At 41.4% G+C, this 41,374-nt stretch carries 44 protein-coding genes, 1 tRNA gene and 2 pseudogenes; 32 read left to right on the top strand and 15 right to left on the bottom strand.

All coding sequences use genetic code 11. From position 1 onward, the window contains the following. The first annotated feature begins 183 nt into the window (after window positions 1-183). From A9957_RS02590 to A9957_RS02565, 6 genes are all read left to right on the top strand, one after another. On the top strand, window positions 184-339 hold the full coding sequence (locus A9957_RS02590; RefSeq protein ID WP_207891981.1) for a hypothetical protein: 156 nt from the start codon (window positions 184-186) through the stop codon (window positions 337-339). A gap of 3 nt (window positions 340-342) precedes the next feature. Further along, window positions 343-1,353 (top strand): iron-containing alcohol dehydrogenase, encoded by a 1,011-nt coding sequence (locus A9957_RS02585; RefSeq protein WP_367121683.1) that lies wholly within the window; start codon window positions 343-345, stop codon window positions 1,351-1,353. 410 nt (window positions 1,354-1,763) lie between these two features. Further along, entirely contained in the window at window positions 1,764-2,966 is a 1,203-nt protein-coding gene (locus A9957_RS02580; protein ID WP_096711428.1) for an aldo/keto reductase, read from the top strand. Between the two features lie 155 nt (window positions 2,967-3,121). Continuing rightward, window positions 3,122-3,913, top strand: a complete 792-nt coding sequence (gene larB, locus A9957_RS02575; RefSeq protein ID WP_292343081.1) for a nickel pincer cofactor biosynthesis protein LarB — start codon at window positions 3,122-3,124, stop codon at window positions 3,911-3,913. A gap of 5 nt (window positions 3,914-3,918) precedes the next feature. Next, complete coding sequence (gene larC, locus A9957_RS02570; protein WP_096711426.1) at window positions 3,919-5,109, top strand: nickel pincer cofactor biosynthesis protein LarC; 1,191 nt, start codon at window positions 3,919-3,921, stop codon at window positions 5,107-5,109. 683 nt (window positions 5,110-5,792) lie between these two features. Further along, window positions 5,793-6,077 carry a hypothetical protein gene (locus A9957_RS02565; protein WP_096711425.1) on the top strand — a complete coding sequence of 95 codons (285 nt, stop codon included), beginning with the start codon at window positions 5,793-5,795 and terminating at the stop codon, window positions 6,075-6,077. A gap of 62 nt (window positions 6,078-6,139) precedes the next feature. Here the strand turns inward: A9957_RS02565 and A9957_RS02560 are convergent. Beyond that, window positions 6,140-6,676: pseudogene (locus tag A9957_RS02560) on the bottom strand (GNAT family N-acetyltransferase). Window positions 6,677-6,794: 118 nt separating this feature from the next. On the opposite strand from A9957_RS02560, the gene A9957_RS02555 reads away from it, so the two are divergent. Next, a complete protein-coding gene (locus tag A9957_RS02555; RefSeq protein ID WP_292343080.1) occupies window positions 6,795-7,358 on the top strand; it encodes a class I SAM-dependent methyltransferase in 564 nt (187 codons plus the stop codon). A 52-nt stretch (window positions 7,359-7,410) separates the two neighbouring features. Here A9957_RS02555 and A9957_RS02550 read toward each other — a convergent pair whose 3' ends face one another. Further along, window positions 7,411-7,968, bottom strand: a complete 558-nt coding sequence (locus tag A9957_RS02550; protein ID WP_096711421.1) for a flavodoxin family protein — start codon at window positions 7,966-7,968, stop codon at window positions 7,411-7,413. 217 nt (window positions 7,969-8,185) lie between these two features. Between A9957_RS02550 and A9957_RS02545 the strand changes: the two genes are divergently transcribed. From A9957_RS02545 to A9957_RS02530, 4 genes are all read left to right on the top strand, one after another. Next, window positions 8,186-8,593 (top strand): GerW family sporulation protein, encoded by a 408-nt coding sequence (locus tag A9957_RS02545; protein ID WP_096711420.1) that lies wholly within the window; start codon window positions 8,186-8,188, stop codon window positions 8,591-8,593. 87 nt (window positions 8,594-8,680) lie between these two features. After that, window positions 8,681-9,244, top strand: a complete 564-nt coding sequence (locus A9957_RS02540) for a DUF2953 domain-containing protein (protein ID WP_258082543.1) — start codon at window positions 8,681-8,683, stop codon at window positions 9,242-9,244. 61 nt (window positions 9,245-9,305) lie between these two features. Beyond that, window positions 9,306-9,437, top strand: a complete 132-nt coding sequence (locus A9957_RS02535; RefSeq protein ID WP_258082533.1) for a hypothetical protein — start codon at window positions 9,306-9,308, stop codon at window positions 9,435-9,437. A 112-nt stretch (window positions 9,438-9,549) separates the two neighbouring features. Beyond that, complete coding sequence (locus A9957_RS02530; protein ID WP_105460066.1) at window positions 9,550-10,626, top strand: (Fe-S)-binding protein; 1,077 nt, start codon at window positions 9,550-9,552, stop codon at window positions 10,624-10,626. A gap of 2 nt (window positions 10,627-10,628) precedes the next feature. Here A9957_RS02530 and pyk read toward each other — a convergent pair whose 3' ends face one another. From pyk to A9957_RS02515, 3 genes are read right to left on the bottom strand one after another with little or no spacing between them, the layout of a single operon-like run. Further along, window positions 10,629-12,062 carry a pyruvate kinase gene (pyk, locus tag A9957_RS02525; RefSeq protein WP_096711417.1) on the bottom strand — a complete coding sequence of 478 codons (1,434 nt, stop codon included), beginning with the start codon at window positions 12,060-12,062 and terminating at the stop codon, window positions 10,629-10,631. Between the two features lie 34 nt (window positions 12,063-12,096). Further along, complete coding sequence (locus A9957_RS02520; RefSeq protein WP_096711416.1) at window positions 12,097-12,294, bottom strand: hypothetical protein; 198 nt, start codon at window positions 12,292-12,294, stop codon at window positions 12,097-12,099. Beyond that, window positions 12,287-14,239, bottom strand: a complete 1,953-nt coding sequence (locus A9957_RS02515) for a diphthine--ammonia ligase (protein ID WP_164908991.1) — start codon at window positions 14,237-14,239, stop codon at window positions 12,287-12,289. Before A9957_RS02515 ends, A9957_RS02520 begins: the two co-directional genes overlap by 8 nt. 445 nt (window positions 14,240-14,684) lie before the next feature. Here A9957_RS02515 and mpgP point away from each other — a divergent pair, with 445 nt between their 5' ends. The 3 genes from mpgP to A9957_RS02500 are packed head-to-tail and all read left to right on the top strand — an operon-like array spanning window position 14,685 to window position 17,291. Next, entirely contained in the window at window positions 14,685-15,509 is an 825-nt protein-coding gene (mpgP, locus tag A9957_RS02510; RefSeq protein ID WP_105460069.1) for a mannosyl-3-phosphoglycerate phosphatase, read from the top strand. A gap of 22 nt (window positions 15,510-15,531) precedes the next feature. Further along, a complete protein-coding gene (locus tag A9957_RS02505) occupies window positions 15,532-16,062 on the top strand; it encodes a hypothetical protein (RefSeq protein WP_096711413.1) in 531 nt (176 codons plus the stop codon). Between the two features lie 5 nt (window positions 16,063-16,067). After that, complete coding sequence (locus tag A9957_RS02500) at window positions 16,068-17,291, top strand: glycoside hydrolase family 15 protein (protein ID WP_096711412.1); 1,224 nt, start codon at window positions 16,068-16,070, stop codon at window positions 17,289-17,291. An 84-nt stretch (window positions 17,292-17,375) separates the two neighbouring features. Here the strand turns inward: A9957_RS02500 and A9957_RS02495 are convergent. From A9957_RS02495 to A9957_RS02480, 4 genes and pseudogenes are all read right to left on the bottom strand, one after another. Then, window positions 17,376-18,800 (bottom strand): annotated as a pseudogene (locus tag A9957_RS02495) (ribulose-bisphosphate carboxylase). A gap of 61 nt (window positions 18,801-18,861) precedes the next feature. Continuing rightward, complete coding sequence (locus tag A9957_RS02490; RefSeq protein WP_292343078.1) at window positions 18,862-21,687, bottom strand: DEAD/DEAH box helicase; 2,826 nt, start codon at window positions 21,685-21,687, stop codon at window positions 18,862-18,864. Further along, complete coding sequence (locus A9957_RS02485) at window positions 21,687-22,523, bottom strand: metallophosphoesterase (protein ID WP_292343077.1); 837 nt, start codon at window positions 22,521-22,523, stop codon at window positions 21,687-21,689. Before A9957_RS02485 ends, A9957_RS02490 begins: the two co-directional genes overlap by 1 nt. Next, window positions 22,524-22,727: a hypothetical protein gene (locus A9957_RS02480; protein WP_292343075.1), complete on the bottom strand. Its 204-nt coding sequence runs from the start codon at window positions 22,725-22,727 to the stop codon at window positions 22,524-22,526. Between the two features lie 21 nt (window positions 22,728-22,748). Between A9957_RS02480 and A9957_RS02475 the strand changes: the two genes are divergently transcribed. After that, window positions 22,749-23,885 carry a site-specific integrase gene (locus tag A9957_RS02475; RefSeq protein WP_292343082.1) on the top strand — a complete coding sequence of 379 codons (1,137 nt, stop codon included), beginning with the start codon at window positions 22,749-22,751 and terminating at the stop codon, window positions 23,883-23,885. A 141-nt stretch (window positions 23,886-24,026) separates the two neighbouring features. On the opposite strand, the gene A9957_RS02470 is transcribed toward A9957_RS02475, so the two are convergent. Further along, window positions 24,027-24,662, bottom strand: a complete 636-nt coding sequence (locus A9957_RS02470; RefSeq protein ID WP_292343074.1) for a hypothetical protein — start codon at window positions 24,660-24,662, stop codon at window positions 24,027-24,029. A gap of 274 nt (window positions 24,663-24,936) precedes the next feature. Here A9957_RS02470 and A9957_RS02465 point away from each other — a divergent pair, with 274 nt between their 5' ends. From A9957_RS02465 to A9957_RS02425, 9 genes are all read left to right on the top strand, one after another. Continuing rightward, window positions 24,937-25,101, top strand: a complete 165-nt coding sequence (locus A9957_RS02465) for a hypothetical protein (RefSeq protein ID WP_292343073.1) — start codon at window positions 24,937-24,939, stop codon at window positions 25,099-25,101. Beyond that, the gene (locus A9957_RS02460; protein ID WP_292343072.1) at window positions 25,098-25,445 is read left to right on the top strand and encodes a hypothetical protein; all 348 of its coding nucleotides are present in this window, start codon (window positions 25,098-25,100) and stop codon (window positions 25,443-25,445) included. The genes A9957_RS02465 and A9957_RS02460 overlap by 4 nt, the downstream gene beginning before the upstream one ends. Window positions 25,446-25,483: 38 nt before the next feature. After that, the gene (locus tag A9957_RS02455; protein ID WP_292343071.1) at window positions 25,484-25,636 is read left to right on the top strand and encodes a hypothetical protein; all 153 of its coding nucleotides are present in this window, start codon (window positions 25,484-25,486) and stop codon (window positions 25,634-25,636) included. Next, window positions 25,633-26,268 carry a hypothetical protein gene (locus tag A9957_RS02450; RefSeq protein ID WP_292343069.1) on the top strand — a complete coding sequence of 212 codons (636 nt, stop codon included), beginning with the start codon at window positions 25,633-25,635 and terminating at the stop codon, window positions 26,266-26,268. Before A9957_RS02455 ends, A9957_RS02450 begins: the two co-directional genes overlap by 4 nt. Before the next feature lie 132 nt (window positions 26,269-26,400). Further along, on the top strand, window positions 26,401-27,936 hold the full coding sequence (locus A9957_RS02445; protein WP_292343068.1) for a UvrD-helicase domain-containing protein: 1,536 nt from the start codon (window positions 26,401-26,403) through the stop codon (window positions 27,934-27,936). Between the two features lies 1 nt (window position 27,937). After that, a complete protein-coding gene (locus tag A9957_RS02440; protein WP_292343066.1) occupies window positions 27,938-29,401 on the top strand; it encodes a hypothetical protein in 1,464 nt (487 codons plus the stop codon). 47 nt (window positions 29,402-29,448) lie between these two features. Beyond that, window positions 29,449-29,667 (top strand): hypothetical protein, encoded by a 219-nt coding sequence (locus A9957_RS02435; protein WP_292343065.1) that lies wholly within the window; start codon window positions 29,449-29,451, stop codon window positions 29,665-29,667. A gap of 1,128 nt (window positions 29,668-30,795) precedes the next feature. Then, a complete protein-coding gene (locus A9957_RS02430) occupies window positions 30,796-31,080 on the top strand; it encodes a hypothetical protein (protein WP_292343064.1) in 285 nt (94 codons plus the stop codon). A 135-nt stretch (window positions 31,081-31,215) separates the two neighbouring features. After that, window positions 31,216-31,289 (top strand) — tRNA-Val (locus A9957_RS02425). A gap of 8 nt (window positions 31,290-31,297) precedes the next feature. Here A9957_RS02425 and A9957_RS02420 read toward each other — a convergent pair. Beyond that, window positions 31,298-31,948 carry a YggS family pyridoxal phosphate-dependent enzyme gene (locus A9957_RS02420; protein WP_105460071.1) on the bottom strand — a complete coding sequence of 217 codons (651 nt, stop codon included), beginning with the start codon at window positions 31,946-31,948 and terminating at the stop codon, window positions 31,298-31,300. A 420-nt stretch (window positions 31,949-32,368) separates the two neighbouring features. Here A9957_RS02420 and A9957_RS02415 point away from each other — a divergent pair, with 420 nt between their 5' ends. The 6 genes from A9957_RS02415 to A9957_RS02390 all read left to right on the top strand — a co-directional run bounded on the left by A9957_RS02415 (window position 32,369) and on the right by A9957_RS02390 (window position 37,328). Then, the gene (locus A9957_RS02415; RefSeq protein WP_292343063.1) at window positions 32,369-34,147 is read left to right on the top strand and encodes a thiamine pyrophosphate-dependent enzyme; all 1,779 of its coding nucleotides are present in this window, start codon (window positions 32,369-32,371) and stop codon (window positions 34,145-34,147) included. 88 nt (window positions 34,148-34,235) lie between these two features. Further along, entirely contained in the window at window positions 34,236-34,580 is a 345-nt protein-coding gene (locus A9957_RS02410; RefSeq protein WP_292343061.1) for a hypothetical protein, read from the top strand. 148 nt (window positions 34,581-34,728) lie between these two features. Further along, entirely contained in the window at window positions 34,729-35,520 is a 792-nt protein-coding gene (gene thiM, locus A9957_RS02405; protein ID WP_292343059.1) for a hydroxyethylthiazole kinase, read from the top strand. 27 nt (window positions 35,521-35,547) lie between these two features. After that, entirely contained in the window at window positions 35,548-36,219 is a 672-nt protein-coding gene (thiE, locus tag A9957_RS02400; RefSeq protein WP_105460075.1) for a thiamine phosphate synthase, read from the top strand. Between the two features lie 4 nt (window positions 36,220-36,223). After that, window positions 36,224-36,415, top strand: a complete 192-nt coding sequence (locus A9957_RS02395) for a hypothetical protein (RefSeq protein ID WP_105460076.1) — start codon at window positions 36,224-36,226, stop codon at window positions 36,413-36,415. Then, the gene (locus A9957_RS02390) at window positions 36,405-37,328 is read left to right on the top strand and encodes a TIGR00269 family protein (RefSeq protein ID WP_105460077.1); all 924 of its coding nucleotides are present in this window, start codon (window positions 36,405-36,407) and stop codon (window positions 37,326-37,328) included. The genes A9957_RS02395 and A9957_RS02390 overlap by 11 nt, the downstream gene beginning before the upstream one ends. 36 nt (window positions 37,329-37,364) lie before the next feature. On the opposite strand, the gene A9957_RS02385 is transcribed toward A9957_RS02390, so the two are convergent. After that, window positions 37,365-37,850, bottom strand: coding sequence for an NYN domain-containing protein (locus A9957_RS02385; protein WP_105460078.1), 486 nt, complete (start codon window positions 37,848-37,850; stop codon window positions 37,365-37,367). Between the two features lie 217 nt (window positions 37,851-38,067). On the opposite strand from A9957_RS02385, the gene A9957_RS02380 reads away from it, so the two are divergent. After that, a complete protein-coding gene (locus A9957_RS02380; protein ID WP_183406943.1) occupies window positions 38,068-38,235 on the top strand; it encodes a hypothetical protein in 168 nt (55 codons plus the stop codon). Here A9957_RS02380 and A9957_RS02375 read toward each other — a convergent pair. Then, the gene (locus A9957_RS02375; RefSeq protein ID WP_132130884.1) at window positions 38,181-38,411 is read right to left on the bottom strand and encodes a hypothetical protein; all 231 of its coding nucleotides are present in this window, start codon (window positions 38,409-38,411) and stop codon (window positions 38,181-38,183) included. The two genes, A9957_RS02380 and A9957_RS02375, sit on opposite strands and share 55 nt — an antisense overlap. A 258-nt stretch (window positions 38,412-38,669) precedes the next feature. On the opposite strand from A9957_RS02375, the gene A9957_RS02370 reads away from it, so the two are divergent. After that, complete coding sequence (locus tag A9957_RS02370) at window positions 38,670-39,515, top strand: YihY/virulence factor BrkB family protein (protein ID WP_292343056.1); 846 nt, start codon at window positions 38,670-38,672, stop codon at window positions 39,513-39,515. A gap of 33 nt (window positions 39,516-39,548) precedes the next feature. On the opposite strand, the gene A9957_RS02365 is transcribed toward A9957_RS02370, so the two are convergent. Beyond that, window positions 39,549-39,869: a hypothetical protein gene (locus A9957_RS02365; protein WP_096711398.1), complete on the bottom strand. Its 321-nt coding sequence runs from the start codon at window positions 39,867-39,869 to the stop codon at window positions 39,549-39,551. A 295-nt stretch (window positions 39,870-40,164) separates the two neighbouring features. Next, on the bottom strand, window positions 40,165-41,244 hold the full coding sequence (locus tag A9957_RS02360; protein WP_292343054.1) for a restriction endonuclease: 1,080 nt from the start codon (window positions 41,242-41,244) through the stop codon (window positions 40,165-40,167). Window positions 41,245-41,374 lie beyond the last annotated feature (130 nt).

Genomic DNA, 41,374 nt, shown 5'->3' with positions numbered 1-41,374 from the left:
CGGTGAGACTGTTCTGTTAGATTCAGACCTGCAAATGCCTTCTACTTCATGGTGGGACTTCTGACATAAAAATGTATTAATCAAAAAAAAAGCACAGTATGCAAAATATAATGACTGATTGCTCAATCATATGAGTTATTGAATGTATAAGACTTTTCAGGAAAGGAAAATTGAGGATTTGATATGAGTTATAACATGTATGTACCTACCAGAACTTTGTTCGGTGCAGGTCAATTAAATAATCTGCATGAGCAGAAAATGCCTGGCAAAAAAGCTATGATCGTTATCTCTAAAGGCAAGTCAATAAGAGAGAACGGCTATCTTGCAAGGACTGAATAGCAGCTGAAACTGGCAGGTGTAGAAACAGTAGTTTTCGATAAAGTTGAAGCAAACCCTTTAAGATCAACAGTTATGGTTGGCGGTGCTTTTGTAAAAGAGAACAATTGTGACTTTATTGTTGCTTTGGGTGGTGGAAGCTGTATGGACGCAGCAAAGGCAATTGCTGTAATAGCTACCAATGAAGGTGATTATTGGGACTATATTCCTTCTGGTAGCGGAAAAGGAATGCCCTTAAAGAACAGCCCTCTGCCGGTCATAGCCATTACAACTACAGCCGGAACAGGTTCAGAGACCGATTCGGGTACAGTGATCACTCACGAAGAAAAGCATGAAAAGACCGGGTTTGTACATGAGGAACTGTTCCCGGTCCTGGCTATTGTCGATCCTGAGCTTATGCTGACCGTACCACCGAAGTTTACCGCATACCAGGGATTTGATGCATTATTCCACAGTGTTGAAGGGTACGTTTCCAATGGTGCCAATCTTATGAGCGACATGTATGCCATCACCGCAATTGAGAATATCGCAAAAAATCTTGCAAAAACTGTGAAGAATGGGAATGATCTGGATGCACGTGAAAAGGTTGCTTTCGGGAATACACTTTCCGGTACAGTGATGTGCGTAGGTATTCTCACCAGTCAGCATTCACTGGAACATGCAATGTCAGCCTATCATCAGGAACTTCCGCATGGTGCAGGTCTTATCATGATCAGCAAAGCGTATTTTACTCATTTTATTGACAAGCATGTCTGTGATGACAGGTTCGTACAAATGGCAAAGGTCATGGGAATGGAGGATGCCAAAGAGCCGATGGATTTCATCAAAATGCTGGTGAAATTGCAGGAAGACTGTGGAGTTGCAGACCTCAGGATGTCCGATTACGGTATCACACCGGACGAATTCAAAACAATGGCTAAGAACGCAAAGGATACTATGGGCTTTTTGTTTACATGTGACAGGACCGAACTTAGTATTGATGACTGTGTTGCCATCTATGAGGCTTCCTACAAGTAAGGATTCTCAACTCATTATTTTTTACAACTGAACAATTATCAGAATAAAATCGGCTCTAAATTCTTTTTGGCATCGTCTATGAGTGATCGCAATCCGCTTTTGGGAATGGCACATGTCTGAATAATGCAAAAATGTTATAGTATAAATCATGGGTTAATATGTTCTTGATTATTTTCAGAGAGACTAATCATTACTTTTGGATTTATGCTGGACAATTTGTTGATTAAAGGAGAGTCATTAGAGCATGGTCAGCAACATAGGATGGTTCATGACCGAGTATCAATTTGGCGTCGTCTGTGAGTGATTGGTCAATCAAAGCAAATATATACTAGCAAATCCATTTATGACTGACTGTTCAGTCACCCGCAGTTTTATTATCTTGTGCAATTCAAAACCTAAGGAGAACTAGAATGTTATACAGAAAAATGCCAAAGAACACAGACGAGCTTTCAATTCTTGGATTCGGATGCATGCGCCTCGCTTCAAAAGAAGACGGTAGTATAGATGAAGAAAGGGCAACTAAGCAGCTGCGCTATGCGATCGATCAGGGAGTGAACTATGTTGATACTGCATGGCCATACCACATGGGAGCAAGCGAGCCATTCCTGGGTCGTGCTCTTGCTGACGGATACCGCGAAAAAGTGAAAATCGCAACAAAGCTCCCTTCATTCCTTATAGAAACGAGAGAGGATATGGATAAGTACCTGAATGCCCAGCTTGAGAAACTGAACACCGATCATATTGACTATTATCTCTTACATTCTCTTGTTGGTGACCTGTGGGACAGTATTGAAAAATTAGGTGTAGCTGATTTCCTTGACAAAGCCAAAGCTGATGGTCGCATTATAAATGCAGGTTTTTCTTTTCACGGAGCATCAAAGGATTTCAATCGCATAGTAGATGCTTATAACTGGGACTTCTGCCAGATCCAGTACAACTATCTGGATGAAATGAACCAGGCAGGTAAAGAGGGTCTGAAATATGCAGCTTCTAAAAATCTTGGTGTTATAGTAATGGAACCTCTTCGTGGAGGAACCCTTACAAAAACTGTACCACAAGATGTGGAAGAAATATGGAATGAGGCACCAAAGAAAAGATCACCTGCTGAATGGGCTCTTCGCTGGGTATGGAACCATCCGGAAGTTACTGTGGTTCTTTCCGGTATGAACGAAGAAGCCCATATTGAAGAGAATCTCAGGGTTGCAGGAGAAGCACATCCAAATTCACTTACAGAAGAAGAACTACAACTTGTGAAAAGAGTGGAAAATAAATACCGTGAATTGATGAAGGTAGAATGTACCGGTTGTCAATATTGCATGCCTTGCCCGTCAGGTGTGAATATTCCAGTTTGTTTTGATCTGTACAACAACCTTTACCTGGAGGATGATCCCGAAACAGTAAGACTTATGTATGCTGCACGTTTAGGCGGTGCTGTTGGTGCAGGTAGAGGCGGTTTTGCATCCCTTTGTATCCAGTGTGGACAATGTCTTGATAAATGCCCACAGCATATTGACATACCAAATATTCTTGATTCCGTAGTTAGCGAACTTGAAGGGTCCGATCTTGAGCAGAGGATTGCCATGGCAAAGGAGATGTTTAATGGAGATGTTTAAGCATGTGTAAAACAGCATAAATTATCTGCCACAAAAATACAACAAGGAATATTGTTTCAGGTTCTTTACTGAAATACCAGACAATATTCCGTTTTTATTTATTCATTATTTCGTGAACTTTGAATTATTATTTTTTTTAGTAAAGGGGTTATCACATGGAACTCACAGATCTCTTCAAAGATGTCAAAGATGGAAAAATAGATATTGAGACTGCGGAACAGCATGCACGTGGTCTTGGTTTTGTATCCTACTCCGATATAGCAAAAATTGATTCTCACAGGAAATGCAGAACGGGAGTTGTCGAGGCTGTTCTTGCCGATTGTAAAGAGCCTGATGATGTTGTGGAAATTGCAAGGGTCATGGTTTCACAGAGCAAGCGAGCCCTTATCACTCGTGTATCTGAAAAACATTTTGAAGCCCTGAGGGCGGCATTCCGCGAAGATGAGTTTGAATGGAACAGCCGATCCCGTACGGTTGTGGTCCATGATGGCACTCATGCACCCGCAACCGGTGGAGTTGTAGGTATCATTTCCGCAGGCACGGCAGATATTCCAGCCGCAGAAGAGGCAAAGGTTGTGGCTTCTGAGATGGGATGTGAAACTGTTACCGTATACGATGTAGGGGTTGCAGGAATCCACAGGTTAGTTCCCGAACTTCAGAATTTGAAATCGAAGAATCCTGGGGCTATAGTAGTTGCAGCCGGAAGGGAAGGCACACTTCCCACAATAATTTCAGGACTTGTTGATGTGCCTGTGATAGGTCTTCCTGTTTCCACAGGATATGGTGCAGGTGGCAAAGGAGAAGCTGCTCTGATGTCAATGCTCCAGTCCTGTTCCACACTTGCAGTCGTAAATATCGATGCAGGTTTTGTTGCAGGTGCATATGCGGCGAGGATAGCGAACATGATCGCATCCGCAGGAGCAGGATGTAAACAAGAACAGGAATAAAAATTATGAGATCACTAATATTCAATCCTTTTTCCGGAGCCGCTGGAGATATGATCCTTGGATGTACTCTGGACCTCGGAGCTGACAGGCAAGCCCTAAAAGAACTTATAGAAGCCTCTGCTCCTGTTTCTGTGGATATAAGGGAAGTAGTGAAAAAAGGAATAAAAGCTATTGATGTCAAGATCAATGTACCTGAAAGAGAACATTCACGCACATATCCAGAACTTTTAGACACGATAAAGGAGGCAAAACTGCCTCCCAGGGTGGAGGCAAGTGCCCTTGATATCTTTTTAAAGATGGCAGAAGCTGAAAGCTTGATTCATAGAGTAGATGATCTTGAGAAACTTCATTTCCATGAGGTAGGCCAGAGTGATGCACTTGTAGATGTCATCGGGTCTTCGGCAGCTATTCATTCTCTTGGATGTGATTCTGTTTACTGCACTCCTATCAATGTGGGAAGCGGTACAATAGAATGCGCACACGGGACCCTGCCTGTACCAGCTCCGGCTACACTTGAGGTGCTCAGGAAAGGAAAACTCTATTTCAGAGGTGGGAATGAGCAAAAAGAACTTCTGACTCCCACAGGAGCTGCGATCCTTTCTCACTTTGCAAGACCTGTGGAGACTTTTCCCCAGGGCAGGGTAATTTCAACAGGGTATGGAGCTGGAGATGCCGAGCTTAGAGGACCAAACGTGCTCCAGGGAGTGATTTCTGAGCTGTATTCCGGCCTGGTCCCGGATATGATAGAAGTACTTGAGACAAATGCTGACGATGTAAGTGGAGAAGTGTTGGGTAACCTGTTCGAGGAATTGCTTGCTATGGGAGCAAGGGATGTTGCAATCGTTCCGGCAACAATGAAAAAAGGCCGCCCAGCCCATATTATCAAGGTCATTGCAAAGCCTGAGGATACTGCAAAACTCGCACGGAAGATCATTATCGAGACTGGGTCCCTAGGAGTACGGGTAATACCAACCCGGCACAGGTTAATGGCTGACAGAAGGATAGAGTCACTTAAATTTGAAATTGAAGGGGAAATCTATGAAACCGCGGTGAAGATTGCCAGGGATTCAGAAGGTGTCCTGCTCAATATCTCTGCTGAGTTCGAGGATTGTAAAGTGATTGCTAAAACAAGTGGTATCCCTGTAAAGGAAGTTATAAAATGGGCAGAGGAGGCAGCAAGAAAGCTCTTCTCTTGATATTTCCAAAAAGCTTCGTTAATAAAAACCAATGAATTTGATTACCCAATTACTTTTGAGTGATTACTCAATCAGGCATAAAGGTAACAGATTGATTTGTCTTAAAAACAAGGATTCAATCAAAGATTAATGAGAATAGAATCAAGCTAATAATTCAAAAATGCGGGAGGAGTTTAATGTTATACAGGAAAATGCCAAAGAACGGGGATGAACTTTCAATAATCGGTTTTGGAACCATGCGCCTTCCGACCCATAGATAATTGAAAGATTAGATCTTCAGCTACAGGCATAGCTATATCGATAAAGTTTAAGTAATCATTTGACAGATTATTAAATCATAGATTTAATGGGAGTATCAGATTTTCATTCTGGAATAAATCACATACATTCCTTTTATTTTTATTCATACCCATATATTTTTACTATGAGTTTTTACATTTTTTATTATTGAATGCTCCAACCTGTTCTTTTAATATTTTTTTGCAGATTAAAAGTTAATTTGTTTGAGATTATAAAATGTCGGCTCTGTTGATGTACACCCCACCGTTAAGGGTCAGTGAAGCAATTAATGTTAAGGTCAAAGATATAAAAATTGAAAATACAAGCCCCGAAGTCCAAACCTGTCGCTATGCTTAATAAATTAGAAAATCAAATATGTAGTTGGAATTGGAGGTGAATAACAGATGAGACATGGGGAATTTTATAAGAATAATGAGACTGGCAAAGTTGGGAAGATTGTAGAAACAAATCCACTGGCAATTTTCTTAAAAATAGCTGGTAATTTTGTCGAATTTGAAAGGGATATATTTTTGGATTATTGGTCCAGAGTCAAGGGAGAATCGGAATACGAAATGGAACTTATTCTATTATATGATGAAATATGCCAGATCGCAAACAAGCAGAATGTGGACACTAAAAAATTAATCGCCGATTTAAATCGCCTGTCTACAAAACAAAATCCTGCTTAACTTTTTTGAATCGATTTTTAATCAGTTCTTTTAATTGAAATTGGTCGATTGAATGTCCATATTCAATATTGACAATTGTCCAGTGTATAGCGCAGGGGTCTATGTTTAACCCCTTTTACCTTTGTAGGTCCTTCATTTTTCATACCGATTTTTTTAGCAACTTTCCTGGAAGCAATGTTATCCTCATGCGAAAAAGCGATGAACTGCTTGCAATCCAGTTTGCGGCAAGCGTGATGCAAGAATATTTGGATAGCCTCGGTTGCAAATCCCCGGTTCCAGTGTTTTGGTAAAATGGACCAGTAAACCTGCTAAGCTCCCTTATCCGGGTCAGGAAGCATTCCAACAGAACCGACAAATTCATCACTGCTCTTTTTTGCAACAGTATAGGCATAGACCTGATCTGGTTCATCGTAGTTTTTCATCGTTTTACGGAAAAACCTGCGAGTATCTTTATAGGATGCAGGTTTTTGGCTGAAGAAAAAATATTTTGTAGCTTTATCATTTGAAATAAACCTGTGAAAACCAGTAAAATCTTTCTCCTCCAGCGGCCTTATGACAAGCCTTTTGGATTCTATGATTTCATGTATTCTTGCTGGCATGGATATACACATGGTTCAAAGACTTATGTATTTTACCGTTGCTGATATCAAAGAAAATTATATTGCAATGTTTGGAATTTGGCGAAAAACTAATGAAATAGATTATTGATTATATTACATGAGCTTTGATAACCCTGGCTTTTTTGAAAAGTTGCGAATGGAAGTGCTCTGGAACCGTCTGGGAAGTTTCCGCTATAAGCAATATATTCAGGGTCTACAGTTGAAAGGTGATGAAAATATTCTGGATTTTGGATGCGGAGGAGGCGCTGTTTCAAAGCATATAGCAAACGCCCTTTCAGACAGCGGCAATCTGGTTTGCATTGACACCTCTGCTTTCTGGCTGGAGAAAGCAAAAAAACGGATGAAGGACTTTTCCAACGTTGAGTTTATCTGTGAAAAGATCGAAGATGCAGATCTGCCTGATAATTATTTTGATTCCGTTTTCATTCATTTTGTCCTCCATGATATTGAGGAAAAGGACAGACAGGAAATATTAAACTCCCTTGCAGGCAAACTTAAGGGAACCGGTCTTGTCTACATCCGGGAGCCAACCAAGCATGATCATGGCCTGTCCCCTGTAGAAATTGTAGAACATATGAAAAAAGCAGGTCTTTCAGAACTTTCCGGCAGGCATGGGGAGTATTTCAGATGGCCACATTATACCGGTGTTTTCCGTAAGTAAGAAGTAAATTTATGCCTGTGATATGAAAATACACAGGCAGGAATGTTGGTAATCAGTCGAGCAATTCTTTTCCGGCAGTTTTTGCCTCATCCATTAATTCAGTGTTATCTTTGACTGCTCCGGGCTCATAGTATCCGGTACCAAGCAATGTATTCTTGATTTCCATTCCGAAAAACTGGTTCATCAGCCCTCCCAATTCTTCAAATACCGGTTTGTACTGATTCTTTTCGGGGAACCCCTGGGAACCCACCAATACAAGTTTTTTACCGGCATTGATACGCGGAGAGAAATCCGGATTAATCAGGGAATATAACCTGTCTATGAATGAGCGTGCCTGTCCGGTAAATTGGCCGAAATAAATGGGTGAGCCAAAAACAATACCATCAGCATCAATGATTGCATCCAGAGCTTTTTCCATATCATCATCGAGTTTGCATCTTTCATGGACTTTACAGTAGCCGCATGCCTGACATCCCGTAAAATCCATCGCATTGATGTTGAATTTCCTGACATCTGCACCGTTCTCAGAGGCACCGTCAAGAACTTGCTGTACAAGTACATCTGTATTCCCATCTTTACGTGGGCTTCCTACAAAACCTACAACTTTCATTGTTCCACATCCATCTGGCTTTAATAATTATTTTCAATTTCTTTTAGAAACATAATATGATGTGTAAGTATGTGTTTATATACTTAAGTTTTATCACATACTTCTGTTTAACATGTAACTATAAGTTTTTCACCTCCAGAAAATGCTGGATTATCTTTTTAAGTAACAGTACCCATCTTATTATATCAAAAACTATCGAATATCAGGGAGTGTCAATATGGGAGTAGAAGATGTAATGAAAGAGGTCTCTGAGGAACTTGAGAGACTGGTCAGCACTAAAACCGTTGTAGGGGAAGCTATGGAAGCAGGTGGAAAAACTATCATACCCATCAGCAAAGTATCCTTTGGTTTTGGTAGCGGTGGCGGTGAAGGTAAGAAAAGTGCAACCGAATCGAGCTTTGGTGGCGGCGGCGGTGCAGGTGCAAAAATAGATCCTGTTGCATTTCTTGTTATATCTGAAGAAGACGTAAAGTTGTTGCGTGTATCCGGCAAAGGCGATATTGATAAGGTCATTGAAGCAGTTCCGGAACTAATCGGGAAATTCAAAGGAATGAAAGGGAATAAGCATGCCTCTGACAGACCTGAAGAAGTAAAAGACGAGTCAGATAATGAGGAAAAAGACTAACCTGTTTCCGTTAGGAGACGGGCAATTTAAGTATCCGGGTCTATGTGGCCTATGATTATTTTTTCTGTAATTTTGCTGCTTTTGGTAGTGGCAATTTTATTCCTTTTTGTCGCATTTGATGTAACATTCAGGTTTACATTAGAAAGAAACAGTTACAAAACAAACCTGAAAATAACCTGGTTGGGAATCTCCAGAAATATCAAACCTTCCAGCAATAAAAAAAATGAAGAACAAGAGGATGAAATTAAAACAGATCGTTCGGTAAAATACAATCCAACGATTGTAAATGATCTGTCATCGTATTCTTCTATTTTCTTTGAGATAAAAAATCCCCTCTTCAGGTTTGTATCAGATATCTTAAAAGCTATCCATTTTCGTTCTCTTTCTCTTGATATGAGATATGGTTTTGATGATCCCGCATATACAGGCATTCTGTGTGGATTTTTACATGCGGCTCTTGGAATAGTTAAGCGCAGTTGCCCTCAATGTAATTATCAGATTGTTCCCTGTTTTAATAATGAATTTTTAGAAATAGATGCCTCTGGAAGTTTTCGTATCAGGCTGTACAGATTTATGCCGGGATTACTACGGTTTTTTTCCAAAAAGGTTGTGATCAAAAACCTGTGGATATCTTTGAAGAATAAATATTGACCCATTAAATGCCAAAATTTAAGCAGCATATTTATAATTCTACAGGACACATTATTTTGTAATGGACATTAAGGGGGATTATGTGAAAAAGACAATGATTGTACTTGAAATCCTGTTGAGCCGATTTTTGGTAATAGGTTGTACAGATTACGGCAATGATGACGAAACTGCCAGGAAGGCACATCATCAGTAACTGGGGCTGATGTATATTAACTGATATTTTTTCTTATTTTTGTACAACTAATTACTTATTTATTAATATACGAAAACATAATTTTATAACAGAAGATATTCAGAGGTAGATTATGATAAATTTACAGGAATTTGCAGATTCATGTATCGAATGTAACAAATGTCTTGATGTATGTCCTGTTACAAAAGTTACGGGTAATGATTCTTTTACGCCCCGGGCTAAAATATCCCTGCTTGACCGTATTGAAGCAGGAAAAGAACTTACAGAAGACGAAATGAACAATGTGTATCTTTCGACACGCTGTGGTGCCTGCGATGATGTCTGTCCTGTGGACATTCCAATCACGGATATTATACAGAGGGAAAGACAACTGCTCGCAGAGCAGGGCAGGGAACCGGAGAAAACCGGAAAGATCTGTCAGAACATTCTTGTAAATAATGTGCCGGGACATATGGACGATGCTCATCGTTTTGACTGGGTAACCAATGATCTGGTAATCGCTGAAAAATCAGAAATTGCTTACATGGGTGGCTGCTGGGCATCCTTTGCTCAGCCGGAGATTGCACGCTCAACGATCCGATTACTGAATGCTGCAGATATCAAACCCATGTTACTTAAAGAGGAAAAATGCTGTGGCCTTTTCCTGATTGATAACGGTCATCTGGATGAAGCTGCAGAACATGCACGTAAATATGTGGATTACATCGAATCACAGGGAATAAAAAAACTGGTAGTCTCATGTCCGGGATGTTACGAGGTCATCGGGAAAGAGTATGCAAAATTAGGCAAAAAACCGGAATTCAAAGTGGTATTTTCTCTTGACCTCTTCAGTGAGCTTGTCAGGGAAGGCAGACTGCAGCCACGTAAGACCACAGGTACGGTTTCTCTGAGGGATGCATGTCCCATGAGGAAAGAAAAGAATGTTCCCAGACAATTGATCTCAGCTATGGGATATTCCATAAAAGAACTGTTTGAAGGTACGGTTTGTTGTGGTGCACCGGCAGGTGTCAAACCCAATTTCCCGGAAATTTCCGGTAAGATAGCAAATCTAACCCTTGAAAACCTTCAGGAAGGCAAGACACTTGTAAGCTACTGTCCCTTTTGCCAGTATCATCTGGAAAGTGTTTCAGGAGAACCAAAACCAGCGATAAAAGACATCTCTACGTTACTTGCAGAACAAACACTTTAAAATCATTCAATCTGAAAAATTTTCAGCATATTGGTCCCTCCCGGCTTACCGGGAGACTGGCCTTCTGTGAATACTATAAGATCACCCACCGATGCTATCTGATTTTCTTTCAGCAATGTAGAGGCAGTTTGTTCCCAGCTGCCACCTTTATTCGGGGAATATATAGGATAAACCCCATATGAAAGGGCAAGGGTTTCACATATTTCCTGGCTTCTGCTCATAGCGAATATCCAGCAATCGGGTTTAAATCGGGAAATCCTGCGCGGAGTCTGGCCGGAAATGGTGGGTGTTACAGTGTGGTCTACTTTCAAACGTTTGATGGCCTGGTAAACCTGCAGGGCAATAACATCACTAACTGACATGGTAAGTTCATCAATGCCTTTTGTAAGCAATTCAGTTCCCCAGCCAGTTTCATTCCTCCATTTTTCGGTCCTTGAAGCGATTCCAGTCATCATCAACACGGTTTCAATCGGGTATTTTCCGACTGCCGTTTCCCCGGATAACATCAGGGCATCGGTTCCGTCAAGTATTGCATTGGACACATCAGTGGCCTCTGCACGTGTCGGACGAATATTTTCTGTCATTGACTCAAGCATATGTGTTGCAGTAATGACAGGTTTGCCCCGCAGGTTTGCCTTATGTATAATCTCTTTTTGCAAAACCGGCACTTGCTGGATCGGAGTTTCCACTCCCAGATCCCCTCTTGCAAGCATTATGGCATCGGTATGCTCAAGAATATCATTTATGTTTTTTACCGCTTCTTCCCTTTCTATTTTTGCCACGACATAAATGGACTCACCATGCTGCTGGGCAAATTGTCGCAACTTTTCAATATCAGATGCACTTTCTACAAATGAGAGGCTGAATATGTTTACTCCTTCCTCCAGGGCAAACTTCATGAATCTCAGGTCATCATCCGTAACAGCATCCAGAAAGATCCGGGAGCCTGGCAAATTCACTCCTTTGTGGGATGTGAGATAACCCCCGATTTCAACCTTGCATTCTACCCCTTTATCGGTATTACCCAGACATCTAAGCTGGATAAAACCATCATTGAGAAATACATTGCTACCCGGGCTTACACTCTCATAAAGCCTTTTGTAATTTACCGGTATGATGTTTTTCCCACCATCTATATCCAGAGGGGTAAGATAAACAGTATCTCCCTTTTCAAGAGTTAAAGGTTCATTTTCCAGGTCTCCAACCCTTATTCTGGGGCCCGGCAGGTCTGCAAGGATTGCCACAGTTACTCCCAACTCAGTTGATAAACTACGTATCCTTTGGATAACTTCCCTGTGTTTTTCCAGATCACCATGAGAAAAATTAATCCTGGCTACATTCATCCCCTTAAGTATCAATTGCCTGAGTACGGGTTCGGGACTGGAAGCCGGGCCAATCGTGCATACAATTTTGGTACGGTGATCTGGTAGTTTCATATTTATACTCATGTGTTTGTAGGAAGGGTAACCATTACTTTTCTTCCTTTTTGGATGTAGTTCCCTTGCACCATTCTTTCATCTCGCGGTCAGTTTCTGTTGCTTCCTGTTCATCACCGCTTACAAGTTCACACCAGTCATCGATTTCCTCATCAGCAGTTTCCCCCGGCTCTTCTTCTTTTTTCTTAATCTGTTTTGGTTCATTTGATGGTGTAGGCATATAATCACTCATTTTGTGTCCTGTCCTTTTGTACAAGTATAGCATCCTCTATATTAAGGCGTGCAGTATACTCATCAATATTTATGACAGTGCTCTTTTTTATTTCTATCCTTCTGGAATATAAGGGACAGTCAAGAACAAAACTTTCAAATTCTCCTCCTTCTCCGGCGACATTCAGCCCTATTTTATCATTTAGTTTTACCAGTTCATCGATCTCATTTTTGGTAATTTCTTTACCCAGCCACTTGTTGTTTAAACCATAAGCTGCTATGCTACTGAATAGAAAATGAAATTTTTCTTCCAGCAATTTGTGCATTTCTTCTTCCTGGTCCATATGCCATAGAGGTGAATACACATACATTCCGAGTTCTGAACAGATACCTTCTATTCGCTCTTTCTGGTAAGTTGAATACAGGGCACCGGTTACAACTCCTTCGGTCCCATATTCTTTTTTTGCCTTCTCGATTGCTTTTTTCAAATCATCAAGCTCAACTTCCTTTTCCCCTGCTGTCTCCTGTTCAAGAAGGGGAATCCCCATGGCTTCGGATTGCAGGGATGCCATATTGATATTGGGTGTATGGAACATATAGGAATCCGGATTTTTGCTTTTTACTGTTATCAGGCATTCGATCGGATATCCTGCCTCTTTCATTTTGTACATTGCAAAGTGACTATCTTTTCCCGAACTGAACAGTACTCCAAGTTTGGGTTTGTAATTTTTTTCCATGTTCTTCAGATAATCCGTTTTATTTTTATAACCAGTTCGTTTTGCAAGTTTTTCGATAGCCCTGTCAAACTTGCTCCCATACTGGGCAGCCTTTTTATTCCTGAGTGCAAATTCTGCAGGAATTCCAGCCCTTTCAGCCACCTGGCGCAGTATCATCTTATTGCCTTTTTCATTAAGCTTAAGGGCAGCAGGGATTCCCAGAGCGTATTCTGCAACGTGCCTGTTCAGAAAAGGGGAGCGTAAGTCCAGCTCCAGTTCGGATGCAATCAAACCGTCCCGATAAGTATCTTTTAGATGGATGTTGAGTGTATCCTTCAGACATTCACTGTTCAGGTCAGTTGCTTTTTTGTGCCTGTTATAGCCACCGAACATTTCATCTGCCCCACTACCTGTAAAAAGAACGTTGATCCCATCCTCTTTTGCTGCCCGACCTGCTATATAAGTTGGCAGGGCAACCCCCGCCATGGGTACACTTGTAGTTTCTATCAGGGGAACGATTTTTTTTAGGATTTCTTCTGTTTCCTCGAGAGATACTTCAATAATTTTCAGAGGCAACTCCAGCTCGTTTGCTATTTTTCGTGCATGCTGTACATCGGGTGCTTGTATCTCATTCTCAAGTCCTGCTACATAGCAACAGATATCTTGCTTGCTATATTTTTTGCACAGCATGCTTACAAGTGTGGAATCCACACCTCCGGAAAACAAAATTCCTATCCTGGAAGGAGGAAGACACCTGCTTACAGATTCTCCAAGCAGCCGATATAATTCTTCTATGATTTCATCAGGTTGCTTTGTTGCAGGTTCAACTGATGGTTTCAGTTCATAGGTACTGTATGTATGTAATGTTCCCTCTTCGGTATCATAACTAGGGGTACTTCGCGGGTCAACTTTTTCAATATTATAGTAACCAGTCATTTCAAGATATTTTTTTTCAGATGCAACTGCAAAGCCATTTTCTGTAGAATACCATAGAGATTTCACTCCTAGCACATCAGTTGCACAGGTAATCCACTTATTGCTTCTTGTTATGAAAGCAAAACCACCAATTAAGTCTCTCTTTAAATCTTCGATATACAGTCCCGGATCTTGCAGTTTCCCATTATCATCTTTCAGGAGAGTGTCCAGTTTCTCTGCAAGGACATGAGATTTACTTTCACATAAACCATTATCTACAATAGTTATAGCTGATTTTTTATTTCCATTTGTATTGGATTTTCCTTGTATTTTCATTACTAAATGATTTGCAGTGGGCATTATAATTTCAGTTTGTCCTTTCCCGATTTTATTAATGATGTTACTTTTTGTTGCAATACCCATATGGGGGTTGAATATTGAAATTAGCTTTTGCATCATGTGAAGTAATACCTGTCCACTTATTATTTCTTGTCCATGTAATTGGTAAACGTTGTCTTTGTTTATCTGAATAAGCAGAAGACTCCTCCCCTAAGGGAGGAGATGAATGCGTCTTTTTGTTGTTTTGGTACAAAGTATAAATAGTGTCAAAGGCATACGTGAATATAAGTTCAAAGAATGAAGCAGGAAGCACCATGCGTAAGCGTGGTGTAGTTCACATACTTCTTCTAACAAATGAAATCTACAGAGATAATAATAGCAATCAGATATGTTTACAGAGCTTTGGTACTATAATGTGATACCTGTGAGGGAGTGTTTAAAAATGAAATATATTATTTTTACCGATCTTGATGGTACGTTGATCGATCATGATACCTATTCATATGAAGCTGCCCTTGATGCAATAAAATTGCTTGCTCAAAAGGACATTCCCCTGATTATCTGTACCAGTAAGACCCGCGCTGAAATAGAGGTTTATGTTAAGGAACTAAATATTCATCATCCTTTTATTTCTGAAAATGGGGGGGCTATTTTCATCCCCCGTGGCTATTTCAATGTAGATTATGAGTATACAAGCGAAAATGAGGATTATGAAATAATTGAACTTGGAACCCGCTATGAAGAGCTTCGCAGGGTACTTTCGATTATTCGAGATCGTACCTCTCTCCCAATTACTGGTTTTGGTGACCTTAACGCTGAAGAGGTAAGTGAGGATACGGGTCTTGGCATTGAATCTGCAACACTTGCCAAAGAAAGGGAATATGATGAAGCCTTTAAAATGGAAGATGATTCAGGAACAGAACTGCTCAAAGAGCACATTCTTGCGCAGGGGTTGAATTTCACCAGAGGCGGAAGATACTGGCATTTGATGGGAGATAATGATAAAGGAATGGCAGTTTCGATATTGACTGAATTATACAGGAAAATTCATCCCTCTGTGGTAAGTGTGGGGTTGGGAGATAGTCAGAATGACCTGCCCATGTTACAGACGGTGGATGTGGCTTTCCTTGTCCAGAAACCAGATGGTAAACATGATCCTTCCATAGAGGATGATGATATAAACAGGGTTGAAGGCATAGGGCCTGAGGGATGGAACCGTGCAATTATTAAATTAATCGGATCTAATGAGAACAGAGATATAGTTTGATCTTAGAACAGGGGGAATTATTGTGATACGACTTGAAAATATGCTTCCCAAGGCTTTTCTTGTGGGCATTATAGAAATGGTGGATATGGTAGGGCCGGAAAAGACTTACCACTGGATTGAATCCATTGGTTATAGGCTTGCTGAGATTGAAGGTCCAGGATTTGAGGGTGCAAGGGACGACAACATAAACTATTTGCCTGTATGCCCATTTGGCAATGACCTTGTAGAATTTATAGAAATATATGGGGAAAGGCCAGAAGAATACCAGCAACTAATCGATTTTGTCAGGAATCAGAAACACCAATCTGAAGAAGGCTGGAACTATCCTGCACTTTCCAGTGCCGTGGGTATATTGCATAATAGCTATAGTAAAAGACGTGCTGAGCTGGCAGGTGCCAAACTCCTTCATCTGGGTAGCAAATCACCTGTAAGTAATACAAAAGAATATAATGAGCAGGCTATTGCTAGGTCCGGCATCTCTAAGGATGAAGTTTCCGGCTATCTTGATAAATCGTTTTCCGTATTTAAAATCGAATATCCTGAAGAGGAGTGATCCTATTGAATTATCTGGAAGCCCACAGGCTTTATGAAAACAGTGTCAAGATTCTCAGTGAAAATCAGCATGAAAAGGGTGGATTTTATGCAAGTCCTCCCGGTACAAGATATCCTTTCATCTATCCGAGGGATCATTCGATGGATATCCTTGGTGCAATAGATGCTGACCTTATGGACCAGGCCCGCAGAGGGCTCGAATTTATATTGAATGCGCAAAAGCCTCTGGGTGAGTTTTCCCAGCGGTATGATATAGACGGCAATGATGCAAGTTACAAGGATTTGCAGATAGACGGAAACGGTCTTATCCTTTATGCGCTGGGGAAGTATTTCGAGGCCACAGGTGGCTCATTTTTTGATAAGATGGCTGATAAGAAGTTCATCGAAGAATACTGGCCCATTGTCGAAAAAGCAGTCGGTTTTATCCTGATGAATAAAAATGAAGAAGTTGATCTTATTCATACGGTTAACAGTATTCATGAATATCCGGCTTATGAGCATGGTTTTGAGATTTATGCCAATTGTGCATGCTGTGCGGGTGTATTGGAAGCTGTGAAGATGGGCGAGGCCCTGGGCAAGGACGTCTCAAAGTGGAAGGAAGAAGGAGGAAAGGTCAGGAATGCCATCATGACACGACTCTACAGTCCCCGAAGGCGTTCTTTTATAAAATGTATCCGTGTGAAGGATAAGAGCAGTAATCCAATAGGTTATGATGCATTTGCCTCCAGTGTTATTGATGTGGATGCTGTGGAATATGCACCTGCTTATTTCGGCCTTCTCCCGGATTCGGATGTCAAGATAAAGTCTACTGTAAAACGAATTCATGATAATTTATGGGATAAGGAAATTGGCGGCCTGAACCGTTACCCTGAACACTGGGATCGGAATAATGGTGGCTATGGCCCCTGGTGTCATTTTACCTGTGAGCTTGCAAACCATTTCATAAATATTGATCAAAAAGAAATGGCAGAAATGTATCTGGGATGGGTGGTTGATATGGCTCATGAGTACCAGTTGCCTGAACATATATCAACTATAGAACGGTTTGAGTTGTGGCTGGAGGATTATACCAATGCCAAAATTCTCAGGGACAGCAAGATGAAAATGATAGAACATGTCCGTGCTCACCCCAAGTGGAAGGATGGACTTGCATATGTCACGACTCCTCTGATCTGGCCCCATGCCGAATATATCCGGGCCTATAAAAATTACATGAATAAGTACGACTGATTTTTTCTGGCAAATTGCTGCGAAGCCGTCATTTTAGGCCCGCAGCAATTGCACGCACAGGAAGCACTTCCCAATTATACGATTTTATTTTTCCGGGAAGAATTCAATAGCCTGGGCAAGTTCCCTGTGATTTTTGGCATAATCCCTGATATCGATTCCCTGCAGGTAGGCATCACATGCCTGTACCAGTGCTTTGGCTCCTGATCGTGTTCCTTCCGGATGTGCATGTACTCCTGATCCCATGGTCGTGATGAAATCAACGTTACCCATTACATCGATGAAAGGCTTCAGCCTGACGGGGTTCAATCCTCCGGAAACAATTGGACAACATTTTTTCATGCCTCTCCAGCTGTCTTTTTCCAGGATGACATGATGGGCTATGTCTTCATTCACAAGCTATATAGCATCCTTATCCGTTTCCATGATCTTGGCCCAGCTCTGTTCGAAGAAATGGCCATGTGAACTCAGGTACTGAATACCGTGGGCTGCAACTACATCTTCCTCTGGAGTTCCTTTCATTTTTCCGACTCCTGCAGTACCCGTGTGGATGCCGGAGGCGCCTGCCAGACGTGCGAATTTAGACAGTACCAGCACGGAAAAACCTATGGGATTCTCTGGGCGTGTGAAGGCACCATGGGCAGCCCTGTGGAAATGCAGGAAAACATCGGGATACCGCCTTCTGATTGTCTGGATAGCCATCCATCCGGCGGTAATACCATCGATGAGGAAAGCATAACTTCCAGGCTCAAACCCTGCATTCCTGATCATTTCGCAGCGCTCGATCATGGTGTCAAAGTCCGGTGCCGAGACATTGAATGAATGGACTTTTTTCTTTCCCGTTTCCTCTACTGCCTTGTCCATGGCTTCTTTTACATGCTTTACCATCTTGTCGTAGGGACAGAAGTCCTGATTGGCCTGTGGTTCGTCATTCTTGACAAAATCCCCGCCGCCTGCCCAGAAGTCATAGCAGACTTCAGCATATTCGGCAGAGGTCAACCCCATCTTGGGTTTTACGATGGTACCGAGAATTGGCCTGTCGTAAACTCCGAGATAACTGCGCATGTCATCGACTGTGAAACCGGGGCCGTCATATTGTTCAAGCATTGAGGGAGGAAACCAGACATCCAGCAGTTTGAGGGCAGATATTTCTTTCATTCCCAGGACGTTTCCCACGATATAGGTCAGGATGTTCTGTACATTGCCTCCCCTGTCAAATAGTCTCCAGGGATAGGCTATCCACACAAGTTCTCTTTCCAGATCCATCTGATAGACCAGGGCATTCATGACCTTTGAGAACTTCGTCTCGGTATTTACCCTGAAATTCGTACCAGTTGATGATTCCGCTGCGATTTCAGCAGCTGCCTGTAGCATATTCATCTCCCCTCCGGGAACAAGCCTGAAAACAGTAAGCAGGTATTCACCGTTGGTCGGGTCGGGCAATTCGAGGTTCACATAACCTTGCTGTTTGGGATTCAATGACTGGACTAACTCTTCAATAGTTGAGCTCATGGTAAGAATAACAGTTTGTAATGTATTTTAGTTTTTGGAAGGAAACAAAATGCAGAATTTATTAACCCCAAAAACGTTTCGTTTTCGCATAGTTGCGTTCGGCTTCCATGATGTCTTTGTAGAAACCTTCCTCATCCACCTGCATCTTCTGGATAATACGGGTGGCGGTTTCAGGACCTACTCCACGGCTTGCCAGGGCCACAACCGCAGTCCTTCCCTGTGTCATTACGATGTTGGCATTACGAAATACTTTCTGGATGCGTTTTTGGTCCTCTTTTGAATCTATTCGATCTTTTTTCTTAACCAGTTTGATTTCCTCTTCCTCCCAGGGTTTCAGGGCAGCCACCATTTTAGATTCACATATAGGACACACAATGTTCTCAGGCACATTTTTCACTTTGCGACGGGATATCCATTTAGTACAGTGTACACAGAACAGGATTACCCTGTCATTTTCAATACGGTTTTTCAGTGCTGTTATGATCGAACCTTCAGCTCTTTCCGGTGCTATCAGGTCTTTTTTCGCATCGAATCCCGCTCCTCCCAGAGGAGATGGAGGGCCTGTTGCGATGTTGATTTCTCCCTGCTGCACCTTTTCCAGTATTTCCTTTGTGCGACTTACATCCAGCATATTGTGGAAAATTTCTCGTAATACCTCATCGTACATAGCCGAGTTTTCGTAAATGTCGATAAGTTTTTTCATGCTGATCTTGTCGTAGTCCACGTCTTTACTGATGGCACCGAATTTACGGGCTACCTGTACCATCTTCCATTTCAAAAGGGAGGTATTTTTCAGTGTCATCTCCAGAATGGGTTCCACATGTTCGGGAAGTGTATCGACTATCATGGAGCGTACCTGTTCGGCACGAAAACTTACCGGCAGGGCTAGTTTAATGCGATAGGGATCTGTTTCCTGTCCCACACTGCTACCAAAACGGGCCGCAAGCAGGGCTGTCAGTACCTTGCCCAGGGTTTCGTTGGTATTGTGCCCGAAACATGCATTGATAACCATTCCATCCTCTTGCTTCTCGATAATGACCTGTCGGTCATGTGGCATCGGGCATTCCTGATCCACATGTTTTTTGATTAGCCGGAAAAACCCATCTGCTGAATATTTGTCCACAGGATAACGTTCCATCAATGTATTGATGATTTCCTCCTCTTGTGCACCTGTTGCAATAAGGTCTGCAGTTTCCCGGCGTAGTTTCCCGACTTCCTGTGCCACCTCGAAGGGAACGGGTATTTCTTCTCCGACCCAGCTGGGGATCTCCCCCATACTTCGCACCGGTTCAACCTTTATGCGCCCCCGTTCAGGATCGAGTTCCAGTACTCTCCACACCTCTCCCCGGGTTATGAAAATAGCCCCTGGATTGGCAAAGTTTACCACAAAGGCCTCATCCAGTGTCCCGACCGCCTTACCGGTGACGATATCATAAACCTCGAACTTTCTCTCATCCGGGATCATGGAAAGGTTCTGGTAGTAATACTGCCAGCTCCTTTTACGCCGACTGATGATACTGGAACCTTTATCCCGCCACACAAGCCTGTTATATGTTACCTGCTCCACGATCTTTTCCAGCGCCTGCAGGCTTAAATCTTTGAAAGGATAGGTTCGCCTGAGAATGGAAAGTATACGGGAAATCTCTATATCCCCGAAGTCCAGCACGATACCTGAAAGCTGATTGGCGATTACATCCAGGGCCCCGCTCTGGGGAGAAATATCCTCCACCCGACCTTCCCTGGCAGCTCCAACGATGGCCATACTTTCGGCGATATCATCAAATTCCAGTGCAATGATCGTTCCTTCCGAAATTTCATGAATGCGATGTCCCGCCCTGCCAACCCTTTGCAGCAGCCGGGCAACCTGTCTGGGAGAGCCATACTGGATTACATGATCCACGCTACCGATATCGATTCCCAATTCCATCGAGGATGTACAGATCAGGCCTCTCAAATCCCCGTTCTTGAAGTTCTCTTCCGCTTCCAGACGGGCTTCATAGGACAGGGAGCCGTGGTGTACCCCGATGGGCAGGTCCAGCATCCTGAAACCCGATGCAAGCACTTCGGCACTTTGACGTGTGTTGACAAAAATCAGGGTGGATTTTTTCTGCATTACAATATCCTGAATGCAGCGCAGATGTGTGGCCAGTTCCGCAGAACATCCTATTTGGTGTGCGGTTTTGAGATCTTCATCCTCCATGTGAGGGGTTACCACGTTGAACTTGAGCAGGCTGAGCATCTCCACTTTTACTATCTGCATGTCCCTTTCTGCCCCTGCAAGGAAAGCTGCCACAACATCAGGATTGCCGACAGTTGCAGAAAGGCCTATTCTCTGGAATTCACCTGATAATTCTACCAGTCTTTCCAGCCCGATAGCCAGCTGTGCTCCCCTTTTGGATTCTGCAAGTTCGTGAATCTCATCCACCACGATAAAACTGACATCTTCCAGGTTTTTGCGCAGCCTTTTACCTGTAAACATTGCCTGCAGGGTTTCAGGAGTAGTAATTAATAAGTCCGGAGGATTTTTTGATTGCTTCTGGCGCTCATACTGGCTGGTATCCCCGTGTCGCACCATGACCTTGATACCTAGTTCCTTACCCCACCATTGTATGCGGTGAAGCATGTCACGGTTCAGTGCCCTCAGGGGTGTTATGTATAGAGCAGAAATGCCTTTCCTCTCCTCTGGTTTTTTGGAAAGGATATGATCAAAAAGAGGAAGGATAGCAGACTCGGTTTTTCCCGAACCGGTAGGTGCAATAAGCAGGACATTCTTGCTTTGCAGGATGGGTGGAATAGACTCTTGTTGGGGTTGGGTGGGTGTATGGAATTGCTGTTTTGCAAGAGCTTTTCTGATATGGGGATGTAACTGGCCAAATACCGTATCCATCACAGGCCCTTCCTCCTTTTGCCTTTACGCTTTTTCGTAATACTGAGTTTTTTTATATCCTTCAGTTTACCCATGTACATTCCATCAAGCAGGTAGATATCGGCGTTTGCCACGTCAATGGAACCTGAAGAGAATGCAGGCCCGAGCAGGTCATCAAGAATCGCTTCGTTAAAAGCTACCCCTCCGCAGAGTTCATTGAATGCGGGGATCACTACAACATCAGGTTGTGTGTCACTTTCCGGCATATCAACACCGATCTTTTCAAAATGGTTTTTTAGTTTTTCATGATTCAATTTAGTTTTCACCCAGACCTGTTCGGATGTGGAATATCCCAGGCTGTCGGTGATTCGCAGGGTCGGATGATTGTGGGCTACAATTAAATGTTGTGCTGTGATGAGTTTTGGATCGGGCCATGTATGGCCGTGGAAGTATCCAACCTCCTCAATTATGTCACCTCTGGAAGGGTGGAGGTGAATACGTTTGTTTTTTGGCAGCAGGAATTCAATCCCACCGTCATGATTGCCCGGGAAAATATCGATTTCTGCATGCAGGGCGAGTTTTTCGAGAAACATGGGTATTTCATCCCGCTCCTGCCATGAAATTTGTGGGACATTGTGCTTTATATCACCCAGCAATACTATCCTCTCGGGTTTGGTCTGCTCGATATAACCCTCTATCTTTTTGAGTCGCCTTTCAAGACCACTGGGAACCAGGAAACCACTTTTGTAGAGGTCCCATTCGATACCTATATGGAGGTCTGAGAGTACAAGGGTGCGGGATTGGCCCTTTACCAGCAAGGCAGGTTCATCCAATAGAGGCTCGATATCGATTGTCATTTATTCTTTTCCCGGACGCTGGTTTTTTTCAAGTTCATCAAGTCTGTCCGATAGGTCCTGCAATTTACTGTCAATACCTTTGAGGTCTTCATGTACTTCTATCAGACGGTTATACATCGGACTGCGTGCATCCTTTACTGCCTGCTGTTGGGAGAATTTTTGTTTGCTGGGAATAATGAAAGTTATATATTCTGTTTGTACCATAAATATATTTAAGGTGTGAAAATGGCAGAATACCCTAAGATCTACAACAGTGAGGAAGAGCGGATTAAGGCATCCTGTGATAGGGGATTGGATGAACTTTTAGATAAATGTAGTGATGAAAGGGCTAAACTTGTTAAACGATTCATAAATTCCTATCGTGTTTCAGGTACAAGCGTACACACTACAAGGAATAATGTAACGGGATTAAGGGCAGTACTTCCATTGATTGACAAATCTATTGATGATCTGACAGGGGAAGATTTAGAAGATTTGTTAATAACTCTTGCAGATAGTGGCAAGAGTGAAAGGACCCTGAAGTCATACACTTTGGTATTAAAGAAATTCCTGGAATTTGCAGGCCGTGAGGATCTCACCAAGGATATGAAGATTAGAAGGCCGAGAAATAAAGCCAAACTTCCAGAGGATCTTCTAACTCGTGATGATGTGGCCGCATTGATTGACGGTGCATTGAATCCAAGAGATAAAGCCCTTATTTCACTTCTGTATGAATCCGGGGCGAGGTTAGGGGAAATTATCGCCCTAAAGATCAAGCATATAGAATTTAACGAACACGGGGCCTATGTGCACTTCCCACAAGGCAAGACAGGGGGAAGGAAGATACTTGTTGTGTTTTCCAGCATGTACCTTAATGAATGGCTTATCACCCACCCAGAAAGGCACAATAGGGATTCATGGTTATGGTGTCAGATACGAGGACAAACACATCCCAGGATAACACAGGCCGCTTTCAGGGCAGTAATAAAGAATGCATCTAAGAGAGCAGGGATAAAGAAAAAGATCAATCCGCATTCATTCAGGCACGCACAGGCTACAGAGCTAGCCAAGGACTTTACAGAACAGCAAATGAAGCAGTACTTAGGTTGGACCCAAGACAGTACTATGGCCGCCGTATATGTGCACTTGTCGGGCCGTGATATGGACAGCGCTATCCTTCAGAAGAACGGAATAAAGGTTGAGGAAAGGGACACACGGTTAAAGGCTGATGAATGCCCAAGGTGTCATAAGATGATCCCACCGGATGCCGTATATTGTGGGTTTTGTGGTTTGCCATTAACAAAACAAATAGAGAACCGAGAAAAGGACCTTTCCCAGAAGATCGCCGAGATATTACAAAACAACCCAGAATTATTGAAATAATATACTAAGTAAACGGAAGCGGCGGCAGTTCTTTTATTATACTATAATACTAAACCTAAAACGACACTCCGCAGACAATCACATAACCCTTTAACCTGATGTAAATTGCCGCTAATTTCCGGATTTGATACCAGAGCATTCTTAATTTTGCTTTTTTGAAGACATTGTTTTATGTGAAACAATATGAATATCCAACATGCCTTCCAAAGTTTCTTGTAATATTTTATGTACCCTTTCGCTACTACCTGGCAAAATACCACCCTCTTTGGTGATCTTTATTTCATCTTTTTCTATATCTCCGGATGCTAACTTATTTTCTAAAACCCGCCAGATTTTTTGCTGTAATATTCGCCTATAAATTTCCTCAATCGCAAGGCAGATATCTTCATCTTCAAAGAGTCGTTTTAAATCATCTTCAAAACCATCTGTTTCTTCAGTTGTTACATATAGACCAAAGCCCAAATTTGGATTTTCATCATCTTCAAAAACTACAGTTGGGAACGTTTCTATATTTTCCGGTATCATCCTAAGGGATAATAATAATTTCTCAAGATCCGGGTGTTCTGCATTTAAAAAATACGTTTTGTTTTCTGATTTAATAATTAGCGGCGGTTCGGTTTCCATAAGAGTTTTTAATTCTCGATTTATGATATTGCCACTTTTATTACCAAGTGCTTTCTTTATTTCCCCAAATCTCATTTCTTCATTTTCGTTTAACTGTTCTACAATCTGAAATTTAACCGTTCTTTTTATGAAATGCTCTATTATATCGCTCATAGTTACGTATAGGTTCAGTAAACTATTTATAAGTTTTCATCATTCTATTAATCGAGGTTAATACCTATGCACGTAAGAAAAATACACGAGGTAGGAAACGGCGCACTTGCTGTAACCCTACCCATAAACGAATGTAGGGAAAGGGGATACGGCCCACACACCTACATGATGATTGAGAGCATTGAAAACAAGATAGTATTAACTCCGATTTCTGCAGGCGACCAAACCAACACAGAAACCGGAGCCGCAACCATTCCACGGGGGGAATGTGCAAGTGACTAATTCTACTTTTAAGGATAAAACAATATCGGACCAATGCAGGGAACTAAAAGAAGAATATCCCGATGTGTTGGAAAAGTGGCGCAAATTTGGCGACCCTTTACAAAAAATGATGGTTGATATTATTGACAAGAAATCCGGGCAAGAGGTGGAAGCATGAAAGATGAAGCCTTCCAGGAATGCCCCAGATTTCTAAAATGTTCTGTTAATAAGTGTCCTTTATCACCAGATTATAACTTTCAGGATTCAGTTAGAGAGGACCAGGAAACAAAATGTACCCTTGCTAAAAGCATAAGGTCACGGATCGGGGCAAAATATCCAAATCTACCTTATGGTGGACTTACTCGCAGGGAATACGCAGGTAAGAAAGCATGGGAAGATAAGCCCGAGGAAGAAAGGGAAATAATCATAGAAAGGGGCAAAAAATCGCTTAAAGCCCTTCGCTCTCAGAATGAAAACGACAAACGAATGGTTATGTTCGGGGGTGTTTCAAGTGGGGAGTAAAAGTATGGTGGTTGGGGGAATGGTGAGTACCCCCAAACATGTTTGTCGTTGGAGAACTGATACTTACAATAGAACTTCAAAGTATAAAAAAGATACTGCTTTTGATGATCCAGACGGTGACACATGGGAAGGTATGGCTATATTGTGCAGGTGTCACCCTTCCAACACTGGCCGGGGGTGGTCCTAAATGAGTATAAGTATTGAAACACCAAGCAGGCCGACATCTTCGGATATTGTCCTACCACTCATTGAAAAGGTCATCCGAGCAAAAGGGGCAACAACAAAAGCCCCTGATGAATTTTATATCCATGTCAGCGGCCATATTTTAGTTATTGATACGGATAAAATGACATCACCGAGTGCATTTGTGAAGCAATTTTTTAAACATTTTAACAAGATACTTCCATTTGAAAAAGGCGAATGGTTAAGGATCGCTGAACATATCGCTGACCTAGCCGAGGATGGCGGATATGTGGAAGATTCGGACTTAATTGTTACCGATCTTCTATATGAGAAAATTGTTAATGATGGTGAAGTCACAGATGATAAGAACGACCTAGACCCGCTAGACGGTGGCCTATATTTGTGGGATGACGGAAGGGAAATAATTGTTTTATCTTCGGTTGTCCGGGAGTTATTGAAAGAGGATTTTTCTAACCAGGTCAATATAGGCAAGGCAAGCGATATTTTGAACCGTAAGGGTAAGAAGATCAAGAAATCAGATAATGATAATGTTGTATGGATTAACGGAGGATCCAGAAGATGTTGGTTTTTTGATCGTGACGAATTCATGAAGGCAAGGGGTGAGGAAGATGAACAGTAAAACCCTTACACCATTTGAAAAGGGTGTAATGTGGCTAAACGCTACCGGTCTACTATATTCTTACACCCTTACACCCTTACACCCCTTTTTTAAAAAAATAGTCCTTATAGGTGTAAGGATTGGGGTGATTTAATGGGGCACCTTGCAATATGGGGGGCACCTGGAACAGGAAAAACCTACACCTTAACAGGGCACTACCTACAAAAACCGGAAGCAAGGAAATTAGTTGTTTCTTTTAGAAACGAAACAGCGGACAACATCCGGGCAACGCTAACGGACCTTACAGGGATAGAAGTACAGAAGGATACGGTTAATACAATTCATGGTGCTTGCTATCGTTTATTGGGGAGTAAGGGTTATGCGGATGTAATGCAGCCAGCCGATTATACAAAATTCCAACAAGAAACAGGATACGCCCTTACACCCCCTGTAAGGGATGGCCTTACACCCTCAAAGAGTAAGGGCCTTGTAGACTGCTACGGTTGGCTACATAACACCAAAAGGCCGGTAAAGGATATGGTGAAGTTCCCAGGGTGGGATAAAATCAAACTATCCCGGAAACGGTCAGAAGAGGCCCTGAAAGCATATGATCAATGGAAACGGGAACATGGAAAACTTGATTTCACGGATATGCTTACAGAGGTCCTGAAACAGCGGTTAATTCCTGATTGTGATATTTTAATGGTTGATGAATTTCAGGACCTTACAGCCTTACAATATGATATTTTCAAGATGTGGGCAGGAAAAATAAAAAATGTAGTAATTGCAGGTGACCCCCTCCAATCAATCTATAGTTTTTGGGGAGGATCTCCTGATTATTTCCAACATTTCCAAGCGGAACATGTGATCCTTGAAAGGTCGCACAGGTTGCCCAGGCAGATATGGGAATATGCGGTTAAGGTTGCAGGCCGGGATAAGATGGAAGCCCCTAAAATTGAAGCAGGGGAACATAAAGGAACAATAACCCATCAGAACCATACAAAATACTTGAAAGATACCGGTACATGGCAAGGAACAACAGATAATACAGTATTCCATCTGGTAAGATCCAACTATCAAGCCCCCGCCATAGCCCATGAAATGGCCCGAAACGGGATATTATGGGATGGTATTAGTGGTTGGACGGAACAGGAAACAGCGGTTTTAAACGTCCTGATAAGGGCCAAGCAGAGCGACAACAGGCTGATTATATCCAAGTATGAGATGTTAGCCCTTCTTGAACAATTCCCACTTAATGTGTTTGCACATGGTGGTACTAAAAAAAGTATCCGGGCAGACATTAAAAAAGAACAGCGGGAAGATTACGGGCCTTTATTCGGTGGGGAATCCCTCTATAAGATCCTTGAATCACCTGACCCGGTTAGCCACATGTCCCACAAAGGGGAATTAAAGCGGGCTAAATTCCAGAATGCTTTAAAAAGGTACAGCAAGCCGGTTAAATGGCAGGATGTACAGGCAACCACCTTAACAACAATTCATGGAAGTAAAGGGTTAGAAGCCGATAAGGTATTTTTACATACTGGGATAACCAAGAATATCAAAAAAGGAATGCGGCGGGATCGGGCAGAGGAAGCCAGGGTATTCTATGTTGGTATCACCAGAGCAAAGAAGGATCTTGTTATTGTGAAAGATAAGGGTGATAATTTCCCGCTTCCAGGGGTGCGATAACATGCCTACAAATATAGAGAAGATACAGGCACAAAGGCACTATCTGGATATGTTGCAGGCCAGATACAACAAGACACCCGTATTAATCAAAATACGGGAAGGTGGTAACCCTGACCCTGAAAACATAGAAATGGAATTGTATAAATGGTTGCCTTATCGGGACGTGTGGACCCATGTTAAAGAGCCAATCTATACACGGGGTATAATGCCTAATGAAGTCTTTATAGATCCTGATACGCCTGAATGGTGGACCATGCAGGCGTCTATAACCCGACTTCTGGAATACTGCAAGGCTAACAATATACCCTTTAATGAATGTGCCTTTAGTGGTGGCAAAGGGATACATGTTTCTTTTTTAATTGCACCCTTTAGCCTTCCTGAAGATCTGGAAAGCCGTATAAGGTCCTTGAATGTGGACTACATGCGGACCATAAGACAGGCTATTGTAATCCAGTTGTTACAGGATACCCAGATAAACCCGGATGTTATCGGCCTTGATTGGGGAAAGATCAATTTTAGCAAAGACGGGAAAGGGTCACAGGTCCGCTGTTATGGTACCACCCGTAAAAATGGAAACTTTAAAACCCAGATTAAACCCGATAAAATACCGGTTAAACCACCCGAGCCGGGAAGTTTAAACCTTAAAGTACCTGGTAGGGTTCAGGAATGGGACATTAAAGGTACACACTACCACACCGGAGTAATGGAAGCCCTTAAAGCAGAATGTGACCGGGTAGCAAATGCCAAGAACCACCCGCCCAAAAATGTACAGATACACGGGGATATACAAAACTTCCCTTGTATGCGCTACATAATAGCCAATATTCCAGGCATGGAACATGGGAGATATGAAGCCGCCAAATCTGTAATTCTTTTATGTGAACGGTTAGGGAAATCAAAAGAGGAAGCACATAGCATTACACATGAAATATTAAAAGACTGTAAGCACTTTACACCGGCGGAACTTGAACTATATACGAACAACGCAACAACCGCTTATGGTAGTGGTTACGGTTTTTCATGTAATAAGGTCCGTGCCGTTGTAGGGTCCGGTGGGTGTGATAAAGACAACTGCCCAATATCCCAGGCATACAGGGAAGCAAAGAAGCTAACAAAGGCGGATATGTCACCCGAACCGGTACCGGTTGAGAAGTGGCCGGGATGTGTTCATAACATCCTTAAAGCAAAGGATCCCACCGAAGACATGCTTATTTTATTGTCTGCATTCATGGGCCAGATGGGAACACCTAAGGGATCAGCACAGGCGATATACAAACAGGTAAGCGACAACATGCAACCCTTTGATAGGGGATACCAGAGGTTAAAAACTTCCAGTTGTGACAAGGTCCGGGAAATGGGAATATGTGAGAGGGGGCCGAGTTGTATTAATGTACCAAGTCCCAGGTATGCAGCGGACAGGAAAGCAAACGCAGAACGGCTAAAAAGGAAATTATTATCTTTATAATTGCCTTTTTGTGATAATGTAATTACAAAATACCAGGGGTAAAAAGAATGACTGGATTTTTTGCATTTAGCATATCTATAAACACAGAAACAGAGAAGTATAGAATAGACCAGGTAAAACTTGATGATACTGTTTTAGGATCATTAACCAATTTAAGTTATGTCGATATGATAGGCCTTATTGACCTTATCGGGGATGCTCTACCAGATGGACACGGCGGCAAGCAATCACGAGACATTATAGTCAATTTCAACCGGCAACAGTAAGGGCCCTTTAAATTTTATTTTTAGCGGTAATGTCCGGTTTTTGGTGGTTCGCCTGCTACCGATGATGTGATTAGCACCATAAAAGGGAAAGCAAGCGACATATTAAAAGTTTACAATCGCATCACAGCATCATGCCCCTAAGAGACATATATAGTAAAACAGGAACCCGCAACAATGGGCATTGTTTGTTTACATAGTTTGAAAGCCAATGATGCGTTGTTTATGTCTTAAAGTAGATAGTACAGTATCTATAATTTATAATATAGAAATTGTATATTATCTAAATTCAATCTACTGATAGTGTTTTTAACCTTATACCTATACCCTTATAGGGTTAAAAAATAGTAGAAACACATAGCAGGAAGCGTGATTTATTCTTTTTTGTGCAAGGAGTATACTTTATTCATCTTCTACCAGGCAGACATAACCGCCCCTTTCAACAAATTTTAACTTCTGGCCTTTCTTCCATCCTTTGAGATCCGCTACACTCTTAGGCACGGTTAAACTTAGTCTATTCTTACTTTCCTGAAGTCTCGGCATAATATCACCTTATCCTTTATGATAGGGTATATGATAAACGATACTTTAAAATATTGGGTATTACCTCTCTTAGGTTAGGGTACAAACAAAACTTACAACTTTGCTTACTGGGAAGGATATAAACATAGGCAAACCACATACCTGTGAATGCCACGAGGAATAGGGCTATTACAAATAATAAATAGTGAGGAAAGAGAGTGCGTATGAAAGAATCCCCTTCGCTGTAATATTGCAACCTTGTGATCATCAGGAAGTTCATCAAGGAGAATAGGAACATTGTTTCTCCTACAAGTACAAGTAATCCGCCTAATTTTGTGGACATGCTTTTTTGTTGTGGTAATATTTTATCGAACATAATCCATTTCTCCCTTAGTAATAATGACACCTGTTATATGATTATTTTTTTCAGAAAGTGCAAATCTGGCTATTATCATTTTTCCCGATGGTATATTTGATTGTCGTGCATAATATTGTACCGGATTGATAGACCTTACCATTGATTCACTTATTATCTAAAGGCACCAATCTATGGCTATGAGGAAGAAAATGACCGCTATCAGGTAGTCAAATCCAGAATTGAGGAAGAACTTGGCCCGGCTCCTGAAACATATGCACTGGGCTGCATATGATGTTCTCTGGCTGGCTACATTCGTGGATCTCGATGCAGTGCCTGAGAATGATGAAAGTACAAAACTGGCAATGAATACCCTTTCTGATACTTACTTCGGTGTCACCGGCTGGCAAAGCTGGATGAAAATGGTGACAGGGTACACTGGGATTACGACATCTGGGCAATCAGTGAAAACAATGGAAATTACGAATGGAGACTTGATGCCAGGTACCAGGTCGACCCCGGAGAAGAAGGTAAATTGATGTACGTTGAATAAAAGTGGTATCTGTCACCACACATTTTCTTTTTTACATTCCTATAAAATTGTCTTCTCCCATTTCCTAATTTGTCGAAAACCTTATATTTTATTGTGGTTCACTTAGTTGAATATCTTTCATGGGCCCGTAGTCTAGCCGGTTATGACGTCGCCTTCACACGGCGGAGATCCTGGATTCGAATTCCAGCGGGCCCATTGAATTCTCAATACTCCCTCTCCCCAAATATAGCCGAACCCACACGCACCATTGTAGCCCCTTCCTCGATGGCTACCATGTAGTCATTGGACATTCCCATTGACAATTCCTGAATTTCGATATTGCCGCGGTTTTCCTGCTTTATTTCATCAAACAGGGCTTTCATCTTTTGGAAATAGGGACGGGTTTGTTCGGCAGGGACAAAAGGAGGGATGCACATCAGGCCTTCCACACGTATATTTTGAAGGGAGCAGATTTCTTTTATCACTTCTTTGATCCGATCCAGCCTGAAACCATGTTTCTGTGGCTCATTACCTATGTTTACCTGAAGGAAGACCCTTTGTACCTTATCGATATCCCCGGCTCTACTATCAATATTATTTATTACTTTCAGGGAGTCGACTGACTGGATGACATCAAAAAACTCAACGGCCTTTTTGACTTTATTTGTCTGCAGGTGACCTATCAAATGTGTCTCACAGGGCAGGATTTCCTCGCGCTTATCTTCATATTCCTGAACCCGGTTCTCTCCGATTATGGTAGCCCCGGCCTGGATGGCTTTGTTGATCCTTTCAGGTTCAATTGTCTTGGTGACACAGATGAGTGTCCTGTCACCGATTTTTTCGAGAATCCTCTTGATATTTTTATCGACTGGCATTGATGTCCCCGTAATGCTTCATTCAAAATTTGGTATATTTAAATCATTCTGATTGTGAATTTTGTTTTCATTATCCTTATATTTCTCTTCAATTCCATCGAGGATTTGAACTGGATAAGCATAGAAAGCATCCCCGGCAGATGCCGTTAATATGTAGTAATAAGAACAATCAATAAAAAGTTTTTATGGTCTATTTCTTCTTTTTCAAGGCATTTTGATAAACCCACAGGAAAAATTATCATTCACTAGTACCAACATAGTTTCGGCATATAATTATCAGACTTGCAGCTATTGACAAATTCGAGGGGAGATGTTTGCACTTGTATTCAAGGGAAAATCATTGTTTGGATTTCCTGACATTTGATAAACAATCCTGTCACATGAATACCACATATAATAGGGGAATTTTGGAGGAAAGGCATGGCAAAATACAGATGTTCGGTTTGTAACTGGGTTTATGATGAGGAGGTTGAAGTACAGGATTTTGATTCACTGCCTGATGACTATACATGTCCGGTATGCGGGGCTCCTAAATCTGCTTTTGTTCCTGAAGGCGGGGAAGAAGAAGACGAATCAGTAGAAACGACGGTTGCCGACAAGATCGTCGAACAACTGGTAGCCTTCGGTGTCAGGTTTGTCTATGGGATTCCCGGGGATTCCAACCTGCCCCTGATAGACTCCATCCGCAGGAGTGACAAAATAAAATTCATTCTCACAAGACACGAGGAGACCGCTGCTTTCATGGCTTCTGCACATGGGAAGATCACCGGCGGGCTGGGCGTCTGTATCTCCATAGCAGGTCCAGGTTCTACAAACCTTATCACCGGTTTAATGGATGCTGCCACCGACAGGAGTCCGGTGCTTGCCTTTGCCGGTCAGGTGGCAGAGGTCTATCTCGGCAGTGAAGCCTTCCAGGAAATCGACCAGATAGAACTGTTCTCCTCCTTTGCTGAATTCACAGAAACCATTGCCCGGGAGAACCAGGCACTCGGTCTGGTCACAAGGGCTACTAAATATGCCTTCAAAAAACCCGGTGTTTCGGTACTCAGCACACCCACTGATATTTTGGCCGGCAAACTTAGCGGGGATGTATATTCCGCTGAAAAGAGGCTGGTTTCAAACCAGACTGCTCCCAGGTTTGAAGATGTGAAAAGGGCTGCAGAATTGATAAACAATCACGAGAAAGTCACTCTCTTTGCAGGTTGGGGCTGTCGTCACAGTGGTGAATTGCTAACACAACTCTCACAAAAAATCAAAGCCCCTATTGCCACTACTTCCAGGGCTAAGGGTGTGGTATACGAAACCGATCGTTATAGTCTGGGTGTACTTGGTTCCATAGGGTCAAAACATGCGGCAAAAGCTGTACAAAACAGTGAACTTATAGTTATCATAGGTTCGGGATTCAGACAGGCCAACCTTGTTCCTTCAGGAATCAGGATTGTCCAGATAGATATCGATCCGACCAAAATCGGAAAAACCTTTGATGTAGATGCCGCTATTGTTGGGGATGCGGATCTTGTACTTAAAGACCTTCTTCCTCTTGTTGATGAAAAGGAAGAAAACACTGGGTTTTTAGAACATATAGATCAGATGAAACAGGAGCATTATGAGGAACTAAAAGCCGATGCACAGGACCTCTCCATCCCTGTAAATCCCGGTTATGTGATACAGGCCCTTAAACGCCATGCAGACACTGATGCTATAATTTGTGTAGATGTGGGCGACCATACCTACTGGTTCTACAAGAAATTCATGTGTGAAGGCCAGGAGACTTTCATGTGTGCCAATATTGCCAGTATGGGATTCGGACTGCCTGCAGCCCTGTCGGCAAAACTTGATAATCCTGACAAGCAGGTAATTTGTGTCACAGGAGATGGCGGGTTTGGAATGCTTATGGCTGATTTCACCACTGCTGTGCGCGAAGAGTTAGGAATCAATGTCATTGTCTTTAATGACGGCAAACTCAAGAACATAAAAGAGGAAGAACTAAGGTCCGGTTATCCTGAATTTGGTGTTAGTTTCCCCAATCCCAATTTTGCGGAATATGCTAACACTACCGGAGGCGAAGGCTATAGGATAGAGGATCCGGCAAAACTGAATGAAGCCCTTGAAGAAGCATTCAAATCCACCAGACCTTCTATTATCGATGTGGTTGTAGATCCCGATAAGACTGCTGCAAGTACCAAAAGAGTGGATTGAATATTATAGGGATGCTACCGGCAAAATTCATTTTCCTGGTTTTGGTAAAACACACCTTTTTAACCAATAATTCCCAAAAAAGAACTATATGGCACGCAAACTAGATGGAAAAGACATAGAGTTACTGAAAAAGCTTGCTCCTGAGTGCAGTGATCTGGAATGCAACAGTTCAGGTGTCAATTTTAAATCAATCCTGCCACCGGTTGCAAACCATTTTTCCAGAGACATATCTGATTTTTCCCGTCGTCTGGAGGCACTTTCAGAGAAGGAAATGGAATATCTGCTGGACCTGATAAAGGATGGCAGGGAAAGCCTTGGTTGTTTGAGACCGGATTATGTACTGGCTTTTCAGGAAATTGTTGCCAGTAGGGCGGGAGAGGAACAGGCTGGTGAAATTATCAGGATTTATACTGCTAATGATGTTTGTGAATAAATTGTAGAAAGCCAATAGACCTGCAGGTTTTGGCCTGTTATCTTATTCTTTTTCACATTGATATGGCTGACGTAAGGTTTATTAGATATTATACAACATCTATTCACGATTGTGAAAAACAGTAATGGGAATTTTACGGAGGAAGGCAATGAAAGATGCATTAAAAAAACTGAGAGAGGCAAAACCATTGGTCCATCATATCACCAATTGGGTTACAATTTATGACTGTGCAAATATAACAAGGGCCTTTGGTGGACTTCCCGTAATGGCTCATGCTGTAGAAGAATGTGCTGATATGACTAAAATTTCCTCTGCTCTTGTACTTAACATTGGAACCCTGACGTCTGAACTTATTGAATCCATGATAATTTCCGCAAAGGCTGCAAACGAAAAACAAATCCCTGTGGTACTCGATATAGTAGGGGTAGGGGCAACTCAATTCAGAAATCAAATGGCTGCAAAGATCCTTGACAGTGCTCATGTTGATATCATTAAAGGCAACTATTCTGAGATTGCAAAACTGGCAGGTGAAAATGCCCGCACAAAAGGAGTTGAAGCAACTTCTATCAATGCTGATCCTTTCTGGCTTGCAAAAAATTTGGCCATCTCAAGATCATGTACTGTTGTGATGACCGGCAAAGAAGATATAGTCAGTGATGGTTCAGGGATATTTTCCATTAAAAACGGCCATGCAGAAATGGGTTCAATTGTGGGCACCGGTTGCATGGCGGCTTCAATAATTGGTTCATTTGCAGCCCTGAACGATGATTTCTGTGATGCAGCAATAGATGCTTTGTCTTTTTTTGGGGTTGCCGGGGAACTTGCGGCTGCCAAGTCAACCGGCAGTGGCAGTTTCAAGATGCATTTATATGATGAAGTATCCGGGCTTACTGATGAAAAAGCGGAACCTATGATGAATGTTGAGAGTGTTGATGGCTGAAATTACAGATCTATGAGGGCTCAATTTATGCCATTCTGGAAATCTTTGCTTAATGATATTGATTTCTACCTTGTGACAGATTCCGGCCTATCCAGGAAAGGTACATTGTCCGATATAAAATGTGCAGTAGCGGCCGGGTGTAAGATTGTGCAGTATCGGGAGAAAGACAAGACCACAAAAGAGATGATCGAAGAAGCTATCCTGATCAGGAAAATATGTGGGGATAATGCTATCTTTCTGGTAAATGACCGTATCGATGTAGCCCTGGCTGCAGGAGCTGATGGGGTACACATCGGACAGGACGATATGCCGATTGATGCTGCGAGAAAGATTCTGGGTGAAAATAAGATAATCGGCCTTACAGTTCATGATACAGATGAAGCAATCGAGGCAGAAAGAAAGGGAGCTGATTACGTAGGTTTCAGCCCGATTTTTGACACTACTACTAAAAAGGATGCAGGTATGGGTGTTGGACCTGAAAGGGTTCAGGCTGTCAAAACTATAATTGATATTCCGATTGTTGCCATAGGGGGTATCAATAAAGACAACTGTGTGTCAGTTGTTGAAAATGGGGCCGATGGTTTGGTTGCTATTTCCGCAATCGTTTGCAGTGATGATGTAAAGAGAGAAACAAAGTATTTTATTGAAACTATCCGAAAAACAAAGCAAAATCCCTCAAACAGAGTTAATGTAAAGTGATAAAATGATCCTGCATATATCAGATAATTCTATAGAAATCCAGGCTGATAGTATACCGTTGAAAGATGTACTGGAAATGGCAGATATAAATCCTTTATCCGTTATCGTGGCAAGGGAAGGAACCGTAATACCAGTCGAAACGACTGTTTATTCTGAAGATACCCTAAAAGTATATCGGATATCCCATGGCGGCTGAAACACCTCTTCTATGCAAAACCTGTGGAGCAAACGCAGTATCAGGAGGGGAAAATCTCCTTTGTACAACTCATTTCTGTGAAATGGTAGAAAAGAAAGTCAGGACACATATTGCAGATCAAAACCTTATTCTGGATAATGAGCATATAGCAGTTGCATTATCAGGGGGTAAGGATAGCACAGTTCTTTTGTATATCCTGTCCAAAATACTATCAGATTTTGAGGGAGTGAAACTTACTGCTATTACGGTTGATGAAGGGATACCAAATTACAGGGAACAAACCCTTGCTTATGCACAGGAAGTTGCAAATTTTTTGAATATTGAGCACAGGATAATATCTTTCAGGGAAACTTTTGGTGGACCCCTACCCAGCCTTTTGAAAAAAAGAAATGTTTCAGCGTGTACTCTTTGTGGTGTTCTACGGAGAAAAATACTGGAGCAGGAAACCTTTAGCATGGCTGTCCCAAAACTTGCGACAGGACATTCTCTAGATGATGAGGCCGAAACCGCCATGATGAACATACTTACCGCAAATATAGATGCAATAATTAATACTGCATCCCCGAATTCCGGTAAGGAATCATTGAGGATAAAGCCTTTTTCAGTTTTAAATGAGTATGAAATTGCATTATATGGAATCCTCAAAGGCATATTTCGTGAGTTTCCAGAATGTCCTTATGCAGGACCTTCGCTTCGTGCAGAAGTCAGACAAATGTTTTTGAGTATGAAAACAAAATATCCAAATATAACCGGGCAGTTTGCGGATAATTATAACTCATTATTATCTTCGATAGCAAATGTAGAGAAACCTTCTGGTAAAAGTAAAAAAGAGTGCAATATATGTGGTGGGCCCACATCAGGTGACATCTGTCGTGCCTGCATTCTGGTCGATCCAAAAAATAATTTTTGTTAAATCAGCCAGCTTCAGTGAGTAATTGGAGGTTTTTGTTCATCTATCCAGTAACATCCTTCTTTCAATTGGATAATGGGCTGTAGCGGCGTTAATAAGTTCTTCGGCTGTACTTTCTCTAAATGAGTGGACTTCAACCCGTACACCAATAGCTTTCAGGTGGTTTATCAGATCGACAAAATCTCCATCTCCACTAACAAGCACAATGGTATCTACTTTGGGTGCAATTGAAATCGCATCAATTGCGATCCCCATATCCCAATCTCCTTTGGTGGAACCATCAGGTCTTACCTTCAGGGCCTTGCTTTTTACTTCCCAACCAATTGAACCAATAAAACTTTTAAAACCTGACTGGTCGATATCCGGGGTTTCTACAAGATAGGCTATTGCCCTTGTCAATTTTCTTTCCATTACGACAGCACGTAAAAGTTTTTCGTAATCAAGTCTCCCGTAATGGATATTTCTGGCAGAATAGAACATATTCTGCACGTCTACAAAAACCGCTAATTTTTGGCTGTTAAACATGGATTACCTGTAATATTTTATGTTTAATTATTTATTATCTTTCTTTCTCTTTTGGAGTAATGTTTTTAGTGTTTTTTATGTTTCATAATATAAAAAATAGAGGTTCAAACTTATTTGTTGCGTACCATTGGTTAGTACCTGTGGTTCTGAAGATTTATACATATATACGACTGTATAATAAACATATTGAATACAAGTCTCAATTGGGGATAAAGGTATGCATACCAAACATTTGCCTGTCAGCATGATAGCACTGGCATTACTTTCATCAGCAGCAATGGCGGTTGAAATTACTGTGGATGACAGTGGTAGCGGAAATTATACAACAATTCAGGCTGCTGTAAATGCGGCAAATGACACCGGATTATTGGCTACGTCCGGATGAGTTTCTGTTATTCTCCAGGATTCGTCCACTTCATAGGTTATTCTGAGGGTCGGCTGGTTATCTACACATATTTCCGACAGGTTTACTATTCCTACGTCTATATGTTGTCCTGCATAAAGTGTAACCGTTTTCTGGCAGTCATCTCCGGCAAGAACACCGCCTACGGACATTGTCATAAGGACAATGAATGCAATAAGTAACTGAATTTTGGTTTCATAATCTCATACCACCTTTACTTCTATTGAGCTGTAGAAGGTAATCCATTACTCAATGGATTCAGCTCATATCGCACCATAATGATATAAACTGACAAGATATATATATTGTAATAAAATTATATTTACAAACTTCTTAATGAAACATAGTCTCTGTTGAAATTGTCTTTTGGATACAGGACAACGAAATATATACGTCAGTAAACCAATTTGGTATTAATGAAAGCGCTATCCGGCCTTTTTAGGGAAACACTGATGCAGTGGAATGAAGATGACGGTATAACCAGCAGTGCGGCTCTTTCATTCTATCTTATCCTAAGCCTGCCTGCTATACTCTTGTTCTCCGTGTCCGTAGGGAGTTATTTATTGAAGGCACGTCATCTGGAGTCTGCCATAATCGGCTACATCGATCTGGTAGCAGGAGAGACATTGATATATCTGGTGGAAGGTCTCCTTTACCAGATACCCGATATTGCATCCCTTACCGCCGGGGCAGCTATAAGTTTCCTTCTCCTCGTATGGGCCGGTGGTAACCTTTTCAGGCAGTTCAAGAAGATAATTGATAATATGTGGGGTTTCCCCGGTCCTGAATCTGACTGGTTGCATCATTTCCTGAAAAAAAGTTTTGCGTCTGTGATAGGAGTATTTGTGGTTGGTTTTTTGCTGGTATTGAACACATTCGTTGAAGCATTTTTCCTGATGGGATATGGTTTACTGAATGAGCTGGTCCCTTTTAACCTGAAAATCATACAATATGCCAGTTCGTTTTCGAATTTCCTCATCCTCCTGGTGTTATTCATATATATTTACAGAGTGTTGCCTGAGGCCAGAATCGGCATGAGATATGTACTGGAGGGTTCACTTTTTACGGTATTACTGATTACAATAGCCAAGTATTTTTTAGCCTTTTACCTGTCTTATGGCAATATAACCACAGTTTACGGAGCCATAGGTTCCATAATTGGATTTTTGCTCTGGGTATATTTTTCATTCATAGCAGTAACCTTTGTAGTGGAGATGATCAATGTACGCTCAAAGAATGCCAAAAGTAACAAATCTGCCTAAAAAAGAGATAGCAAGATGTTTGCCATCTGAAAATCAGATATAATCATACTTTTTCAGGATAGTTTGCAAATCCATTATCAGATCACCGCTTTTTTTGGCATCTTCTATTTCCTGAAGTAACAGCTGTATCAATTTATCCGCATCCTGGCATTTTTTGTAATATTCGGGATCCAGAAGGACATCTTCAGGGATTTTTTTGCTCTTAACTACCCTGTGCAAATCATTTGTATATATTATTGTCTGGTCACAATAAATTCTCAGGAATCGTGCATTGCTTCCTTCTACTTTTTTATATATTGTCCTGATTTTGTCAGAAGCCAGGTATTTACCCTCTTTTACTTTTATCCATACCATGTTGATGAACCCTAGATGGTACACATTATTTCAACTAAATATAGTTTTTTAAGAATAATTAATAATGAAAATATCATTTTAGCAAGTAAGCGATATTATCTGATAATCATCGTTTTTTGCCAATGAAATAGTAAGCTATAGCTCCAAGTACACCAAACAACAATGATTCTCCATCTCAAAAAAACGTAATTTGGGTTAATTGAAAGCCAAGGGAGATATAAAGGTCATACCAAGGCGGTTTGCTATTTGATCAGCATACAAAATAAATAATATTATAATATTAAAATATATTTAGTTAATTCATAATTTCCTTTCTTTTAATTACGTATACCAGAGATACAACGATATTGATCAACCCAAGAAAACCTCCTATAACCCACACCGCAGTCTTTGGATCCCATTTAAAACTATTATTTTTTACATATTGAATATCACAGTAAAGTGATAGTGGAAGGCCAAAACCTCCTACAATTACAGCTAATACCCTTATTGTACTTGGAATAAATTCGATCACATTCATTGGAATTAAAATGAATGAAAATATATTTAGTATTGTGCAGCTTATGATACCATAATACCAATTCTCAGAAAAATATGGTTTTTGCGAAGAATACTCATGCTCTTTTATAGAAGTGGTTGTGGAAGTATTATTCTGAAACCCACAATCAGGGAATAGTTCATCAGTATTTGTAAATTGATTCGTTTTATTCTCAACTGTCAGTTTATTCCTTGATTCTGAATCACTTTTTATTTGATTTTCTAATGAAGGATTCGATTGATTGTGAACTTCATTAATTATTTTTATAATATTATCCCTATCAATCAGTTCGACATTATTAACATTGCCCAATTGGATTGCAGAATCGGTAAAATAATTATTAGTGACCACAGAACACCTGTTGCAATCATACAATGCCTTTGATGAAACAACTTCCTGTATAGCTTTGTTTGATACTTTACTCCTATAACATTTTGTTTGTACGGCAATTTTGTCATTGTCCCTAGATATGATTAAATCTGCTCCTTGGTCTCCTGATAGTGGAGTATATTGTACCTCATATCCCAAGTTCCGATAAAGGTTGCCCACATACTTTTCAAATTTATAACCATCCATAAAATCAATTTCATTTATTGATTCAGTTGGTAATGTTGGTGATTCTTTGTCAAGGTCAATAAAAATAGGTAAGGCAAAAAATAAACCGAGCCCAATCGCTCCAAAACCTACTATAAAAGATATATATACACCATCTCCCCACAAAGATGCTCCGTCTTCTAGTGAGATTTTGCTTATATAAACAAAAAATAAACCTGTAACAATTAAGGCAAAAGCCAGAGGAAAAGGAGAATCATCATTTATCCTATTTTGTGAGTTCATAACAAAATATCACATTATTTTCTATATATAATACTACGCATAATTTTATAACATTCTTTTATCCAAAAGTTTTTATTATGGAGTCATTGTAAATTATATATATGTCTAAAAGAAGATTTTATCCTAATAC

This window comes from Methanohalophilus sp. DAL1 (assembly GCF_001683555.1).
Lineage (GTDB): Archaea > Halobacteriota > Methanosarcinia > Methanosarcinales > Methanosarcinaceae > Methanohalophilus > Methanohalophilus euhalobius.
This window is presented reverse-complemented; position numbering and strand designations above follow the sequence as displayed.

Bases quoted from the DNA above. Each gene is read 5' to 3' on its own strand.
- A9957_RS02375 (WP_132130884.1), bottom strand. From the start codon at position 38,411: ATGACAATGTCCGTAGGCGGTGTTCTTGCCGGAGATGACTGCCAGAAA.
- pyk (WP_096711417.1), bottom strand. From the start codon at position 12,062: ATGAAACTACCAGATCACCGTACCAAAATTGTATGCACGATTGGCCCG.
- A9957_RS02565 (WP_096711425.1), top strand. From the start codon at position 5,793: ATGAGACATGGGGAATTTTATAAGAATAATGAGACTGGCAAAGTTGGG.
- A9957_RS02515 (WP_164908991.1), bottom strand. From the start codon at position 14,239: ATGAAAATACAAGGAAAATCCAATACAAATGGAAATAAAAAATCAGCT.
- A9957_RS02445 (WP_292343068.1), top strand. From the start codon at position 26,401: ATGGGGCACCTTGCAATATGGGGGGCACCTGGAACAGGAAAAACCTAC.
- A9957_RS02450 (WP_292343069.1), top strand. From the start codon at position 25,633: ATGAGTATAAGTATTGAAACACCAAGCAGGCCGACATCTTCGGATATT.
- A9957_RS02440 (WP_292343066.1), top strand. From the start codon at position 27,938: ATGCCTACAAATATAGAGAAGATACAGGCACAAAGGCACTATCTGGAT.
- A9957_RS02485 (WP_292343077.1), bottom strand. From the start codon at position 22,523: ATGACAATCGATATCGAGCCTCTATTGGATGAACCTGCCTTGCTGGTA.
- A9957_RS02455 (WP_292343071.1), top strand. From the start codon at position 25,484: ATGTTTGTCGTTGGAGAACTGATACTTACAATAGAACTTCAAAGTATA.
- A9957_RS02380 (WP_183406943.1), top strand. From the start codon at position 38,068: ATGCATACCAAACATTTGCCTGTCAGCATGATAGCACTGGCATTACTT.
- thiE (WP_105460075.1), top strand. From the start codon at position 35,548: ATGCCATTCTGGAAATCTTTGCTTAATGATATTGATTTCTACCTTGTG.
- A9957_RS02435 (WP_292343065.1), top strand. From the start codon at position 29,449: ATGACTGGATTTTTTGCATTTAGCATATCTATAAACACAGAAACAGAG.
- A9957_RS02490 (WP_292343078.1), bottom strand. From the start codon at position 21,687: ATGGATACGGTATTTGGCCAGTTACATCCCCATATCAGAAAAGCTCTT.
- larC (WP_096711426.1), top strand. From the start codon at position 3,919: ATGAGATCACTAATATTCAATCCTTTTTCCGGAGCCGCTGGAGATATG.
- A9957_RS02530 (WP_105460066.1), top strand. From the start codon at position 9,550: ATGATAAATTTACAGGAATTTGCAGATTCATGTATCGAATGTAACAAA.
- A9957_RS02360 (WP_292343054.1), bottom strand. From the start codon at position 41,244: ATGAACTCACAAAATAGGATAAATGATGATTCTCCTTTTCCTCTGGCT.
- larB (WP_292343081.1), top strand. From the start codon at position 3,122: ATGGAACTCACAGATCTCTTCAAAGATGTCAAAGATGGAAAAATAGAT.
- mpgP (WP_105460069.1), top strand. From the start codon at position 14,685: ATGAAATATATTATTTTTACCGATCTTGATGGTACGTTGATCGATCAT.
- A9957_RS02475 (WP_292343082.1), top strand. From the start codon at position 22,749: ATGGCAGAATACCCTAAGATCTACAACAGTGAGGAAGAGCGGATTAAG.
- A9957_RS02390 (WP_105460077.1), top strand. From the start codon at position 36,405: ATGGCGGCTGAAACACCTCTTCTATGCAAAACCTGTGGAGCAAACGCA.
- A9957_RS02370 (WP_292343056.1), top strand. From the start codon at position 38,670: ATGAAAGCGCTATCCGGCCTTTTTAGGGAAACACTGATGCAGTGGAAT.
- A9957_RS02460 (WP_292343072.1), top strand. From the start codon at position 25,098: ATGAAAGATGAAGCCTTCCAGGAATGCCCCAGATTTCTAAAATGTTCT.
- thiM (WP_292343059.1), top strand. From the start codon at position 34,729: ATGAAAGATGCATTAAAAAAACTGAGAGAGGCAAAACCATTGGTCCAT.
- A9957_RS02555 (WP_292343080.1), top strand. From the start codon at position 6,795: ATGAGCTTTGATAACCCTGGCTTTTTTGAAAAGTTGCGAATGGAAGTG.
- A9957_RS02590 (WP_207891981.1), top strand. From the start codon at position 184: ATGAGTTATAACATGTATGTACCTACCAGAACTTTGTTCGGTGCAGGT.
- A9957_RS02415 (WP_292343063.1), top strand. From the start codon at position 32,369: ATGGCAAAATACAGATGTTCGGTTTGTAACTGGGTTTATGATGAGGAG.
- A9957_RS02520 (WP_096711416.1), bottom strand. From the start codon at position 12,294: ATGAGTGATTATATGCCTACACCATCAAATGAACCAAAACAGATTAAG.
- A9957_RS02395 (WP_105460076.1), top strand. From the start codon at position 36,224: ATGATCCTGCATATATCAGATAATTCTATAGAAATCCAGGCTGATAGT.
- A9957_RS02385 (WP_105460078.1), bottom strand. From the start codon at position 37,850: ATGTTTAACAGCCAAAAATTAGCGGTTTTTGTAGACGTGCAGAATATG.
- A9957_RS02420 (WP_105460071.1), bottom strand. From the start codon at position 31,948: ATGCCAGTCGATAAAAATATCAAGAGGATTCTCGAAAAAATCGGTGAC.
- A9957_RS02545 (WP_096711420.1), top strand. From the start codon at position 8,186: ATGGGAGTAGAAGATGTAATGAAAGAGGTCTCTGAGGAACTTGAGAGA.
- A9957_RS02480 (WP_292343075.1), bottom strand. From the start codon at position 22,727: ATGGTACAAACAGAATATATAACTTTCATTATTCCCAGCAAACAAAAA.
- A9957_RS02550 (WP_096711421.1), bottom strand. From the start codon at position 7,968: ATGAAAGTTGTAGGTTTTGTAGGAAGCCCACGTAAAGATGGGAATACA.
- A9957_RS02470 (WP_292343074.1), bottom strand. From the start codon at position 24,662: ATGAGCGATATAATAGAGCATTTCATAAAAAGAACGGTTAAATTTCAG.
- A9957_RS02580 (WP_096711428.1), top strand. From the start codon at position 1,764: ATGTTATACAGAAAAATGCCAAAGAACACAGACGAGCTTTCAATTCTT.
- A9957_RS02365 (WP_096711398.1), bottom strand. From the start codon at position 39,869: ATGGTATGGATAAAAGTAAAAGAGGGTAAATACCTGGCTTCTGACAAA.
- A9957_RS02410 (WP_292343061.1), top strand. From the start codon at position 34,236: ATGGCACGCAAACTAGATGGAAAAGACATAGAGTTACTGAAAAAGCTT.
- A9957_RS02535 (WP_258082533.1), top strand. From the start codon at position 9,306: ATGGACATTAAGGGGGATTATGTGAAAAAGACAATGATTGTACTTGAA.